The 57,671-nt window shown below is 43.4% G+C and carries 50 protein-coding genes and 2 pseudogenes (2 of these 52 cut by a window edge); 49 read left to right on the top strand and 3 right to left on the bottom strand.

The features are described from left to right. The 37 genes from ACIRUQ_RS09405 to ACIRUQ_RS09225 form a co-directional block, all read left to right on the top strand. Window positions 1–17: the final stretch of a hypothetical protein gene (locus ACIRUQ_RS09405; protein WP_055290664.1), read on the top strand. It extends 835 nt beyond the left edge of the window; 17 of the gene's 852 nt are visible here — the last part of the coding sequence; the start codon falls outside the window, past its left edge; it ends in the stop codon at window positions 15–17. Window positions 18–281: 264 nt separating this feature from the next. Next, entirely contained in the window at window positions 282–767 is a 486-nt protein-coding gene (locus ACIRUQ_RS09400; RefSeq protein ID WP_021738416.1) for a molybdenum cofactor biosynthesis protein B, read from the top strand. 99 nt (window positions 768–866) lie between these two features. After that, window positions 867–1,901, top strand: coding sequence for a molybdopterin-binding protein (locus ACIRUQ_RS09395; protein WP_055290663.1), 1,035 nt, complete (start codon window positions 867–869; stop codon window positions 1,899–1,901). A gap of 47 nt (window positions 1,902–1,948) precedes the next feature. Beyond that, window positions 1,949–2,425 carry a cyclic pyranopterin monophosphate synthase MoaC gene (gene moaC, locus ACIRUQ_RS09390; protein WP_044962920.1) on the top strand — a complete coding sequence of 159 codons (477 nt, stop codon included), beginning with the start codon at window positions 1,949–1,951 and terminating at the stop codon, window positions 2,423–2,425. A 165-nt stretch (window positions 2,426–2,590) separates the two neighbouring features. Further along, the gene (locus tag ACIRUQ_RS09385; protein WP_022036286.1) at window positions 2,591–2,869 is read left to right on the top strand and encodes a DUF2325 domain-containing protein; all 279 of its coding nucleotides are present in this window, start codon (window positions 2,591–2,593) and stop codon (window positions 2,867–2,869) included. Between the two features lie 209 nt (window positions 2,870–3,078). After that, complete coding sequence (locus ACIRUQ_RS09380; protein WP_021738420.1) at window positions 3,079–3,666, top strand: DUF3793 family protein; 588 nt, start codon at window positions 3,079–3,081, stop codon at window positions 3,664–3,666. Between the two features lie 187 nt (window positions 3,667–3,853). Further along, entirely contained in the window at window positions 3,854–4,288 is a 435-nt protein-coding gene (locus ACIRUQ_RS09375) for a flavodoxin (protein WP_021738421.1), read from the top strand. Between the two features lie 360 nt (window positions 4,289–4,648). Next, on the top strand, window positions 4,649–5,893 hold the full coding sequence (gene glyA / locus ACIRUQ_RS09370; protein WP_242853625.1) for a serine hydroxymethyltransferase: 1,245 nt from the start codon (window positions 4,649–4,651) through the stop codon (window positions 5,891–5,893). A 320-nt stretch (window positions 5,894–6,213) separates the two neighbouring features. Next, window positions 6,214–6,933, top strand: a complete 720-nt coding sequence (locus tag ACIRUQ_RS09365) for a CpsB/CapC family capsule biosynthesis tyrosine phosphatase (RefSeq protein ID WP_055290661.1) — start codon at window positions 6,214–6,216, stop codon at window positions 6,931–6,933. A gap of 19 nt (window positions 6,934–6,952) precedes the next feature. After that, window positions 6,953–7,672 (top strand): CpsD/CapB family tyrosine-protein kinase, encoded by a 720-nt coding sequence (locus ACIRUQ_RS09360; protein WP_055290660.1) that lies wholly within the window; start codon window positions 6,953–6,955, stop codon window positions 7,670–7,672. A 34-nt stretch (window positions 7,673–7,706) separates the two neighbouring features. After that, complete coding sequence (locus ACIRUQ_RS09355; RefSeq protein ID WP_055290659.1) at window positions 7,707–8,480, top strand: YveK family protein; 774 nt, start codon at window positions 7,707–7,709, stop codon at window positions 8,478–8,480. Between the two features lie 33 nt (window positions 8,481–8,513). After that, entirely contained in the window at window positions 8,514–9,038 is a 525-nt protein-coding gene (locus tag ACIRUQ_RS09350) for a class B sortase (protein ID WP_055290658.1), read from the top strand. A gap of 148 nt (window positions 9,039–9,186) precedes the next feature. Continuing rightward, window positions 9,187–10,881 carry a transposase gene (locus tag ACIRUQ_RS09345; protein WP_404856482.1) on the top strand — a complete coding sequence of 565 codons (1,695 nt, stop codon included), beginning with the start codon at window positions 9,187–9,189 and terminating at the stop codon, window positions 10,879–10,881. A 267-nt stretch (window positions 10,882–11,148) separates the two neighbouring features. Continuing rightward, the gene (locus tag ACIRUQ_RS09340; protein WP_341438239.1) at window positions 11,149–11,493 is read left to right on the top strand and encodes a hypothetical protein; all 345 of its coding nucleotides are present in this window, start codon (window positions 11,149–11,151) and stop codon (window positions 11,491–11,493) included. 47 nt (window positions 11,494–11,540) lie between these two features. Then, on the top strand, window positions 11,541–14,309 hold the full coding sequence (locus ACIRUQ_RS09335) for a metallophosphoesterase (protein WP_082432859.1): 2,769 nt from the start codon (window positions 11,541–11,543) through the stop codon (window positions 14,307–14,309). 326 nt (window positions 14,310–14,635) lie between these two features. Beyond that, window positions 14,636–16,003, top strand: coding sequence for an AAA family ATPase (locus ACIRUQ_RS09330; protein ID WP_044962926.1), 1,368 nt, complete (start codon window positions 14,636–14,638; stop codon window positions 16,001–16,003). After that, entirely contained in the window at window positions 15,987–16,682 is a 696-nt protein-coding gene (locus ACIRUQ_RS09325; RefSeq protein WP_021738432.1) for an HNH endonuclease, read from the top strand. The genes ACIRUQ_RS09330 and ACIRUQ_RS09325 overlap by 17 nt, the downstream gene beginning before the upstream one ends. A gap of 393 nt (window positions 16,683–17,075) precedes the next feature. Beyond that, the gene (locus tag ACIRUQ_RS09320; protein ID WP_055290656.1) at window positions 17,076–17,777 is read left to right on the top strand and encodes a hypothetical protein; all 702 of its coding nucleotides are present in this window, start codon (window positions 17,076–17,078) and stop codon (window positions 17,775–17,777) included. Window positions 17,778–17,995: 218 nt separating this feature from the next. After that, on the top strand, window positions 17,996–18,226 hold the full coding sequence (locus tag ACIRUQ_RS09315; RefSeq protein ID WP_021738436.1) for a DUF6718 family protein: 231 nt from the start codon (window positions 17,996–17,998) through the stop codon (window positions 18,224–18,226). A 166-nt stretch (window positions 18,227–18,392) separates the two neighbouring features. Beyond that, window positions 18,393–20,087, top strand: coding sequence for a transposase (locus ACIRUQ_RS09310; protein WP_044962928.1), 1,695 nt, complete (start codon window positions 18,393–18,395; stop codon window positions 20,085–20,087). Window positions 20,088–20,215: 128 nt separating this feature from the next. Continuing rightward, complete coding sequence (rfbB, locus tag ACIRUQ_RS09305) at window positions 20,216–21,235, top strand: dTDP-glucose 4,6-dehydratase (RefSeq protein WP_022036208.1); 1,020 nt, start codon at window positions 20,216–20,218, stop codon at window positions 21,233–21,235. A 315-nt stretch (window positions 21,236–21,550) separates the two neighbouring features. Next, window positions 21,551–22,423: a hypothetical protein gene (locus tag ACIRUQ_RS09300; RefSeq protein ID WP_055290655.1), complete on the top strand. Its 873-nt coding sequence runs from the start codon at window positions 21,551–21,553 to the stop codon at window positions 22,421–22,423. Then, a complete protein-coding gene (locus ACIRUQ_RS09295; protein WP_156330994.1) occupies window positions 22,389–22,943 on the top strand; it encodes a hypothetical protein in 555 nt (184 codons plus the stop codon). The genes ACIRUQ_RS09300 and ACIRUQ_RS09295 overlap by 35 nt, the downstream gene beginning before the upstream one ends. A 56-nt stretch (window positions 22,944–22,999) precedes the next feature. Continuing rightward, window positions 23,000–23,656, top strand: a complete 657-nt coding sequence (locus tag ACIRUQ_RS09290) for an NUDIX hydrolase (RefSeq protein WP_021738440.1) — start codon at window positions 23,000–23,002, stop codon at window positions 23,654–23,656. Window positions 23,657–23,883: 227 nt separating this feature from the next. Then, window positions 23,884–24,417: a VanZ family protein gene (locus ACIRUQ_RS09285; RefSeq protein WP_021738441.1), complete on the top strand. Its 534-nt coding sequence runs from the start codon at window positions 23,884–23,886 to the stop codon at window positions 24,415–24,417. 124 nt (window positions 24,418–24,541) lie between these two features. Further along, window positions 24,542–26,905 (top strand): lectin like domain-containing protein, encoded by a 2,364-nt coding sequence (locus ACIRUQ_RS09280; RefSeq protein ID WP_021738443.1) that lies wholly within the window; start codon window positions 24,542–24,544, stop codon window positions 26,903–26,905. Between the two features lie 440 nt (window positions 26,906–27,345). Next, entirely contained in the window at window positions 27,346–28,155 is an 810-nt protein-coding gene (locus ACIRUQ_RS09275; protein ID WP_021738444.1) for a PD-(D/E)XK nuclease family transposase, read from the top strand. A 328-nt stretch (window positions 28,156–28,483) separates the two neighbouring features. Further along, the gene (locus tag ACIRUQ_RS09270) at window positions 28,484–31,126 is read left to right on the top strand and encodes a molybdopterin-dependent oxidoreductase (protein ID WP_022035127.1); all 2,643 of its coding nucleotides are present in this window, start codon (window positions 28,484–28,486) and stop codon (window positions 31,124–31,126) included. Window positions 31,127–31,149: 23 nt separating this feature from the next. Next, window positions 31,150–31,875 (top strand): 4Fe-4S dicluster domain-containing protein, encoded by a 726-nt coding sequence (locus ACIRUQ_RS09265; protein WP_070103984.1) that lies wholly within the window; start codon window positions 31,150–31,152, stop codon window positions 31,873–31,875. Then, a complete protein-coding gene (locus ACIRUQ_RS09260) occupies window positions 31,872–32,549 on the top strand; it encodes a molecular chaperone (RefSeq protein ID WP_021738154.1) in 678 nt (225 codons plus the stop codon). Before ACIRUQ_RS09265 ends, ACIRUQ_RS09260 begins: the two co-directional genes overlap by 4 nt. Beyond that, window positions 32,534–33,580: an anaerobic sulfite reductase subunit AsrA gene (gene asrA, locus ACIRUQ_RS09255; protein WP_055290653.1), complete on the top strand. Its 1,047-nt coding sequence runs from the start codon at window positions 32,534–32,536 to the stop codon at window positions 33,578–33,580. The genes ACIRUQ_RS09260 and asrA overlap by 16 nt, the downstream gene beginning before the upstream one ends. Before the next feature lie 4 nt (window positions 33,581–33,584). Continuing rightward, window positions 33,585–34,373 (top strand): anaerobic sulfite reductase subunit AsrB, encoded by a 789-nt coding sequence (gene asrB / locus ACIRUQ_RS09250; RefSeq protein ID WP_022035130.1) that lies wholly within the window; start codon window positions 33,585–33,587, stop codon window positions 34,371–34,373. Window positions 34,374–34,665: 292 nt separating this feature from the next. Then, complete coding sequence (locus ACIRUQ_RS09245; RefSeq protein WP_055290652.1) at window positions 34,666–34,926, top strand: type II toxin-antitoxin system Phd/YefM family antitoxin; 261 nt, start codon at window positions 34,666–34,668, stop codon at window positions 34,924–34,926. Between the two features lie 335 nt (window positions 34,927–35,261). Further along, entirely contained in the window at window positions 35,262–36,692 is a 1,431-nt protein-coding gene (locus ACIRUQ_RS09240) for an FAD-binding oxidoreductase (protein WP_022034940.1), read from the top strand. An 88-nt stretch (window positions 36,693–36,780) separates the two neighbouring features. Beyond that, on the top strand, window positions 36,781–37,917 hold the full coding sequence (locus tag ACIRUQ_RS09235) for an acyl-CoA dehydrogenase family protein (RefSeq protein WP_055290651.1): 1,137 nt from the start codon (window positions 36,781–36,783) through the stop codon (window positions 37,915–37,917). Between the two features lie 92 nt (window positions 37,918–38,009). Beyond that, complete coding sequence (locus ACIRUQ_RS09230) at window positions 38,010–38,789, top strand: electron transfer flavoprotein subunit beta/FixA family protein (protein WP_055290650.1); 780 nt, start codon at window positions 38,010–38,012, stop codon at window positions 38,787–38,789. A 13-nt stretch (window positions 38,790–38,802) separates the two neighbouring features. Continuing rightward, window positions 38,803–39,789 (top strand): electron transfer flavoprotein subunit alpha/FixB family protein, encoded by a 987-nt coding sequence (locus ACIRUQ_RS09225; protein ID WP_055290649.1) that lies wholly within the window; start codon window positions 38,803–38,805, stop codon window positions 39,787–39,789. Window positions 39,790–39,890: 101 nt separating this feature from the next. Here the strand turns inward: ACIRUQ_RS09225 and ACIRUQ_RS09220 are convergent, their stop codons facing one another. Together ACIRUQ_RS09220 and ACIRUQ_RS09215 are read right to left on the bottom strand one after the other, a co-directional pair. Then, window positions 39,891–41,141, bottom strand: a complete 1,251-nt coding sequence (locus ACIRUQ_RS09220; RefSeq protein ID WP_055290648.1) for a GGDEF domain-containing protein — start codon at window positions 41,139–41,141, stop codon at window positions 39,891–39,893. Window positions 41,142–41,150: 9 nt separating this feature from the next. Further along, the gene (locus ACIRUQ_RS09215; RefSeq protein ID WP_055290672.1) at window positions 41,151–41,678 is read right to left on the bottom strand and encodes a 4-vinyl reductase; all 528 of its coding nucleotides are present in this window, start codon (window positions 41,676–41,678) and stop codon (window positions 41,151–41,153) included. 255 nt (window positions 41,679–41,933) lie between these two features. On the opposite strand from ACIRUQ_RS09215, the gene ACIRUQ_RS09210 reads away from it, so the two are divergent. The 3 genes from ACIRUQ_RS09210 (at window position 41,934) to ACIRUQ_RS09200 (ending at window position 45,904) form a co-directional block, all read left to right on the top strand. Beyond that, window positions 41,934–43,808, top strand: a complete 1,875-nt coding sequence (locus ACIRUQ_RS09210; protein WP_022036079.1) for an ABC-F family ATP-binding cassette domain-containing protein — start codon at window positions 41,934–41,936, stop codon at window positions 43,806–43,808. Between the two features lie 88 nt (window positions 43,809–43,896). Continuing rightward, complete coding sequence (locus ACIRUQ_RS09205) at window positions 43,897–44,775, top strand: DMT family transporter (RefSeq protein WP_055290647.1); 879 nt, start codon at window positions 43,897–43,899, stop codon at window positions 44,773–44,775. A gap of 70 nt (window positions 44,776–44,845) precedes the next feature. After that, on the top strand, window positions 44,846–45,904 hold the full coding sequence (locus ACIRUQ_RS09200) for a 5' nucleotidase, NT5C type (protein ID WP_022036078.1): 1,059 nt from the start codon (window positions 44,846–44,848) through the stop codon (window positions 45,902–45,904). A gap of 16 nt (window positions 45,905–45,920) precedes the next feature. On the opposite strand, the gene ACIRUQ_RS09195 is transcribed toward ACIRUQ_RS09200, so the two are convergent. Next, a complete protein-coding gene (locus tag ACIRUQ_RS09195; protein ID WP_022036077.1) occupies window positions 45,921–46,784 on the bottom strand; it encodes a CPBP family intramembrane glutamic endopeptidase in 864 nt (287 codons plus the stop codon). Window positions 46,785–47,083: 299 nt separating this feature from the next. Between ACIRUQ_RS09195 and dnaE (ACIRUQ_RS09190) the strand changes: the two are divergent. The 9 genes and pseudogenes from dnaE (ACIRUQ_RS09190) to ACIRUQ_RS09150 form a co-directional block, all read left to right on the top strand. Further along, window positions 47,084–48,991, top strand: a pseudogene (dnaE, locus tag ACIRUQ_RS09190) (DNA polymerase III subunit alpha); the annotation flags it as partial. An 838-nt stretch (window positions 48,992–49,829) separates the two neighbouring features. Continuing rightward, window positions 49,830–51,716, top strand: coding sequence for a group II intron reverse transcriptase/maturase (gene ltrA / locus ACIRUQ_RS09185; RefSeq protein WP_055289432.1), 1,887 nt, complete (start codon window positions 49,830–49,832; stop codon window positions 51,714–51,716). Between the two features lie 132 nt (window positions 51,717–51,848). Continuing rightward, window positions 51,849–53,417 (top strand): annotated as a pseudogene (dnaE, locus tag ACIRUQ_RS09180) (DNA polymerase III subunit alpha); the annotation flags it as partial. Between the two features lie 66 nt (window positions 53,418–53,483). Beyond that, window positions 53,484–54,458 carry a 6-phosphofructokinase gene (gene pfkA, locus ACIRUQ_RS09175; RefSeq protein WP_055289438.1) on the top strand — a complete coding sequence of 325 codons (975 nt, stop codon included), beginning with the start codon at window positions 53,484–53,486 and terminating at the stop codon, window positions 54,456–54,458. 205 nt (window positions 54,459–54,663) lie between these two features. Continuing rightward, window positions 54,664–55,440: an RNA methyltransferase gene (locus tag ACIRUQ_RS09170; RefSeq protein ID WP_021738173.1), complete on the top strand. Its 777-nt coding sequence runs from the start codon at window positions 54,664–54,666 to the stop codon at window positions 55,438–55,440. A 4-nt stretch (window positions 55,441–55,444) separates the two neighbouring features. Then, window positions 55,445–55,711, top strand: coding sequence for a hypothetical protein (locus ACIRUQ_RS09165; protein WP_022036073.1), 267 nt, complete (start codon window positions 55,445–55,447; stop codon window positions 55,709–55,711). A 1-nt stretch (window position 55,712) separates the two neighbouring features. Beyond that, complete coding sequence (locus ACIRUQ_RS09160) at window positions 55,713–56,237, top strand: transcription repressor NadR (protein WP_055289441.1); 525 nt, start codon at window positions 55,713–55,715, stop codon at window positions 56,235–56,237. Between the two features lie 130 nt (window positions 56,238–56,367). Continuing rightward, on the top strand, window positions 56,368–57,030 hold the full coding sequence (locus ACIRUQ_RS09155; protein WP_021738176.1) for a GTP pyrophosphokinase family protein: 663 nt from the start codon (window positions 56,368–56,370) through the stop codon (window positions 57,028–57,030). A 111-nt stretch (window positions 57,031–57,141) separates the two neighbouring features. Next, window positions 57,142–57,671, top strand: partial view of an adenosylhomocysteinase gene (locus ACIRUQ_RS09150; RefSeq protein WP_022036070.1) — the beginning only. Its footprint extends 721 nt past the window's final position; the window shows 530 of its 1,251 coding nt (coding positions 1–530); its start codon is at window positions 57,142–57,144; the stop codon falls past the right edge of the window.

Genomic DNA, 57,671 nt, shown 5'->3' with positions numbered 1-57,671 from the left:
ACATCACCATGAGATAAGGAATTCCCGGGTGGATAAACCATAAGGTTGTGTTGGGCCGGAGGCTCAGAAAAGAATACCGCAGACGAAAACGTCCGCTTGTATGATTTTCTGAGTCCTCCGGTCCTTTTTTCGTTACAGATAGCAGAAGGTCATTTATCCACCATTGTGGAAGCACAGGTGGATTCAGACTTTTTGTACATCGTGACATAAGTGTATTCGTGTGGTATACTGAAAAATAGGGAAATGTAATATAGGATTCAGATAACAGAGGAGTACAATACATGAATGTAGGAATTATTACAGCCAGTGACAAGGGGTATCTGGGAGAGCGGGAAGATCGTAGCGGAGCCAGAATCGCAGAGATTATGGAAGCCCAGGGCTATACCGTTAGAAAGAAAGTAATCCTGCCGGATGATCAGCAGATGCTGCAGGATGAAATGATCGCCATGTGCAATGATGATATCCAGCTGATCTTGACCACAGGCGGAACCGGTTTTTCCAAACGGGATGTGACACCGGAGGCAACAAAGGCAGTGATCGAGCGGGAAGTGCCGGGAATTCCCATGGCAATCCTGCAATATTCGCTGACAATCACAGAGCGGGCGATGCTGTCGAGAGCAGCGGCGGGCATCCGTGGAGAGACACTGATCGTCAATCTGCCGGGCAGTCCGAAGGCTGTGGATGAAGCATTGAGTTATATTCTGCCCTCCTTAAAGCATGGGCTGGATATTCTGCTTGGTAACGATGCCGAGTGCGCAAGAAAGTAATAGAAAATAGAATCATAGGTATAAATATAGGTATAAGTTCATTCAGAACAAAAACATGTATGAATGGTAAAAAACAGGTGACAGGAGAGACAGGATATTATGAAACTGATAAAAACAGAAGATGCGGTAGGGCATGTACTCTGCCATGATATTACTCAGATCATCCGGGGGGTGACCAAAGATGCAGTATTCCGCAAAGGACATATTGTGACCGCAGAGGACATTCCGGTACTGCTTTCCGTAGGGAAAGAGCATCTGTATGTATGGGAAAAGGATGACACGATGTGGCATGAAAATGAAGCAGCGGAGATTCTGTATGAAATCTGTGCCGGTGAGCATATGCATCCTTCCGATATCAAAGAAGGAAAGATCGAACTTATTGCGGATACAGACGGATTGCTGAAAATCAACCGTGAAGCGCTGGTTGCAGTCAACAGTCTGGGGGAGATGATGATCGCCTCCCGGCATGGCGATTTCCCGGTGCATGCCGGGGATAAACTGGCAGGAACGAGAATCATACCGCTGATCATTGAAAAAGAAAAAATGGAACGTGCAAAGGAAGCGGGCGGCACGGAGCCGATTTTTACGATCAAACCATATAAAAAGAAAAAGTATGCGATTGTGACCACCGGCAGTGAAGTGTTCAAAGGACGCATCAAAGATACGTTCAGTCCGGTCATCCGGGAGAAACTGGCAGCTTTTCCATCCGAAGAAATTGGTCAGATTTATGTGGACGATGAGAAGACACATATTTTGGAAGCTATTCAAAAGCAGATCGCGGCAGGCGCAGACCTGATCATCTGTACCGGTGGCATGAGCGTGGATCCGGACGATTGTACCCCGGGTGCCATCATGGCAACCGGAGCAAGGATTGTCAGCTACGGTGCACCGGTGCTTCCGGGAGCGATGATGCTTGTTTCCTACTATACGAACGAAGCAGATGGAAGAGTAATTCCAATCCTCGGTCTGCCGGGATGCGTCATGTATGCAAAACGCACAATCTTTGATCTGGTGCTGCCAAGAGTGATGGCAGAGGATGAGATTACCGCGGAAGATATTGCAAGACTGGGTGAGGGCGGTCTGTGCCTGAACTGTGAGGTCTGTACGTTCCCAAACTGTGGATTTGGAAAATAACGCTATCATAAACAATTCGAATGATACTAAAATGCAAGGAGAAAAAAATGGCAGAATTAACACATATCAATGAGCAGGGCAGAGCCAAAATGGTGGATGTCTCAGAAAAAGCAGATACCAAGCGGATCGGCGTGGCTTCCGGCCGGATCTGTATGCAGCCGGAGACTTTTGCGCTGATCACAGACGGCAAAATCAAAAAAGGAGATGTGCTCGCCGTAGCGCAGGTAGCAGGTGTCATGGCAGCGAAAAAGACCTGGGAGATCATTCCGATGTGTCATCCGCTGCTGTTGACCGGTGTGGATATTCATTTTGAACTGTATCCGGAAAAAGCAGAGATCGAAGCCATCGCATCTGTGCGGACTACCGGAAAGACCGGGATCGAGATGGAAGCATTGCACGCCGTATCCGCAGCATTGCTGACCATTTATGACATGTGCAAGGCAGTAGATCGCGGCATGGTGATCAAAGATATTTTACTTCTGGAAAAAGACGGCGGAAAATCCGGACATTATATCAGAGGTTGATAAAAACGAAGAAACAAAATGAAAAAATATAATCATTAACCCTCTTGACGAAACAAGAGGGTTAATTTATACTAACTACATAAAAAATGAGCGGATAACCAGGAAATCCGCTTTCTTTTAAAAATTGCGGTTAGGAAATGCTAATAATAGATGAAGGAGGCTAACATGAGTATCGTAATTATCGGAGGACACGAAAGAATGGAAACACAGTACAAACAGATCTGCAAACAGTACAAATGTAAGGCAAAAGTATTTACGAAAATGAAAACAGATCTGAAAAACAAAATCGGAAGTCCGGATCTGCTGATTCTCTTTACCTCCACCGTTTCTCATAAGATGGTACATTGTGCCGTGGCAGAAGCAGAACGCAAGAATATCATAGTGGAACGTTCCCACAGCAGCAGCGCCAGCGCATTAAACGGAATATTAGAACAATATGCATAATTTCAGAGCCAAGCAGATTTATATTCAAACGTGTGAATCATGCTTGCATGAATGAACAAGTTTGAATAAAAATCTATTTGGCGAGAAGCCACATCGAGATGAAGCAAAGCGAAATCGAGATGGCTGGCTCTGAAATTAAGAAGAGCCAAGCAGATTTACATTCAAAAACATGAATCATGCTTGCATGAATGAACAGAGGAGGATAGCAAATGCCAACTGAAGCCGTATTAAACCAGCTTTCCAGCAGGAAAGTCACAGAAAGCCTCATGATGCAGATCATTCTGCATTGTGCACCGGTTTTAAAAGATATAAAAATGTCAAGTATGTTTACCGTTCCGGCGGCTTACCTGAAATTTGTACGGTCCGCATTTCGGGGTACCGGGATCCGGGTCAAATGTCTGTGCCAGGGAGCAGGACGTGCAGTGGTATATGTATACCGGGAAGCAGAGGTGCAGCAGTGTCTGGAAGATCCGCAGGTGGCTGTATTTTTACAGCAGTACGGATATGAAAGTACGCAGGCAGAAGCCTGTCTGAATCATCTTGGGGCGCGCGTTTCCCTGTCGGCCCGGGGGATGGAGCATTATCCCCATGAAATGGGCATATTTCTCGGCTATCCGTTAGAGGATGTCAGAGGATTTATCCGGCATGAGGGAAAGGAAAGCCGTTATACCGGATATTGGAAAGTCTATGGTGATGTGACACAGGCGAAGCAGATTTTTCAGGCATATGATGATGCCAAAGAATGTGCTGTGATGGAATATATGGCAGGAAAACACATGAGTGAGATTGCCTGCTGATAATAAGGTAAAGCGTTCACGCAATTGCCACAATCGGAATAAATACAGAAAAGTGTGGCTGATACAACGAAAAAAAGAATAAAAAAGGTTTAAACTGTATATCGATTCCAAAGCAGTCATACAAGTGTGAAAGAGCGGAATCTGTATACAGAAAAAATAAAAAATATAAAATCAAGGAGACAAAAAAATGGCAGAAGTTAAAATTATTTATTGGAGTGGTACAGGAAATACAGCAGCAATGGCTCAGAGCGTAGCGGATGGTGTTGCAGCAGCAGGTGCAGAGGCAAAGATCATTCCGGTTGAAAACGCAGGCGCAGCAGATATCGCAGATGTAAAAGCATTTGCACTTGGCTGCCCGTCCATGGGGGCAGAACAGCTGGAAGAATCCAGTATGGAGCCGTTTGTAGAAGAAATCCTTGGCAGCGTATCCGGCAAAAAGATCCTGTTATTCGGATCCTATGGCTGGGGAGATGGCGAATGGATGCGCAACTGGGTCGAGCAGATGACAGGTGCAGGCGCTGAGATGATCGAAGCCGAAGGTATCATTGCAAACGAAGCTCCGGATGCAGACGCACAGGCCGCATGCGAAGCAGCAGGAAAAGCACTTGCAGCAAATGCATAACATATAAACTGATAGTAATCAGATAAGAAAAACAACAACTGAATCCTATAACCAAAAACCAAAAGATAAAAAATAATGTAACGTATGAACAAACGTAACTAGAATTCATTCCACCCGAAAATCCCACTTGCACTGGCAGGACTCTGCCCGTGTGAGTGGGATTTTTTATGTAATAGGAAATTACTACGTAATATTCCTGTTACATAAAAACGCTCCGCGAGGATACGACCAGATGCATGAGGAATAATTTTTTACTCTTGCATTTATGCATAATCTAAGCTATGATAACAATTAAGTTGTCTGACAGAAAGAAAAAACCTCAGACAACAGAGTTGACCTATGCGGCAGGAGGAAAAAGTGATGAATTTAGAAGAGTTAAAAGTAGTTGATGCAGACGTGGCAGCAGCGATCGAAGCGGAGATGGACCGTCAGAACAGCCATATCGAGCTGATCGCATCCGAGAACTGGGTCAGTGATGCAGTTATGGAAGCACAGGGAAGCATCATGACAAATAAATATGCAGAAGGATATCCGGGAAAACGTTATTACGGCGGATGTCAGTGTGTAGATGTTGTAGAGAATCTTGCAATCGAGCGTGCAAAAGAGTTATTTGACGCAGAGTATGTCAACGTACAGCCGCACTCCGGTGCACAGGCAAATATGGCAGTACAGTTTGCACTGCTTCAGCCGGGTGACACTGTGATGGGTATGAACCTGGATCACGGCGGACATCTGACACACGGAAGCCCGGTCAACTTTTCCGGTACTTATTTCCACATCGTACCTTATGGGGTCAACGATGAAGGATTCATTGATTATGACAAAGTAGAAGAGATCGCGATGGAGTGCAAACCGAAAATGATCATTGCCGGTGCAAGTGCTTATGCGAGAACCATTGATTTCCCTCGTTTCCGTGAGATCGCAGACAAATGCGGCGCATACCTGATGGTAGATATGGCACATATCGCAGGTCTGGTGGCAGCAGGACTTCATCCAAGCCCAATCCACTATGCAGACGTCGTTACCACTACGACACACAAAACACTGCGCGGACCGAGAGGCGGTATGATCCTGGTATCCAAAGAATCCATGGAGAAAAATAACTTCAACTTCAACAAAGCCGTATTCCCGGGTATTCAGGGTGGACCGCTGATGCATGTCATCGCAGCAAAAGCCGTATGCTTCAAAGAGGCATTGCAGGACAGCTTCAAGACATATCAGCAGGGTATTGTAGATAACGCACAGGCATTGTGCAACGGTCTGAAGAACCGCGGCATCAAGATCGTATCCGATGGTACAGACAACCATCTGATGCTGGTAGACCTGACACCATTTGACCTGACCGGAAAAGCCATCGAGAAACTTCTGGATGAGGCTCATATTACAGCTAATAAAAATACGATTCCGAACGATCCGAAATCTCCGTTTGTCACAAGCGGTATCCGTCTCGGAACACCATCTGTTACATCCAGAGGCATGAATCCAGAGGATATGGACAAGATCGCAGAAGCAATTTCCATCGTCATCAAAGAAGGCGATGAGGGCGTAGCAAAAGCACGTGCAATCGTAGATGAACTGACCGCGAAATATCCGCTGAAAAAATAAAACACAGACAATATATCCATTGACATCATTGTAGAACAAAAAGAATCCCGTTATATTACAGTTTGAATATAACGGGGTTCTGTTTGCGTAAAAAAATTTTATCTCAGTCGAGAAAATTCACACTTCTGCAAGTGGTAAGTAATAATATAATACCGCATAAGGATAAATGTGCATAAAAATCATTACATATGAAATGAAAAAATGTGAAAAACAGAAGTAATTAATCTCACCGTTGACAAAAACTGGTAGTGCGAGTTAGCATAACTTTGCATGTATATAAGGAAAATGGATAAAAAGAGACAAAAAGGAGCAAATAGCACATGACAGGATACTGGGATATACATAATCATATACTTCCAGGTGTGGATGACGGTTCCGGATGCATGCGTGAAACGATGGAGATGCTGGAAGAAGAATACCGGCAGGGCGTGCGCCATATCGTTTTTACACCACATTATCGTCGTGGCATGTTTGCGATACCGAGAGAAGAAATACAGACGGTCTATGCGCGCGTCTGCGAAATGGCAGCAGACCGATTTCCGGAGATGGAATTTTATCTGGGATGTGAGTATTACATCCATTCCGATGCATCGGTGGAACGCCTGCGCGGGAATCCGAAGTATTACATGGCAGGCAGCCGCACCGTATTAATGGAATTTGCGTATGAGGCTTCCTATGCATGGATCATGCAGACCGTGTCTGAAGTACGTCAGATGGGATTACAGCCGGTGGTTGCACATGCGGAACGGTATGAATGTCTGTATAAAGGCAGGGACCGTGTCGCAGAACTGAAGACGCAGGGCGCATACATCCAGATAAACTGTGAGAGTATTCTGGGGAAATGCGGCAGAAAGGCAAAGCATTTCTGTATGAAACTGTTAAAAGAAGATCAGATTGACCTGATGGCCAGCGATGCACACGATACCGAGTATCGTATTGTGAATATCCGGGAGGCAGCGGAGCTGATCAGCCGGAAGTTCGGACAGGAAAAAGTGGAAACAATTTTTATCCATATACCCAAAAAGATAATTTTGACATAGAGAGAAAGGAATACGATAGATGCAGGAACTGATTTTGGAGGAGAAAACGACGTTATCTCCCGTTATGAAGGAAATATACCGGAGACTCCGGACAAATCTCGAGTTTACCGGAATCGAAAATAAAGTAATCTGCCTGACCAGCTGTATGGAAAATGACGGAAAATCCAGTGTGTCATTCAATCTGGCAAAGATTCTGGCAGAAAATGACAAACGCGTGCTGTTCATCGATGCAGATATGCGAAATTCTGTACTGATGAATAGAACCGGGATCCCGGATGACCTGAAAGGCCTGAGCCATTATCTGGCCGGCAAGAATGCCGCTTCCGAAGTAATATACGCAACGAATTATAAGAATTTCTATGTGATCCCGACAGGCAGATTCCCGAAAAACCCGACCGAACTTCTGAATAAACCAGCGTATGAAGTTCTGATTGAGGGCATGAAACAGACCTTTGATTATGTGATCATTGATACACCGCCACTTGGAAGTGTTGTCGATGCAGCACTGATCGCAAAAACGGCAGATGCTTCCGTACTGGTGATCTCTGCCAACGCTGTCAGCCGCAGAATGGCAAACAGCGTAAAAGAACAGCTTATCAATGCAAATCCGAATTTCCTGGGCGTAATTCTGAATAAAGCAGACGAAGGAACAAAGCATTACGGCTACGGAAAGCGGTATGGCAGCAAATACGGCTATGGCTATGGATACGGAAGATACGGACAGAATCCGAAAGAATAAATGGTTATAATACAGACAAAGGAAACGAGAAAAAATGGAGAATAGAAAGCAAAAAGAAGAGAACGAAATGGAGATTGACCTTGTCAGCCTGTTTTTCTATCTGATCGACAAATGGAAACTGCTGTTTCTGGGAGCCGTCGTAGGAGTTGTACTCGCAGGGGCACTGGTGTTTTTCCAGACACCGATGTACGAATCGAACTCAACCCTGTATGTGCTGTCCAAAACAACCAGCATTACATCTATGGCAGATCTGCAGGTAGGAACGGAACTGACGTCCGATTTTTCCGTTATCGCTACCAGTAAACCGGTTATCGATGGCGCAATCAAGACATTGAAAAAAGACAACATCAAGCTGACACGGAAAGAAATCAAACAAATGCTTACCGTAGCAAACAAGACAGATACACGAATGCTGTCCATCACGGTGACAAGCGATGATGCAAAACTTTCCTGTGCAGTGGCAGATGCCATTACCGATGCGGCAGTGGATCAGATGGCGAGCATCACACAGACAGATCCGCCTACCATTGTAGAACATCCGGAAGTCGCATCTGCGCCGGTAGACAACGGCATGATGAAAAAACTGGCCATGGGCATTGTGCTCGGAATCTTCCTGGTAGGCATGGTACTCACGATCCGCTTTATCATGAATGACAAGATCCAGACAGAAGAAGATATCGAGGATTACCTGGAGACAAGCGTACTGGCTGTGATCCCGGTGGACAAAGAACTTGCTTATTACAGCAAACAGGAAGAAAAGACAGAAAAAGAGAGACGTCGTTCTCACAAGAAAAGAAAAAAATCCTGAAACAGCCAATATCAAAGGAGATGAACATAGAACGTGAAACAGAAGAATCTATTATTTCGAATATTCCTTGTGATATTTCTGGTAGCTGTGGCAGGTATCATAGGACTGCTGGTGCGGGATCATATTCAGAAAGACAAAGACCAGAAGCTGCGTGAGAAAGCAGCGGTATCCGTGCAGGAAGAGCCGGAAGTATCCGCAGAAGCTGAGGAAACACCGGTACAGATCCCGGTGGATTTCAGTGTCCTGCAGGCAGAAAATCCGGATATCTATGCATGGATCCATATTGCAGATACACCGGTTGATTATCCGATCCTGCAAAGCAAGGTGGACGATGATTACTATATGGATCATACCGTGGATGACAAAGAAGGACTTCCGGGAGCGATCATGACAGAATACAGCTACAATCCGGAGCCCTTTGAATCCGATGCTGTGACGGTTGTCTATGGTCATAACATGCTGAACGATTCCTTCTTCAGCAGACTGAAAGATTATCAGGACGAGACCTTCCGCCAGGAACATCCCTATATCGAGATCTACACACCGGAACACATATAATAAAGTGCAACTCAAGTGAATCATACGGATTGAGAATGCCCTGAAATACTGAAAAAATAAGGAAAAACCTGCATTTCGTATTGCAAAAGTGCAGGTTTTTTGATACACTATATTTAGTTGTAAATGCAACTATAAAAGGATGAGAAATATGTATTTAAATTACGTGGTGGATATACCAGAAATCAAAGGAAAAATTACATTTCGCAACAAGGGAAATGCCCGCTATGTTTATTATGAATATGATCGGATTTACGATCCTTCGAAACAATATACTACTGTCAAAAGGGTGACGATCGGAAAGGTTTCAGACGATGATGAAACAAAAATGAGACCGAATGAGAACTTCAGAAAACACTTTCCAGAGGTGGAGGTGCCAGAGTCTTTAGCTGATTCTGAAAGGAGTAGTTGTCTAAAAGCAGGTACATATATGGTAATTAATCAGGTGGTTAAGAATGCTGGATTGAACCAGAAACTTGAGGACGTTTTTGGAGCTAAAGCAGCTGGTATGATTCTTGATTTTGCAGCATATTCAATCATTACGGAGAGTAATGCAGCACAGTATTATCCGGACTATGCGTTTAACCATCCGTTGTTTACAGAAGACATGAAAATTTATAGTGATTCCACTCTTTCGGAATTCTTCAGAAGTATTAATGAGAATCAAAGGCAAGGATTTCTGGACAAATGGAATGAAGAAAGAAATCATAGAGAGCGGATTTATGTCTCTTATGATTCTACGAATAAGAACTGCGAAGCCGGAAATATCAGTATGGTCGAGTACAGAGCTGCTAAGGTGGATGCTGGCTTCCCAATCTTTAACTATGCCGTAGGATATGATCTGAATAATAGTGAACCATTGATGTATGAGAAGTATCCAGGAAGTATTAATGATGTTTCTCAGCTGCAGTTTATGATTGAAAAAGTTAAGGGATATGGCTATCGAAAGATTGGATTTATTCTTGATCGAGGATATTTTAGCAAAGAAAATCTGAGATACATGGACAATAATGGATTCAGTTACATCATTATGGTGAAAGGATGTAAGGAATTCATCCGTGACCTGATTCGTGAACACAAAGGAAGTTTTGAAAGCGATTGGGGGCATCAGATATCAGAATTCGGGGTGTATGGAAAAACAGTCCAAACATTTGTATATGCAGCTGACACAAAGAAAAGATATGTTCATATTTACTACAATGCAGCTAAAGCAGCTGGAGAACGGTCACGACTTGAAGAAAATATCCGGGAGATGCAGAACTATCTTGCAAGATTTCAGGACACTGAGCATGAATTCGGACCGATGTTTCATAAATACTTCCATATGCATTATAACAAGGAAACCGGACATTTTGTATATGGAGAACCTAACCTTCCGGTAATCAGGGAAGAGTTGGATTTATGTGGATACTTTGCTATTATCTCATCTGAGAAGATGGAAGCAAAAGAAGCGATTGACCTGTATAAGAACAGAGATGCATCAGAAAAAGTATTTCGTGCAGATAAATCGTATCTTGGTAACAACTGTCTGCGGGTAGCTTCTGAAGAATCTGCGTCTACTAAGATATTTATCGGATTTATTGCGCTAATCATACGTTGTAAGATTTATCAGGCTTTGAAAAATAAAGCGAAAGAGCTGGTAAAGAAGCCGAATTACCTTACTGTTCCGGAGGCAATCAGGGAATTGGAAAAAATAGAAATGAACAGACAATTAGATAAAGTATATCGTTTAGATCATGCAGTTACAAAAACACAGAAAGTAATATTAGACGCATTTGATATCGATGCAGCACATGTCACATACAAAGCAAACTGCATCAGCGAAGTTCTGAAAGGAAGAGGATAAATGGCAAGGAATATTAGTAAAGAAAGTCTGACGCAGAAGATAGAAAAAGTGGAGAAAGCAATCAGCCGAAATCGAGAGCAGTATGATAAGCTGACAGTTGAATTTGGAAGACATGGATGATTTTTTCTGTAGCTAAATATGGCGATTTAGTCGTAAAATAACTGGAAGTTCACAAAATACATCGGCACACCGCTGAAATATTATTTTGAAGATGTGGGACTTAGAAATGCAAGATTAGGATTCAGACAGGTTGAAGAAACACATCTGATGGAGAACATTATTTACAACGAATTACGAAGCAGAGGATACTCTGTAGATGTTGGCGTTGTGGAAAAACGCGGAACTGATGAAAATGGTAAAGAGTACAAGAATCAGTTAGAAATTGATTTTGTAGCCAATCTTGGCAGCAAGCGTTATTATATTCAGTCTGCTTTCAGTATGCCGACAGAAGAAAAGCGTATTCAGGAAAAGGCTTCTCTTGTAAACGTAAATGATTCCTTTAAAAAGATTATCGTTGTGAAAGATGTTGTAAATGTTACAAGAGATGAAGATGGAATTACTACGATGAGTATCTATGACTTTTTATTAAAAGAAAACAGTTTAGAACTATAATATTAAGGTATGGATTACAATGAAATAAAATATAAGGGGAGACAAAAGTGGGTAAAATACATTGGCTACATTTATCAGATATACATTTGAATAAAAGAGATGTAGATAGTCGGCGTATGCGTAACAGGCTATTAGACTATATGAAAGAGTTAGGAACACAGATAGATTACATTTTTATTACCGGAGATCTTCGATATGCTCCGATGGGAGAGTTTGCGACAGATACTGTTGATTATATCAACAAACTTTTAAGTGTAACAAATCTTACCGTGGATCGGTTGTTCATTGTACCGTGGAATCATGATATTGAACGAGATGCGGAGGGACGTGCGGAGGCTATTTCAGAAAGTATCAAGGAGTATTCTCCGAAGGACGGTGCTCTAGCCTCAGATAAAATGGCAGCGGTACATTGTGGACATACAGAATTTCGGAATATGATGCATAGAATTTATCAGGAAAATCAAGAACAGGCAGCCAGCTATGACGATGATGAAAAGCCACATTTTGTAACAGAAACAAAGGACTTTAACATAATATGCATAGATACAGCTCTTACTTATACAAAACAGAGAAATAATGATCTGTTTATCGGTACAGAATATATCATGGATCTGCTTGAAGAATTGAATCAAGATAAACCGTCTATTATATTGACACACTATTCTTTTGATTTTTTAGAGAGAAGTGAACAGATGCAAATTGTCCAGTTGTTGAAAGATTTTCATGTTCAACTGTGGCTTGCCGGTCATGAGCATACAGTCTTAATGAGAAAACAATGGGACTACTTTTATGAATTTCAAAGTGGAAATTTGATGCACGAAGGGGAGTATACGAGGAGTACAATTATGATTGGAACGTATGACTCGGCATCATACAATGGCATTGTTGAAGTGCATGAATGGGATTCAGATAATGGCTGGTTTAAAATGCAGAATGTTGGGCTTCATAAGGAAGATTATTATGCCTATGAATTACAAAATACAAAGACAATGATTGACCAGATTGTCAGTGCATCGCACCAGAATGCAGGAAGCCCGGTTCGGATGGAAGCAGAGTTATCTGCAGTACCTGATAAGATGGAAATGGATACATTTTGCGGAGAACTGTCGGCTGCAGCGGATATTCATCGGATGCCAAGTGAGAGCAGAAGTGGGTATTTGTATGTGGATAATAGAATTGCACCTACTGCACAAGTAAAGGTTTTGGAATACAATATCTATGGTACAAAATATTATGAAATACGCAACGATGGCTTTGAATTTAAGTTTCTTGAAGGCAGAATAAGCATTCCTCCGCTTTACACACAGCAGTTTGAAAGTGAAAATTTATCTTTTGGTTATGAACTGAGTGTATACTCTGATGTTGCTGATAGGTTATTTTGGTTTAATGTGATTTCTGAGATTGTGAATGCGTCAACAATAATCATTAAGTTTGGAGCAGCGGATGAGGAAAGAATATTAAGATTGTCGATACCGGGTGCAGGAAGCAGTTTTGACAGGATACGAGAAGACACTGCTGTATGGAAAGAACAGATGGAACGAATCGCCAAAATAGAAAATTATTATGGTGTTAAGTTTTATCTTCCGAAAAAAGCAGATGAGAGTGTCTATGTTACGATTGAGATTTTGAGTGATGCTATCGAGGGACTTCCGACACGTAGACTTCCTGTTGTAAATATGAAGTCGCGAGGACTTTTTAAACATTTTACATTGAATGAGGAGGTTTGGTATGGAGATGGATCAGATCTCATGAGTTTGAACTTGTTTGGATACACCTTCAAACCTGTTGCGGAGTATATTATGCCGGGAGAGTTTGTTTGGAATCGAAAGGAGCATGGATGGGAGTCTGATAAGAAAAATGGTGGTGTCTCTGTGCGAGTTGAGTTTATGGTAGATACGGATATTTCAAAAGATAAAAAACTTATGGATGTGATGCCTGTTTCTGATCTTAAAGATGAACTCAATTTAGAAGAAACTCCAATTGTTACGGGTGAGTGTGCGGATATAATATCTGATTATATAAATGTAAGCCATAAGGTGCAGGAAATATATAGACAATATCAGATGTATCAGGAAGCACTTGGAGAATGGATTCATTATGATTTAGATGAAGACAACCATCTTGTGAAAAAATATAGTGGAGCTGTCATAGATAAGGTTACTGTAAACAAAATGACAAAAAACATCTTGCATGAGGGAATGTTGCTAGTAAGGAAAGCCGGTGCGTTTGTACAAAAGTTAGGTTTGCAGAACGAAACAGACTTTTTAGCGGATTCTATGGGAGACAATCTTGGATTCGAATTTATGGTGCTTGCTGCAATATACATGGATCATGGACATTGGGCGGTTGAGTTTGAAAATGGAGACAGCTTTTATAATCTTTTAGAGATGTGCACGGTGTTGCGTACTGCAGATGAAGAAGATAGTGCCGATTTATTAAAAACATTCACCTTGTTGAAAAATGAAATGGAAGAACAGGGAATGGATATACGGCATATTGATCATTATAATATGCTGCGTAATTATATTTATACGGTTGCTGATATCTATAAAATATTCTTTGATGCAATACAAAAAAAGCTAGAGGCCATGGTTGTGGAAATAGATTCTTTGGTAGATAAAAACCCGGATTTTATTGCAACGGAAGGCAAATTTAAAGGCTGCATTTTTTATCAGACAGACACTGATTCGAATCGTGTAGATGTATTTGATCCAAGTGGAAATATTATGGCTGATTTTTCTATTTTTCAAAATGAAGCGATCAGAAATTATGAGAAAACTCGGCTTGGAATCCAAGGAGCGGTGGAGCATAACTAAAACAAACAATGAAAATATCAAGATAAGAGCAAAAATCAAAAAATGCTAACTTCCCAGAAACTATCATACTCAATCGGAGTTATTATATTATCAAGTGAGGAGTTCCTGCATTCGTGTCGGAGCATTTCTTGTAATTAAAAAGATCATTGATGATTATAAACTTCAAGAAAAGTGTATATATAGAAAGCAGTCTTTGCCAATAATGAAACTTTAAATTGTTTTTTTTATAATAATCCGTTATACTAAAGACAATGTATAGCGGATTTTTATTAGTGGATTTAGTGAGATTTTCAGATTCACTAATGTTCAGGAAGGCGGCATATTGTATGTGTGAATTTAATATCCAGGAAATAGAACTTTTTAATTACAGGCAGTTTGAAGATAAGAAATTTGTGTTAAATTCAAGAATGAATGTTTTTGCAGGAAAGAATGGCTCTGGTAAAACAACAGTATTGGAAGCGGCTAATGTCGTGCTGGGGGCATATCTTGCAGCGTTTAAGAGATATGTACCTTCCAGGTTTGTGTTTAATATCAAATCAACTGATGCAAGACGAAAGACTCAGATTTCAGATGATAGCAGAATTCTTACTGCTGGTGCAATCCCACAGTATCCTTGCAAGGTTAGTTGTAAGGCTGCATGGAATATTGATTATGAGTCTATTGGTTTTCAGCGTGTTCTTTTGAAACAGGATGGCAGAACTAAGTTTGGTGGAAAAAATCCAATGCAGCAGACTGTAATTGAATGGGAAGGCAAAATCGCAAATGCAGATCACTCTGATGAAGAGGTTATTCTGCCATTGGTATTATACCTTAGTTCAGCACGACTTTGGAAAGATGGAAATAAAAGAACAGTAAAGACAGGCGTATTGAGCAGAACAGACGCATATAGCCACTGCCTTGATGCGCAGCATGGATTGGATATTGCGTTTCGATATATAGATACGCTTAAAGCTGTTGCAGTTGAAGAAAATGATGGAAAAATTTTTCCGGCTTATGAGGTCATTTTGTGGGCGGTTAATGAGGCGTTTAGAGATGAGTTAAAATCAGGTGAAAAAATTATATTTTCTACAAAATATGAGGATGATATTATTGCACTTAAAACGTCTGAAGGAACCGTTCTTCCATTTCAGATGTTGAGTGACGGTTATAGAAACGTTATCAAGATAATCTTGGATATTGCAGCAAGAATGTGTATATTAAATCCATATTTGAAGGAGAAAGCCTTACAGGAAACACCGGGTATTGTTCTTATTGATGAAATTGATTTAAGTTTGCATCCAACTTGGCAGAAAAGAATTATTGGGATTTTAAAACAACTGTTTCCTAAAATTCAGTTTATCTGTGCAACACATTCGCCTTTTATTATTCAATCACTTGAAGAGGGCGAGCTGATCACATTAGACCAGCCTCTGGAATCTGAATATTCAGGAGAGAGTATTGAAGATATTTCGGAGGATATTATGGGGGTTGTGTTACCGCAATATAGTGAAAAAAAGAGAAAAATATATGAAGCTTCAAAGCTGTATTTTGAAGCACTTACACAGGCAAAATCGCAGGAAGACATAGACAGACTGGGAAAAAGACTGGCGGAACTGGAGGCTGAATACAGCGAAAATCCTGCTTATATGGCGTGGGTACATCAGCAGTATCTGGAACAGAAATGGAAAGTGAAAAAGAATGAGACCAATAAATAAGGGGGAGTCTCCATATAAAAAAATAAATGAATATAAGGACGCATTGCCATATTTAGAGAGACGGATAGGAATGTATTGTTCTTATTGTGAATTTTCTATACCACATGTTCCTGAGGTAGAACATGTGGTTTCAAAATCCAAAGGTGGAGATTTAACAGACTGGAATAATCTTAACCTGGGATGTAAATATTGTAATACACGAAAAAAGGCACAGACAATGCCGAAAAATAAAAAAAACTATTTGTGGCCGGATGAAGATAATACTGCTATCGCATATTCGTACATTAATGGTATCCCAAAGGTGAATGAAGAGTTATTGATAAAACTGGATTCAACAGGGGATTACCTGAAAAGAGCACGTAATACATATAAACTTGTAGGTTTAGGCAATTTTCCTACGGGAAAAGATAGAGATAGACGATTTGGACAAAGAAATATAGCTTATCAAAAAGCATTAAACTCGCTGGAAAACTGGAATCATATGAAAGACCTGTCAAAAGAATATCAGAATGATATGAAAAAGCAGATTATTATGACGGCCTTGGGAGATGGATTTTTTTCGATATGGATGGAGGTGTTTTGTAATGAACCGGAAATACGACTAGCACTCATAGAGGCTTTTCCAGGGACGAACCTGAATTATTATGATGAGAAAGGATGCGTTAAAGAAATTATATGACAAGGATTCAGTATAATCCGGATGCGATAATAGTTATCAAGTCTACGATCCCGGTTGGCTTTACAGACAGTGTGAGAGCGAAATATCACTGTGACAATATTATTTACAGGGGATGAGAAAAGGACAATTTGAGTGAAAGATAATATATTATAAGTATAATCAAATAAAAGCATTGGAAATACTTTTGTTAAAGACGCTATGAAATATGTTAGATATATTATTGTATGTGAACTTCCATAATAAAGTGCAACTCAAGTGAATCATACGGATTGAGAATACCCTGAAAATACTGAAAAAATAAGGAAAAACCTGCATTTTTTTATTGCAGAAATGCAGGTTTTATTGTTACACTATATTTAGTCGTAAAAACAACTACAAAGAAGAGGGATGTTCATGTATCTGGATTATGTTGTTGATATACCTGATGTAAAAGGAAAAATCACATTTCGAACCAAAGGTCAGGCTCGCTATGTTTATTATGAGTACAGCCGTGAGTACGATCCATCCAAACAGTATACAAATGTAAAAAGGGTTACTATCGGTAAGGTTTTGCCGGAAGATGAAAATAAAATGAGACCTAATGAAAATTTCAGGAAATATTTTCCGGAGGTTGAGCAGCCCGAGGAAAAAACAGTTTCATGCAGGAGCAGCTGTTTGAAGACAGGAGCATATATGATCATCGATAAAGCTGCAAAAGATCTTGAACTGGATATAAAACTGCAGGATTCATTTGGGGCAAAAGCAGCCGGGATCATGCTTGATCTGGCAGCCCATTCCATTATTACAGAAGGGAATGCTGCGCAGTATTATCCTGATTATGCTTATAATCACCCGCTTTTTACTCCGGATATGAAATGTTACAGTGATTCGTTTATTTCAGATTTTCTGAGGTCAATAAAAGAAGACCAGAGGCAGGATTTTCTGGATCAGTGGAAGGCGGACAGATGCAAACGCGAACGTATTTATATATCGCATGATTCAACAAATAAGAACTGTCAGGCCGGAGATATAGATATAGTGGAATTCGGAGCAGCAAAGGTGGATGCAGGACTTATCGCCGCCTTTATGAAGGAACGCTGTTGGAAAACAATGTAAATCAAATACGAATCTATATTGGGGAGAAAATTCTATCGTCTATGACAAAATTTGTTCCCCAATGCTATATCTGTTTCAGAGTCGAGAAATCGGTATCATTCGAAGGTTTGAGTGGAAATATAAGAAAAATTATCCGATAGAGACAGGAAAAATCATGCGCGAAAAGTATGAGAGTGGCTTGATTCGGAATGAACATGAATTTAAGGAGATGCTGAATAATGTGTTATCTAGTAGCGAAAGATCGTGATGCACATGGCTGTTTTGCTCTGAAAACAACTCATGGAAAGCATCTGGTAGAATTAAAGAGGGAATTGAATAAGGCCGTTGGGTATAAGGGAATACAGCTTGTAACAATCAGCAGGCCAACTGCGTATGGCGAGTACGCACCTTACCACTTTGTGGATACAGAGCAGGAGTTTCAGGCTATCGTCAAGGGACTTCGTCCATGAAATGTGAACTTCCATAATAAAGTGCAACTCAAGTGAATCATACGGATTGAGAATGCCATGAAAATACTGAAAAAATAAGGAAAAACCTGCATTTTTTATTGCAAAAGTGCAGGTTTTTTTACACACTATATTTAGTCGCAAATACAACTATAAAAAGGAAGAAATTATGTACTTAAATTACGTGGTGGATATACCGAAAATCAAAGGAAAAATTACATTTCGTAACAAGGGAAAAGCCCGCTATGTTTATTATGAATGTGATCGAATTTACGATCCTTCGAAACAATATACAACCGTCAAAAGGGTGACAATCGGAAAGATTTCAGATGATGATGAAACGAAGATGAGACCGAATGAGAACTTCAGAAAATACTTTCCTGAAGTGGATGTGCCGGAGTCTTTAGCGGATTCTGAAAGGAGCAGCTGTCTGAAAGCAGGTACATATATGGTAATTAATCAGGTGGTTAAGAATACTGGATTGAACCAGAAACTTGAGGACGTTTTTGGAGCTAAAGCAGCTGGTATGATTCTTGATTTTGCAGCATATTCAATCATTACGGAGAGTAATGCAGCACAGTATTATCCGGACTATGCGTTTAACCATCCGTTGTTTACAGAAGACATGAAAATTTATAGTGATTCCACTCTTTCGGAATTCTTCAGAAGTATTAATGAGAATCAAAGGCAAGGATTTCTGGACAAATGGAATGAAGAAAGAAATCATAGAGAACGGATTTATGTCTCTTATGATTCTACGAATAAGAACTGCGAAGCCGGAAATATCAGTATGGTCGAGTACGGGGCTGCTAAGGTGGATGCTGGTCTCCCAATCTTTAACTATGCCGCAGGATATGATCTGAATAATAGTGAACCATTGATGTATGAGAAGTATCCAGGAAGTATTAATGATGTTTCTCAGGTGCAGTTTATGATTGAAAAAGTTAAGGGATATGGCTATCGAAACATTGGATTTATTCTTGATCGAGGATATTTTAGCAAAGAAAATCTGAGATACATGGACAATAATGGATTCAGTTTCATCATTATGGTGAAAGGATGTAAGGAATTCATCCGTGACCTGATTCGTAAACACAAAGGAAGTTTTGAAAGCGATTGGGGGCATCAGATATCAGAATTCGGAGTGTATGGAAAAACAGTCCAAACATTTGTATATGCAGCTGACACAAAGAAAAGATATGTTCATGTTTACTACAATGCAGCTAAAGCAGCTGGAGAACGGTCACGACTTGAAGAAAATATCCGGGAGATGCAGAACTATCTTGCAAGATTTCAGGACACTGAGCATGAATTCGGACCGATGTTTCATAAATACTTCCATATGCATTATAACAAGGAAACCGGACATTTTGTATATGGAGAACCTAACCTTTTGGTAATCAGGGAAGAGTTGGATTTGTGTGGATACTTTGCTATTATCTCATCTGAGAAGATGGAAGCAAAAGAAGCGATTGGTCTGTATAAGAACAGAGATGCATCAGAAAAAGTATTTCGTGCAGATAAATCGTATCTTGGTAACAACTGTCTGCGGGTAGCTTCTGAAGAATCTGCGTCTACTAAGATATTTATCGGATTTATTGCGCTAATCATACGTTGTAAGATTTATCAGGCTTTGAAAAATAAAGCGAAAGAGCTGGTAAAGAAGCCGAATTACCTTACTGTTCCGGCGGCAATCAGGGAATTGGAAAAAATAGAAATGAACAGACAATTAGATAAAGTATATCGCTTAGATCATGCAGTTACAAATACACAGAAAGTAATATTAGACGCATTTGATATCGATGCAGCACATGTCACATACAAAGCAAACTGCATCAGCGAAGTTCTGAAAGGAAGAGGATAAATGGCAAGGAATATTAGTAAAGAGGATCAGTTAGAAATTGATTTTGTAGCCAATCTTGGCAGCAAAGTTTATACAAGAGATCTGTTCCAGAGAGACTAAACGGAGTTGTGATACAGGAGGAATATAAAATGACCATTATAGTAACCGGCGGAGCCGGATTTATCGGAAGTAACTTTGTTTTTCATATGCTAAATAAATATCCGGATTACAGAATCATCTGTCTGGATAAATTGACCTATGCGGGAAATCTGTCCACACTGGCACCGGTGATGGATAATCCGAATTTCCGTTTTGTAAAAGCTGATATTTGTGACAGAGATGCGCTTTATCAGTTATTCGAAGAAGAACATCCGGATATGGTTGTAAACTTTGCAGCAGAGAGTCATGTAGATCGTTCCATTGAGAATCCGGGAATTTTCCTTGAGACAAACATCATAGGAACTTCTGTATTGATGGATGCCTGCAGAAAGTACGGAATCAAGCGTTATCATCAGGTTTCTACCGATGAAGTGTATGGTGATCTGCCGTTAGACCGCCCGGATCTGTTTTTCACAGAGGAGACTCCGATCCATACAAGTTCTCCGTATTCTTCTTCCAAGGCAGCAGCAGATCTGTTGGTACTTGCATACCACAGAACTTATGGTTTACCGGTTTCTATCAGCCGTTGTTCCAATAACTACGGACCGTATCACTTTCCGGAGAAACTGATTCCGCTGATGATCGCCAATGCGCTGGCTGACAAACCGTTGCCGGTATATGGTGAAGGTCTGAATGTGCGTGACTGGTTGTATGTGGAGGATCACTGCAAAGCGATTGATCTGATTATCCATAACGGTCGTGTTGGTGAGGTTTATAATGTCGGTGGACACAATGAGAAGAAGAATATCGACATTGTAAAGATTATCTGCAAGGAGCTTGGCAAACCGGAGAGTCTGATTACACATGTAACGGATCGTAAAGGCCACGATATGCGTTATGCGATTGATCCGACTAAGATTCATAATGAGCTTGGCTGGCTGCCGGAGACAAAGTTTGAGGATGGTATTAAAAAAACTATTCAGTGGTATCTGGATAACCGTGAGTGGTGGGAGACTATCATTAGTGGTGAGTACCAGAATTATTATGAGAAGATGTATGGTAATCGGTAGGATCGCGTAGTGTGGAAGGCCGTCTCAGTGTTAACTTCCAATAGAGAGTGCAACTGCACCAGAAGCAGAAGGCGATTCAGAGCCAGGAGAAGTTAGCAGGTAAAAATATAGATTACGAGATTATCCTGTGATATACTTTAAGAACGAATCTGTGAATAGAAAGCATAGCATTAGATGGTTTTGGCTGTGCATGGAGATCCAAGAAAAGAGGTCATTGCGTTAGGACAAACGTATTTTGCAAAACTGCAAACATGAACCCGATTGATACATCGAAGAAAAACTAAATTTGCATGAGAAACAAAAGGTGGAACTGAAATGAATAAGAGTGTCTATTTATATGAACTGGATTCTGTAAGAAATTCAAAAGAAGAGATTCAATATGCACAGGAACGGATGTTCCAGGAAATTATACTGAATGGGAACCAGGTGATCTTGACCATGAATCAGTTAGCGGATTCTCGTGCATTTCTTGCTGCGATTGAAAATGAAAATACATTTGAACCATTTTTTGAGTTATGTCAGATGGGGGTGATCCGAATTTCGCAGTATGGAGCGTTGCGTACTCCGTCGCAATATTTTCAGGGAAAGATAGAAGAATTTCTGAAGAAGGCAAAGAAAACCGAGTCTGAAAAGAGTGCATTTATTTATTCAGGGGTTCCCGTTGCACATGATGATGTTGTGATGCTGAGACAGTTGTTGACAGCATTGCGTTATAGTGACCCGGAGTGTCTGAGGGAATTATCTGGTTATAATGAAGAAAATTATAGTGAAGAAAAGATAGAATATTTGATCCGCTATGTGAAGACGTTGCTGGCATTGAGTGTCAATGCATTTTCATTGAATCCACCTAAAAAGGTAAAGCAAAAGAAACTGACAGAATATCTTCATGAAATTGCATATCCGCTTACTGATCAGGATACAGTAGAAATTCTGAAAAGAGTTGAGAAAGATTTGAGTTCACAGGATCGTCAGGAATATCGGAGTGCCTGGCATATTTATCTCCACGAAAAAGAGAAAGGAGAAAAGGCAGAATATGCAGAAGCGGTGCTCGATCTATGTTATAATCTTACAACGGAAGACAGTATTTATGGAATTTCCAAGCATTATGATCCGGAAGATATAGAATCCTGCCGTGAATGGTTCAAAATGCAAATTGAAGGATTACTGGGAGAAGGATATTGCTCCTAGCCATGTTTTCCCTGCAAAGGATAGTACAACGTGGGAACTTTATCAAGGAAAACTCCCGGACTGGAGTTGTGCTATTCGGATTTTGCAGATGAAAAATGTGCAGGAAACGCTGGAACTGAAACCGGCTCTTGAAGATGAAAAATTACAGACGGGAAGCCGTTATGAAGTGGGGATGGAGAAAGAGCTGAAAGAGTGGGATAAAAGTATACATAAAGGAATAAAAAGAAATATCATAGATGCACTAATTGGGGTGGTGATCTTTGTAGGAATTGAGTTGGGAATGAACTATCTACAGGATATTGTGTCTGTAGAAGGGGAGCTTTCATTGGCTGCGACCATAGGATGGGCGGTCTTGCAGGTGATAGCTTTTGGTATTCTGAGTTCGTGGATTTCGGGTATGATATCCCGTTGGTGGACAAGTTGTGATATTTTAGACAGTATTGAGGAATTGACAAGAACGTGGGCGGATCTGAAAATCGTAAGAAAATGTCGGGAACGCCTGAAAGTTGAAAAAGGCTGAAATAAAAAATGAAAACCTGCTCACAAGAAGTTGGTAAGAAATAGGGATGAAAGGGAATGGAAATAAAAGGAACAGAAATGGATTCGATTGAAAAATATCTGGAATTAAGTCGGACGTGTACGGAGCTTTTTGCCCAGTCTGAGGAACTTCCGCTGGTACTTGACCCGAAGGAACTGTATGCATTTGCACAAAAAAGTGGCAGAAGAATCGGAATTGTATACGAGAGCCATTACCATTTAATGGTTGTGGATGTTGTGCGTGCAAAAAATGGAAGTCTGTTTGCATATGAAAGACTGATGAACCGCGTTATGAGAGGTGCGGTTGTTATCGTTCCATATTATAATGGAAAGTATATTTTACTGCGGCAGTATCGTCATGCTCTCAGGGAATATCAGTACGGTTTCCCAAGAGGTTTTGGAGAAGAAGGAATTTCTGCAAAGGAGAATGCGGGAAAAGAATTATGGGAAGAACTTGGTGTGCAAGCAGAAAAATGGAAAAGTTTCGGAAAAATTGTGCCGGACAGTGGTGCAATGAGTTCAAAGGCAGATGTATTTCTGGCAGAGTTGAATGAAGCTCCACAGGTGATACAGGAAGAAGAAATAGTAGGACATATTGCATTGGATTGGGAGCAGTTGGGCGAATGGATCCGGGATGGAAAAATTACGGATGGTTTTACTCTGGCAGCATATGCAAAGATGAGTTTACAGAAATAATGAGGATAGAAAAGAGGAAAAGACAGTACAAAATCTGCTGCAATGGTGTCAAAGATCAATATGATGCAGTCATCATTGATTGTATTTCCTGTGTTTAATAAATTGGGGAACATTTCAATGTGATTTGTTAAGAAAAAGTTCCCCAATTCGTATTGGATATTAAGAGCAAAAATCAAAAAAGGAGAAACTGTTTAAAAATGAACAGGGTGCAGGAGTTTATGGTATAGATGGATATTTATCAGATATGGACAACGTATAATAAGCAATGGTCAAGGTATGAAATACTGGCTTTTGGGCTGGTATTAACGGGGGTGTGCATCGGAATGGCGGTGTGTGTATACAGAAAGAAGCTGCGTATCATACAGGCATTGGCAGTCGTGGCATTGGTGGTGTTTCTCGGAATTGTATTTGGCTCAACGGTATTTACCAGGATTGGAACGGTCCGTCAGTATGAATTATTGCCATTCTGGTCGTGGCGGGAGGTAATCTGTAACCACGACCGGGAGTTGTTAAAGGAAAACCTGTTGAATTTTATCTTGTTGTTGCCGGCAGGGATTCTGCTTCCGCTCATTGCGAATCATAAAATTAAGTGGTATCAGGCTCTGGTGATCGGAATCCTGATGTCAGCGACAATTGAGCTCAGTCAGCTGATTTTTATGCGTGGTCTGTTTGAGTGGGATGATATGATTCACAATGGGTTGGGGTGTATGGCAGGATGTCTGTTTACGAATAATTTTGTGAAAAGTGGAGTAAAACATTAACAATAACATTGCTTTGAAACAATGATGATGTTGATTCATGGATTTGCCCATGATAAGATTGATACAATGAGAATGATAAAGAATATAATAATTAATGGTTTTACAGATAACGGAGGGAGTTCAAATGAGAAAAAAAAGATTTGAGGCGCTGTTATTAAGTTTGGTGCTGGCATTGTCTCCACTGAGCACCATGCAGATACAGGCGAAAAATGTTTCCGATGATACGAATGTGAAAACGGCACAAAACACGGGATATATAGAAAGTGATCTGGATAGGAATGTGCCTGTACACAGAGCAGGCGTTGCTGCATATGCGATGCTGCCATCTGCTTATTCGACAGATATTGATGCATGCAGACGCGAATATCCGGCAGTGCGTGACCAGAATCCATATGGTACCTGCTGGGCATTTTCTTCCCTCGGTCTGGCAGAGTTTGATCTGATCAGTGATGGAATCGCAAAGAAAGACATTGATCTGAGCGAGTTGCAGCTGATTTATTTTACTTATAATTTTGTGACGGATCCATTGGGCGGCACAAAAGGGGATACCGCAGAATACAACAGTGCAGAGGCGAAAGGCAGTTTTCTGAATTTTGGCGGTAATTATGAGATGGCAGCCCGGAGAATGAGCCAGTGGGTCGGCGCGGTAAAGGAAGCGGATGTTCCGTATACGGATGCTGAGAAAGTGGAGCAATCAGGACTGAAAGACAGTTATGCTTACAGCCGTGATGTGGCGCATCTGGAAAATGCATACTGCATGAGCCTGAAGGAAGATACGGATGGTGTGAAGGCACAGATCATGGATCATGGTGCGGTAGGTGTGATGTATGATCATCTGGATAAGGCGATGGCGAAGAATCAGAAAGGAGAATATACCTACTATGATGCCGAAGCCAGCGGCAACGGACATGCGGCTATGATCGTTGGCTGGGATGATGATTATTCCAGAGACAATTTTGCAGGATATGCAAAACCGGCACACAATGGTGCGTGGCTGATCCGAAACAGCTGGGGATCTTACTGTGATTATTTCTGGATGTCTTACGAGACGGTTTCACTCGGTGAGGCTGCGTGGGCGTTTGATTTTGATACGACGGATGCGTATGACAATAATTATCAGCTGGATGGTGGTCTGAACGCATATCCGACAGAGTTTGATACGCTTGCGAATGTATTTACGGTTCAGGATGCAAAGGCTGGTGTGGAAGCGGAAGAGCTGAGAGCAGTCAACGTATCTATGATGCACAATGCGAATGTATCTTATACGATCAGTGTTTATACAGATCTGAAGGATCCGAAAGATCCGACCAGCGGTACAAAGCAGGAAAAGGCAACGACAACCGGTGAGACTTCTTATGCCGGTATCTATACCATTCCGCTGGAGAATGCTGTGGAGCTGCAGCCGGGAACGACTTTTTCTGTTGTGGTCCAGACGGATACCAATGCGGTAGAGTGTGAGCTGGAGATGTCCATCGAGAATGGAGGCCAGGTCATCTGGTCCTGTGATGTCAGCAAGGGAAATGAAAAGACGTTTTATCAGTACCACAATAAGTTTTATGCATATCCATATGGAAATGCCTGCATCAAGGCACTGACGTCAGAGGTGAAGAATCCGGCTTATAAAACCGGTATTTATACTGAAAATGGCGAGGATGTCTACTATGTAGACGGAACGCGCCGGCATGATACCGGTCTTGTGGAGGTAGATGGCGTACGCTACTATATGAATGACGGTGTTGTACAGAAGGAAGAAACGGTTGTTATGCAGGAGGATGGCACCTGGGTATACATTAATGAAGAGGGTGTCGCAGATGATTCTTACTGTGGTTTTGTTTCTTACGGCGGAAGCTGGTGGGAGATTCGAAACGGTGTGATTGATTTTTCTGTAAATAGTGTGGATGAAGGTATTGTCAATGGTGAATATGGCTGGTGGAATGTGGTAAATGGCCGTGTGGATATGGGAAATACGGTCGCACAGAATGCCGGTGGCTGGTGGTGTATCCGGAATGGTAAGGTAGATTTCTCCTATACCGGAGTCGCACAGAATGCCGGCGGCTGGTGGAGAATCGAAAACGGCATGGTGAATTTTGCTTATAACGGTGTGGTAAACAGTGAGTATGGCTGGTGGTTCATCCGCAACGGCAGCATTGATTTTACTTATACCGGTCTGGCGCAGAATGAATATGGCTGGTGGAGAATCGTCAACGGAACGATTGATTTTGGCTGCAACAGTGTCGTAGACAGTGAATATGGCTGGTGGTATGTCAGAAATGGCCAGGTCGATTTCGGTTATACAGGCGTTGCGCAGAATGAATATGGCTGGTGGAGAATCGAAAACGGTGCTTTGAATTTTGGCTTTACCGGTCTGGCGCAGAATGAATACGGCTGGTGGTATATCCGCAGTGGTATGCTGGATTTCTCCTATACAGGATATGTGGGATGGTACGGTGTAAATTACCGGGTGCAGAATGGTCAGGTGATCTTTTAACCGGAACAGGGGAATCTTGTAGAAGTGGTTTCGCAAAACGACTTCAGGGAATGATTTTTATTTCATACTTATAGTGTGAATTAAATATACGGTTTGAATGGAGATTGATTTATGAGAAATTAAAGGTTAACTCCTTCTTGCACGAACGAGCGTTCTTCTGTATAATGTAGTTGTAAAGATTTGAGTTGAAAAATGTGGAGTTTGTAGCAAAAAAATTACGAACTCTGGAGTCTGTTTGCCTGTGAATGTATATTGTAAAATTCACGGCGTATGCTATAATAAGATCATAAAGATATAATTATTTATTAGTAGCTTTCAGTTACTTTGTTTTGATTAGGGACATTCCCTTGAGAATTATCAGGGAATGTTGGATCACTTTCCCTGTTCATATAGATAATTAAAAATCTGCTATTACGCAGGGAAAGAGAGGAACGAAGGTAATGGATTTAGGAAAGGTAGTTATTACCCTCAAAGAAAAAGAGGAAAAAGTCAAAGACCTTCGTCCAATAGATGATGTATTCTTTGAAGTTTTGGCAAATGACGTTAATTTCTGTCAGGAAATGCTGCAGATTCTTCTTGAAGATAAGAATCTTGTAGTTAAAGACGTTGTTGTGCAAAGCAGTGAAAGAAATCTATATGGTCGATCGGTGCGATTAGATGCTTTATGTGTCTTGGGAAATGGAAAGAAGTGTAATGTCGAGGTACAACGCTCGGATAATGATGATCATCTCCGCAGAGTGAGATTTAATGCAGCTAGTATTGCGGTGAAAGATTCTCAAGAAGGTGAAAAATTCGAGCAGATTGAAGATATTATTGTAGTGTACATTTCTCAGTTTGATATTTTCAAAGCCGATCGTGTACTATACCATGTGGATAGTACAATCCGAGAAACGGGTAATCGTGTTGATGATGGTCTTTACAGAGTTTTTGTTAATACGGAAGTAAAAGACGGAACTACAGTTTCGGAGTATATGGAATGTTTCCTTAAAAAGGAAGTTAACAACTCGAAATTTCCGGCATTTACGAAAAGAATGAACGCTTTAAAGCATGAAGAAAGGGGGCTGAATGCCGTGTGTGAAGTAATGGAAAAGTATGAACAGAAAGCTGTTGAGGAAGGACTTTCTTTATTTGAAAAAGCAATTACAATGCTTGCGAGCGGGAAATCGCCTTCTGAGGTGGTGCTTACGGGTGTCCCTCAAAACATTGTAGATCGTGCTAGTCGCGCTATGAAACCTAAACTTAATAAGTAGAAAGTTGGCAGTAATGAAAGGATCATCTCAAACCGAGGTGGTTCTTTTTCTATGCAAACTTTTTGATATCACATATAATTACTTATTTTCCATCAAAGTTATTGCAATAAAATTTCCACCAGATTCAGCGCAATAGCTTTGTTGCGTTGACTTTGAAAAATTACCTTTTTGAGAAAAAGAAGGTTAGCCACATCACACTTGTTGACATCTTTCTACATGTCCACTATAATAAACGCAGGAAGAATACTCATGGTATACCAAAAAAATAACATACAATTTGACTATGGATTTTATTATTCTGTTGTGAATGAAGAGGAGGAATGAACTGGTGGAAGCAAATGCAAAGAAGTTTTTTTCGTCGGTAGCGATTTCCGGGCTGGAAGCGGTGACTGCAAAGCGCAGATATCTGACCAAATGTGAGCCGAAGGTCATGGAGATCGATGATGAAGAGAAGATTGTGAAGACTGCCTGTCGTGCCTGCATCGCAAACTGTGGTGTTCTGGCGCATGTGAAGAATGGCCGCGTCATCAAGCTGGAGGGAAATCCGGTGGATCCGATGAGCCAGGGACGTATGTGTGCAAAGGGTCTGGCTGGTATCCAGGCACTGTACCATCCGAACCGTAATAAGTATCCGCTGCTGCGCGTTGGTGAACGTGGAAGCGGACGATGGAGACGTATCAGCTGGGATGAGGCATTGACCCGTGTGGCGGAAAAAGCCATGGAAACCCGTGAAAAATATGGTGCGGAAGCGTTGTTCTGTACCACAGGCGGCGGTGGTAATCCGGAAATCTGGAGTATCGCCCGTTTCTGTAATGTATTCGGAACGCCGAACTGGTATGAGCCGGGCTGCGCGCAGTGTTATCTGCCGCGTGTGCTGTCCTGTGCCATGATGTATGGTGGTGCGGATTCCAGTATCGCGGATTCCAATGCACTGGAACTGTATGATTATGAGAATGCACAAATCAAATGTCTGGTGTTGTGGGGGGCAGGTCCTGCTTATTCCGCACCGGCCAGCGGCGGTCGTATGGTCAACGAACTGCGTGCGAAGGGTGTAAAGACGATCTGTATTGATCCGCGTTTTACACCGGATGCGGCAAAGGCAGATATCTGGCTGCCGATCCGTCCGGGTACGGATGTAGCGCTGCAGATGGCATGGATCCGCTATATTCTGGAAAATCGCAGATATGATGAAGAATTTGTGACACGTTGGACAAACCTGCCGTATCTGGTAGAGGTGGAGAGCCGCTTCTTTGCCCGTGCGAAAAAGGGTGAGAACGGTGCACCGGATACGTTTTATGTATGGGATGAGAAGACAGCGTCCATGCAGCCGATGGAGTATCCGTATGATGAGAAGTTATCCCCGGCGTTATGGGGCACGTATGAAGTAGACGGAAAAGTATACAAGACCGGTATGCAGTTACTGTATGAGCGCTGTGAGGAGTTTACGCTGGAGAAAGCAGCAGAGATCTGCTGGCTGGATGCAGACCGTATTAAAGCTGCGATCGAGATGTATCTGGAGAATGCACCAAGCGGTATCTGCCTTGGTGTGGCAACGGACCAGACACCGAACTCTGTACAGGCTGCCATGGCTGCGGATACGATTGATTTTCTGATGGGTAACCTGGAGAAACCGGGTGCGCTGATGCAGCGTTTCCGTACCAGCGGTGTACTGAAAGTACCGAATTATCCGGTGCCGGTTGCATTGAAGTGTCTGCCGCCGGAGCAGTTGAAGAAACGTCTGGGAGGAAGAGAGCACAAGGGCTTAAGTATCTGGTATGCGGGACATCCGGGCAGCGTGCTGAACGCAATTTTGACAGAGAAACCGTATCAGCCGCGGATGTGGATCGACCGTTCCGGTAACAAGCTCGGTGTGCTGGCAGAATCCGGCCGTTGGGCAGAGGCAATCGAAAAGCTTGATTTTATCGTACATATGTATATGTATCCGACCTCTTTTTCCTGCTATGCGGATATTTTGCTGCCGACGGAGGAGTGGCTTGAGACGGATATGATCGTTGAGACCTGTAATATGCTGGTAGCCAGACAGCAGGTTGTCCACCTCTGGGAGACGATGGATGAGACGCTGATCTGGTCCCGCCTGGCTAAAAAATGTGCCGAGCTCGGTCATGAGATGTGTCAGAAAGCTTTTGATCCGGAATTTATGGGAGATCAGCTTCCGTATTGGGATTCCATGGATGAGTTTTTTGATCATCTGACACCGGCCATCGGCATGACATGGGAAGAAATGAAGAAAAAAGCGCCATTCGAATATATGTCCAAAGAAGAATGGAAGTCTTATTATGTATACAAGCAGATTGATGATGCGACAGGTCTGCCGAAAGGTTTTGATACACCGTCGAAGAAGATTGAAGTATATGTGGAGAGTATGATCACGCTGGGAAGAACCGGTCAGCCGTTTTTACCGGTTGAGTTTGAACCGGCAGATAAGGATTATGAACCGCTTCCGTATTATCTGGAGCCTGTGGAGAGTCCGGTCCGTGATGATGATACGGCCAGGGAGTATCCGCTCGTTATGACAAACGGCCGTGTACCGTTCTATCATCATTCGACGCTGCGTAATGCGGCTGCTATGCGTGAGCTGTATCCGGTTCCGGAGATCTGGATCTATCCGGATGTGGCAAAAGCGTATGGTATCGCACCGGGAGACTGGGTATGGGTAGAATCCAAGCGAGGCAAGATCCGTGCGAAAGCACTGGTCACAAAGGGAATCAATCCGGGAACGGTATGTATGGAGCGTTTCTGGCATCCGGAGACGATGAATACAAAGACGCATGGCTGGCAGGAGACAAACGTCAATGTTTTATCAAAATCAACCGCACCGTTTAACGATGTCGTTGGTACTCATACACTTCGTGCTTATCAGGTACGGATTTCGAAAGCAGACAGTGCGCCGGAAGGCATCTGGCAGAAACCGGAAGACTTTGTAAATTGGCTTCCGTTAGGTAAGGCATAAGGAACGGATAAGGAGACAAAGTGATGAAACAATATGCAATGGTTGTAGAGGCTGACCGCTGCATCGGCTGTAAAGGTGGATGCCAGGTAGCCTGCAAGACAGAAAATGAAGTGGCTCTGGGACGTTCCAGAAGCACGTTATATCATATGGGACCGACAGGTGTGTATCCGGATCTGCAGATGTACTTTCTGCCGGTAATGTGCCAGCAGTGTGAGGATCCGAGCTGTGTGGATGTATGTCCGACAGGCGCATGCTACAAGGATGAAGACGATGGAGTGATCTATATCGATCAGGATCTCTGCATCGGATGTCAGAGCTGTAAAAAGGCATGTCCGTTCCATGCGAACAATTTTAACAAAGAACTGCGTGTCATGGACAAATGTACCGGTTGTGTACAGCTGCGGGACGAAGGGAAAGAGCCTGCCTGTGTCAGAAACTGTGCAGGACGTGCCCTGCATTTCGGTGATATCAATGATCCGGAGAGTGAAGTATCCAAGCTTCTGGCAGCGAACGAAGGTCACGTATACACGCTGAAGGATGACAACGGAAATCATCCGTCCGGACGGTTTATCCTGAAGAATCAGAAATGGATCGACATGCTTCCGTTTGAATTTGAAGAAGCACTGCACAACGGTATGTACGAGGAGCCGGAAAGTGAACTGGCACATCGGATTTTTGAAGATCATTTGAAAAAAGCGAACGTGGTGCGTACGGAAATGAATAAGGAAAAGGAGGCGGAAGTGGAATGAAGCAGGTGGAAGTAAGAAAAGAACTGGCAAGAGCCAGAGCAGGACTCTACCGTTTCCTTGGCGGCTTATATATCATGGAAGTAGATGAGGAGACGCTGGCGAACATGAAACAGATGCAGTTTCCGACAGACTGCGCCAATGAGGAACTGGCGGAAGCTTACAGAGGGCTGGAAAAGGCGATTGCAGATCTGAACAATGAGGATCTGGAGGATGTGGCTGCTGATTATGCCAAGACGTTTCTGGCAGCAGGAGAAGCAACCGGAGTGGCTGCCTTCCCGTATGAGTCCATTTATACGAACAAAAAACGTGAGATCGGCGGACGTACCGAGCAGGAGACGCTGGCTTTGTATGCGCTGCATGGCTGGGAGCCGAGTAAGGATATGTTCCGTACAATGAACGATCATATCGGCCTGGAGCTGGAGTTTATGGCAGTTTTGTGTGAGGAAGAGTTACTGTCTTGTCAGACGGATAATGCAGATCGTGCGGCAATGTCTTCCCGTGACCAGAATGAGTTTTTACGCAAACATCTGAAATGGGCGGGAGCTTTCTGCATGGATATCAGTAAATATGCACAGACCGCGTTTTATCAGGCAGTAGGAAAAGTGACGAATGTATTTCTGGAGCAGGAGAGAGAAATGCTGGCAATGGGAGGTGCAATATGGGATATTGCGTAGATTACGACAAGATGAATGATATTCTGGCTGTCTGGTCAGAGACTTATCATGTGTATGCACCGGCATGGGATAAGAGAAAGAAGAAAGTGCGTTATCGTGAGATTAAGACGGTGGATCAGATCGTGCTGGATCGTCAGGCAGATTTTTCACCGAAGGAAGCTTACTATCCGGTGTCACAGACGATGTTTTATTTTACCGATACGGAAGTGACGGAGAGTGAGCTTGCAGATGACAAAGGGATCATTGTGATTGCCCGTCCTTGTGATATCAACGGAATGGCAAGACTGGACTGTATTTTCATGGAAAATGGAGGTCATGCAGACTATTTCTATGCAAGACTGCGTGAGAAAGTAAAGGTAGTCATGCTGGAATGCAGGGAAAGTTTTGAACATTGCTTCTGTGTATCCATGGGAACGAATAAGACAGATAAGTATGACGCAGCACTCCGCATTACAGAGAATGAGGTGCTGGTGGATATCAAAGATGAGACGCTGGGTGCGGCATTTGCATCGGCATCTGCCTGTGATTTCACACCGGAATATGTGCAGGAGAATCAGAAAAAACTGCATATTCCGCAGATTACAGACCGCAGTATGTTAAAACCGATCAGTGATCTGGAGTACTGGACACAGTATGATGAGAAATGTATGTCCTGTGGCGGATGTAATACCGTCTGTGGAACCTGCAGCTGTTTTGATACAGTAGATGTCATTTACCAGGAGGGAAGCCGCAGCGGTGAGCGCCGCAGAGTCTGGTCTTCCTGTATGCTGGAGTCCTATACGATGACAGCCGGTGGCAATCGTGCCCGCAAGACACCGGGAGCAAATATGCGATTTAAAGTGCTGCATAAGTTTTATGATTTTGCAGACCGTTTTGCAAAGGACGGAGCACACGGCATAGCCTGTGATGCACAGATGTGTGTCGGATGCGGCCGTTGTGATATGAGATGTCCGAAGCAGATTTCGTTCTTTGATGCGGTGGACGGTCTGGCAGCGGAAATTGAAAAAATGAATGCGGGAGAGGAGGCGTAAGACAATGGAAAATATTATGAAACCGGAACCGCACAAGATCGTAAGTGTTATCCGTCAGACTGCGGCAGAGTTTACGATTCGTGTGGCATGTGACAAAGATCCTGGATATGGACAGTTTTTCCAGCTGTCTCTGCCGAAAATCGGAGAGGCGCCGATCTCTGTCTGTGGAAAAGGACCGGGGTATGTGGAATTTACCATCCGTAAAGTCGGACGACTGACCGGTGGTGTGTTTGACCTGAAAGCCGGAGATACACTGTTTATGCGTGGACCGTACGGAAATGCATTTCCGGTGGATCAGTTTGAAAATAAGGATCTGCTGGTGATCTGTGGTGGTACCGGTATGTCACCGGTAAAAACCACGCTGACTCATTTTTATGATCATCCGGAAATCTGCAAATCGGTATATCTCATCGCCGGATTCAAGGATATCAATTGCGTATTGTTCAACGAAGAACGTGCAAAATTTGCGGAGCGGTTCCACTGTACGTACTGTCTGGACAACTCCGAGGCACCTGGATTCCACAAAGGAATGGTAACGAAATTTATTCCGGATGTGCCGTTTGATACTTTCGAGGACTATAACGTAGTGATCGTAGGTCCGCCGCCAATGATGCGGTTTGCTGCACTGGAATGTATGAAATGCGGTGTCCCGGCGGAGAAAATCTGGGTATCCTTTGAACGTAAGATGTCCTGTGCAGTAGGAAAGTGCGGACATTGCAAGATCAATGAGACTTATGTCTGCCTGGAGGGTCCGGTATTTAACTATACGAAGGCCAAAGAACTTTTCGATTAGAAATTTTTTAAAGCAGACAGATAGGTATTCAGAATAAAGCTAGAAACGTGGATAAGATTTTTAGAAAATAAAGTATAAAAAGAACCATCAGGGTCTGGAATCATTTTTTCTGCAGTTGACAAACACTGGCTGAGAAAATGATTCCAGACCCTGTTTTTATTGTATATATGTTTTGTGTGTGGCTGGAAAAATTAATAATATAGAATAAAAAAGATTGACAAACATAAAATAAATACATACAATTAATGTACGAAAAAACGTACGGTTTTAAAACGATGGAGGATTTTTAAGAATGATTGCTGTAAAAAGTATGAGTGTAAGAGCAAATTTTAAAGAATGGTGTCGAAAAGTATTTAATGGCGAGACAATTATAGTATCAAGACCAAAGAATGAGAATGTTGTAATGGTATCGGAGAAAAAATATAATGAACTCTTGAAAGCCAAAAAGAATGCGGAGTATCTTGCTATGTTGGATAAGTCATCTGCAGAAGCAAAAGCTGGAGGATTTATTGTAAAATCCTTAGAAGAACTGGAGGGATATGAGCAGGGATGAGAGGAAGATTAACACCAAAAGGTGTTTTTCTTTTTGAAAAAATTGTGTAATGTGCTGAAATTTTTGACAAGATTTTGTGTAATATAATGTTGACGAAAAGATGAGAAAGGGCTAGAATATAAAGCAGTTAAGAAATGGTAGAACCAATCGAAAAGAACGTGTTTTTACAAAATCATTAGGGTTGAAATAAAAACTTTATTTTTTTATGGTGATTGGTACTACCAAAAAAATATCATATAATTGGTACTACCAAACAAGGGTATTGACGAAGAATGTATTATCTTGTAGCAGGATAGTATAAATTACATTAAAAAATGGGTATAAGGAGGACTTGGATGATGGCAGATTACAGTTACAATCAGGTAACACCGGAACTGATCGAAGCATTCAAAAAAATCGTTCCGGGCAAGGTGTTTACCGGAGATGAGATTAATGCAGATTATTCTCATGATGAAATGCCAATCTATGGAAAAGGAGCACCGACGGTACTGGTCGAGGCTACTACAACGGAGGACGTTGCAGCAATCGTAAAGCTGTGTTATGAAAACAGCATTCCGGTAATTCCGCGAGGTGCAGGAACCGGTCTGACCGGTGCGGCAGTTGCACTGCATGGCGGTGTCATGATTGATATGTCCAAGATGAATAAAATCCTGGAGTATGACAAAGAGAATTTTGTGGTTCGTGTGGAAGCTGGTGTGTTACTGAACGATCTGGCTGAGGATGCACAAAAGCAGGGACTGTTATATCCGCCAGATCCAGGTGAAAAATTTGCCACACTGGGTGGAAACGTATCTACAAACGCAGGTGGTATGAGAGCCGTAAAATATGGTTGTACCAGAGATTATGTCAGAGCCATGACGGTCGTACTTCCAACCGGTGAGATCGTAAAACTCGGTGCAACGGTTTCCAAGACTTCCACCGGATACAGTCTGTTGAATCTGATGATTGGTTCTGAGGGTACGTTAGGAATTATTACTGAACTGACACTGAAACTGATTCCGGCTCCGAAAGAGACCATCAGCCTGATCATTCCTTATGAGAATCTGGAAGATTGTATTGCAACTGTTCCGAAGTTTTTTATGGAGCATTTACAGCCACAGGCCATCGAATTTATGGAGAAAGAAATCGTTCTGGCTTCCGAGCGTTACCTCGGCAAGAGCGTATTCCCACAGAAACTGGAAGGCGTGGACATCGGTGCGTATCTGCTGGTAACCTTTGACGGAGATGATATGGAATCTCTGGAGGAGATTACGGAAAAAGCAGCAGAGGTGGTACTTGAAGCAGGTGCGATTGACGTACTGGTGGCTGATACACCGGCGAAGAAGAAAGATGCATGGGCAGCAAGAAGTTCTTTCCTGGAAGCAATTGAGGCAGAGACGAAGCTGCTGGATGAGTGTGATGTGGTCGTTCCGGTAAATCAGATCGCACCGTATCTGACGTTTGTAAAATCACTGGAAGAAAAATATGATTTTACGATCAAGAGCTTTGGTCATGCAGGTGACGGAAACTTACATATTTATGCATGTGCGAACGATATGGATGAGGCAGAGTTCAAGAAACAAGTTGCGGATTTCATGGATATTATTTATAAAAAAGCAGCCGAATGCGGTGGACTGATTTCCGGTGAACACGGAATCGGTTATGGAAAAATGGATTATCTGGCAGCTTTTGCAGGTGAGACAAGCATGCGCCTGATGAAAGGCATCAAAGAAGTATTTGATCCGAAGATGATCTTAAATCCGGGTAAGGTATGTTATTCGCTGTAGCGGAACAAAACTGCAGAAGCGGTATGAAAAAATCGACAGAATAGTTGTTAAAAATATGGAAAACGCGTTTAGCGGAGGAGGATTCAAAATGGCATATTTAATTTCTGAAGAAGCACAGGATCTGTTACAGGATGTGAAAAATTTCTGCGAGAAAGAGGTCGTAGAACAGTGTAAAGCATATGATGTATCCGGTGAATGGCCAAAAGAGATTTACGATAAAGCAATCGAGCAGGGCTATCAGGCACTGGAAGTTCCGGAGGAATATGGCGGCCCGGGGTTATCAAGGGTGGATGTGGCAGCACTCATCGAGCAGATGGCAATTGCGGATGCTGGATTTGCAACTACCATTTCCGCCAGCGGACTTGGCATGAAACCGGTGCTGATCGCAGGAAGTGAAGCGTTAAAGCAGCGTGCATGTGATCTGATCCTGGACGGTGGATTCGGTGCATTCTGTCTGACTGAGCCGGGTGCCGGTTCTGATGCAGGCGCAGGCAAGACAACCGCAGTCAAAGATGGTGATGAGTATGTACTGAACGGAAGAAAATGCTTTATCACAAACGGCGGTATCGCTTCTTTCTACTGTGTAACAGCCATGACAGATAAGACAAAAGGTGTCAAAGGAATGTCTATGTTCTTCGTAGAAAAAGGAACTCCAGGACTGAGCACAGGAAAAGAAGAGAACAAGATGGGTATCCGTACATCCAATACCTGTGATGTAGTGCTGGAGGATGTCAGAATTCCGGCTTCCAATCTGATCGGTGAGGAAGGCAGAGGTTTCAATATCGCAATGCAGACATTGGATCAGGCTCGTACATGGATGGGTTGTGTGGCAACCGGTATTGCACAGCGCGGCATCAATGAGGCTATCGCATATGGCAAAGAGCGTGTACAGTTTGGCAAACCGATCATCAAAAACCAGGCACTGAAATTCAAAGTAGCAGATATGGAGATCAAGACTGAGACAGCACGTCAGATGGTAGCTCATGCACTGACCAAGATGGATCTGGGTCTTCCGTACACCAAAGAGTCTGCTATCGCAAAATGCTATGCTTCCGATATTGCAATGGAAGTTGCTTCTGAGGCAATCCAGATGTTTGGCGGATATGGATACAGTCGTGAGTATCCGGTAGAGAAGCTGTTGAGAGATGCCAAGATCTTCCAGATCTTTGAGGGAACCAACGAGGTACAGAGAATTGTTATCTCAAACAGCGTAATAGGAAAGTAAGCTATCCCTTATCTAACAATATATGTATTCTGCTGATGGACATTTTTGAAAATCGGCGGAATACAAACAAAAAAATGCAGGAGAAAATCATCATGGAAATATTAGTTTGCATCAAACAGGTTCCGGACGATTCCGTAGAAATTTCATTGGATGAAGCTACGGGAAAACCGGCACTGGACGGGGTGACACCTGTCGTAAATGCATTTGATACATATGCAGAGGAAATGGCAGTACGTCTGAAAGAAGCTGTTGCTGAGAGTGAAGTAACTGTGGTATCCATCGGAGATGACAGTGTGAAAAACTCCTTAAAGAACTGCCTCGCAGTCGGTGCTGACCATGCATACCTCGTAAAGTGTGACGAGGCTGAAAAATTAGATGGTGCGGCAGTTGCGAAAGTTCTCGCAAAAGCAAAAGCAGACATTGAAGCTGCAGAAGGAAAGACATTTGATCTTATTTTTTGCGGAAAAGAATCCACTGATTATGCGGCAAGCCAGACGGGTCTGCTGCTGGCAGCAGAGCTGAATGTTCCGGCAGTTGCCAATGTGGTAGCAGTGGAGACCGCAGATGGCACCGCAAAGATCAGACAGGAGACCGAGACCGGATATAATGAAGTGGAAGCTTCTATGCTATGTGTTGTGACGATTCAGAAACCGAATTACGATCCACGTTATCCGACCATCAAGAGCAAGATGGCAGCCAGAAAGAAACCTATTGGTGAACTGGAGGTTGGTGAGATTCCGGAATCTTCGATGGAAGTCGTAAAAGTATATGCACCGGCAAAACGACAGGCCGGTGTGAAGATCAAAGCAGAATCCCCGGAGGAGTCTGTTGCCCAGGCAATGAAACTCATCGCGGATGCCAAGGTATTGTAGGAGGTCACAGGAAATGAGTCTGACAGAAGGAAAAAATATTTTAGTATATGTTGAGACTGCCGGGGACACTCCGGTTGGCCCGGCACTTGAGATTCTGGCAAAGGCAAAAGAACTGGCAGGAGCAAAAGGTGAAAAAGTTATCGCAGCTGTTCTTGCAAAAGAGCCGGATGCAGCGGCCAGAACAGCCATTGAAGCCGGTGCGGATGAGGCAGTCATTGTAAAGACCGAAGAGAAACGTCCGGAAGTGCGGGCGGCCATGCTGGCAAAACTGGTGGAGAAATATACACCGTCGCTGGTGCTGGCAGCAGCGACCCAGGAGGGCAAAGATGTTACTCCGCTGGCTGCACAGAAATTCGATGCAGGATGTGCCGTTGATGTCATGAATATTGTGGCTGACGGAGATCAGTATGTGTTTACCTGCCCGGTATACGGCGGAAATGTATTGAATGATGTTGTATTGCATACCCGGCCGGCAGTAGCCACCGTGCGCGGCGGCTCTTTTTCCAAATCAATTGAGGAGGGAAAAGCCGGCAAAATTATAGAAGAAACCATTGAAATCGCAGAGGAAACGGTATTTACCAAGATTGCCAATGTGGTAAAAGAAATCAGTGAGGCAGTCAACCTGGAAGATGCCGATGTCATCGTATCCGGTGGCCGTGGTATGGGAAGCAAAGAAAACTTTGCACTGGTACAGCAGCTGGCAGATGTCTGCGGCGGTGTCGTAGGTGCCACCAGACCGGCTATTGAAGAAGAGTGGATCGGACGTTCCCATCAGGTGGGTCAGTCCGGCAAGATTGTTGCTCCGAAGTTGTATATTGCCTGCGGTGTATCCGGTGCCACACAGCATGTGTCCGGTATGATCGGATCCGGATATATCATCGCCATCAACAAAGATGAGGATGCACCGATCTTTGATATCGCAGATGTGGGAATTGTCGGTGATGCTATGAAGATCCTTCCTCTGATGATCGAGGAAATCAAAAAATACAAAGAAGCATAAAAAGAAATATAAGATAAAAATACGCTAATCCAAATCCATTTTATACACTAAATAAAAGAAAGAAGCCCCATGCTTTATAAAAGTATGGGACTTCTTTATTATTATGTCAGAAATGGTGCATAGGCCTGCTTGTGCAGTTCTTTTTGCTGATACATCGCATAATCAGCCTGACGAATCACATCGTTGACAGTCAGTTCATCATGGTTGGCCGGAATTTCGATGATTCCGAAGCTGAACCCTTTGGGGTATGGCTTTTCTTTTGTGCGGTCAAAGGCATTCTGGATATCGATAAGCCGTTCTCGGGCAATCGTTCCCGGCAAGCCTTCCAAAACGAGACAGAATTCATCACCGCCGATACGGGCCAGGATATCTTCTTTTCGGATGAATTTTTTTATGGTATGTACAAAATGGCAGATATACCAGTCGCCCTCCAGGTGACCATAAGTGTCATTGATGTATTTTAAATGATCCAGATCGCAGTAGCAGAAGGTCAGCTGCCGCTTGCTATTCAGCAATTCTCCCATCTGCTCGATCAGGAACTGGCGGTTTCCGATGCCGGTGAGAGAATCGTGGTAAGCTTCTGCGGTGAGTTTTTGCTCACGCTGCTTCTTTTCGGTGATATCCTGAATGATATGGGCATACGCTTTCTGACCCTGCCATTCCATCAGACCTGTCGTGATGCGGTAAAAGCGGTGAAGGGAATCTTCTGTTTCCCAGATCCATTCATATGCCTGCTCACCCTGAAAGGGGTCTGCATTTTTCTCGGCAAGATGCCGGATACACAGCGCATAGAGTTCATTGGATAGTGTATCGCCGGAGGTCCGCTGATGGCGGTAGAGGATTTCCTGATGATCCACGCTGGTCACCAGAATATCTTCGTTACTGCGGTCGATCAGCTGCATCAGCAGCTGGTTGTAACTTTCCAGCATGTTTGCATGTGCTTTCTCACGGGTCGCTTCTTCCTTCAGGGATACTTCCCGTTCATGAAGCTGACCGGTCATCGTATTAAATGCTTCTGAGAATTCTCCCAGATAGGATACCGTCTGGGCGTAATCGCCTTTTGCCACCTGTTTTGCCTGCCAGGTTAGATGGTTCAGGTTTGCATGAATGTTTTTGAGGTTTTCACAAAGAAAATTGTCTCTGGGCGGTGTGTCAACGGACAGATTTCCATGGGAAAGCGCTTCGGAATAGGATTTCATTTCTCCGATCGCATTTTCAAGGAACTGAAGTCCCTGACCCAGCTTGCGGTATGGTTCATCCAGATCAAAAATATTCAGCGTTTCTATTTTCGTATCGTATAGAATGCTGCGTAAATATTCAAAGAGTAATTCACAGTTTTTGCTTTCCTGCATAATGAAAACCTATCCTTCCGATTTCACAATCTCTGCACGAAAACGACAGACACGGTCGCCGGTTGCCCAGCAGTCGATCTCGATGGCAGCGTATGGTTTCCCGGTATATACGGATAAAATACCGGAAAGGAATCCTTCATCATAGTTGCATACTGTCTCACCAAGAACCGGGAGACCGGAGCAGTCTGCATCTTCTGAGACAGTCAGAATGATGCGGCCGGTTTCCTCGTCCACACTTTCAATACGCAGAACACCGATCTTGAGTTCCTGCAGCTTTGCCTGCAGTTCACTGATAAACTGATTCAACGGCTGATCCAGATGCAGCATGTTCCGGGCAAAATATTCCCCACTGCGCTGTCCGGCTTTTCGGAAAATATCAATCTGCGCATCTTTCCCCAGGCGGGAGACCAACTCGTCTTTCATTGAATATTCCAACATACGATAAACAAGAACCGGAAGCGTTTCCCCGAGATTGCTGCGGCTTTTTTCATCATATTGCAGATACTGTTCGAAAGAGAGCGGTTTCTGATCCTCCATAAATATATTATTGTCCATAATTTTCTTTTCCCTTTACTGTTGTTTTGACACCCAAATCATATACATAGAAACGACATTACTATTTTCTAGTATAGCATTTAAAAACTTAATATGCAAGGAAGCAAAAATAATTCATAGAATCTTAACGTTTCACGAATGGCGCGTGTGAACAGTAACTCTTATCGGATTTGTATTTTTTTGCAAAATCAGTTAAAATAGAACTGATTAAAATAAAGAAATGGAAAGATACAGCGTATGAATTTATTATCATTGGAAAATATTACAAAAGCATATACGGAGCGGGTGCTGCTGGATGGTGCATCTTTTTTTCTTCAGGAGGGCGAGAAGGTCGGCATCATCGGGATCAACGGAACCGGCAAGTCCACGCTGCTGAAACTTGCGGCTGGCCTGGAAGAGCCGGATACCGGAAGTTGTACAAAAGCAAATCATGTTGTGATCCGTTATCTGCCGCAGACACCGGAATTTGACGATTCCTGCACGGTGTGGGAACATGTGGAGAAAAAAATATCCGAGAGTACACAGTGGGATATGGAAGGTGAGGCAAAGAGTATGCTCCGGACACTGGGGATTGTCCGGCTGGAACAGAAAATCTCGGAGCTCTCCGGCGGTCAGCGCAAACGTCTGGCACTGGCAGAAATCCTGATGCAGCCCTGTGACATCCTTGTGCTGGATGAGCCGACGAACCACCTGGATCACGCGATGGCAGCGTGGTTGGAGGACTATCTGAAGCGCTGGCGGGGCAGCCTGATCATGGTGACACATGACCGGTATTTTCTGGACAGTGTTTCCAACCGGATCGCGGAGATCGACAAAGGAAAGATCTACAGCTATGATACCAATTATTCCGGATTTCTGGAGCTGAAAGCCCAGAGAGAGGAGATGGAAGCTGCTACGGAGCGGAAGCGTCAGTCGATTCTCCGGGTGGAATTAGAGTGGGTAAAACGCGGGGCAAGAGCCCGTTCCACCAAGCAGAAAGCACGTCTGGAGCGTTATGAGGAGATGAAAAACCAGCATGGTCCGCAGAGCGACGGTCAGGTGTCCATGAGTTCCATTACAACCCGTATGGGAAATACGACCATTGAGATTGACGGAATCAGCAAATCCTATGGCGGACATATGTTTATCCGGGATTTTTCGTACATTTTCCTGAAAAATGACCGTGTGGGATTTGTAGGAACCAACGGATGTGGAAAAACGACATTGATGAAGCTGCTGGCAGGACGGGAAGAGCCGGACAGCGGAAGTATCAAGGTGGGACAGACGATCAGGATCGGATATTATTCCCAGGAGATCGAGACGAGCAAAGAAGCCGGTATTGCTTATATGGATCCGAAGATGAGAGTCATTGACTATATCCGGGAGACAGCAGAATTTGTCCGGACCGAGGATGGACTGATCAGTGCATCTGCCATGCTGGAGCGATTTTTATTTCCGCCGCAGGCACAGTACAGCCTGATCGGGAAACTGTCCGGCGGGGAACGCCGTCGTCTGAATCTGCTCCGGGTGCTGATGGAGTCACCGAATGTGCTGATCCTGGATGAGCCGACCAATGATCTGGATATCTCGACTCTGACGATTCTGGAGGATTATCTGGATCATTATCAGGGAATCGTTATCGTTGTATCCCATGACCGGTATTTTCTGGATCGGACGGTCAATCGCATTTTTGCTTTTGAGGCCGGCGGTGTACTGAGACAGTATGAAGGCGGATACACGGATTATGCGTTGAAAGCCGGAGAATCCGCACAGTGTAATCTGTCCGTGCAGGACGGAATTATCTCATCGGCAGCCGGTGGAACCGAAGGGGCAGATACCGGCAGTGAGGCCGGCGGCCGTGCGGCATATGAGAACTACCGGGCGAACCGGGAGCGCAAGCTGAAGTTTTCCTATAAGGAGAAGCAGGAGTATGAGACCATCGAACAGGATATCCTGGATCTGGAGGAAAAGCTGGAAAGTCTGGATGCAGAGATGGCGGCGAATGCCACAAATTCCAAGCGTCTGTCGGAGCTGGCAGCAGAACGGGAACAGACGGAAGCAGATCTGGAACATAAGATGGAGCGTTGGGAATATCTGGAAGAACTTGCGGAAAAGATTCACGCGCAAGGCTGATGAACCAGCCGGGTTTTATGTCCGGGTGAAATGTTCCGGAAATGTGGTTACAAGTGTTATTTAAGTAAGTAGAAAGCGGGTGCAAGTTATGAAACAGAAAGTAAAGTATAAAGGAATCTTATTTATTGTATTATCGGCGCTTTGCTTTGCATTTATGAATATGTTTGTACGAATGGCAGGAGACCTGCCGGCGGTACAGAAGAGTTTTTTCCGAAATCTGGTGGCGTTTATCATTGCTCTGGCAACAATGGTGCGACACAAAGAAGTTTTTCAGGTGGAAAAAGGAAACTGGAAGTATATGATTTTGCGGGCAGGCTTCGGAACACTGGGGATCCTGTGTAATTTCTATGCGGTGGATCATCTGGTGCTGTCCGATGCATCCATGCTCAATAAAATGTCACCATTTTTTGTTATTTTATTCTCTTTCCTTATTTTAAAAGAGAAGCTGACACCAATTCAGGTAACTGCGGTGTGCGGGGCTTTCATCGGAAGCCTGTTTATCATCAAACCGACGTTTCTGAATATGAATATCGTACCGTCTCTCATCGGATTGTGCGGTGGTTTATGCGCCGGAATCGCGTACACGATGGTGCGGGTGCTGGGACAGCGGGGGCAGAAAGGGGTATCTGTGGTGCTGTTTTTCTCCGGATTTTCCTGTCTGGTGACGCTGCCGTATCTGCTGTTAAACTATCATACCATGAGCATGTGGCAGGGCATCGTTCTGCTGGGAGCCGGAGTGGCTGCCGCAGGCGGACAGTTTGCCATCACAGCGGCATATTACCATGCACCGGCCAGAGAGATTTCGGTCTATGACTATTCTCAGATTATTTTTTCGGCGATCATCGGTTTTGCACTGTTTCATCAGATCCCGGACCGTTACAGTGTGCTGGGGTATGTCATCATCATCGGCATGGCAGTATGGATGTTCTTCTATAACCAGCGTCGGGATGCATCGGACGTGAAATAGGATGTTTGCTGTGCAGATTACGGGACAGAGGCTTAGAAATGACGGATAAGGAAAGCCCGCGGGAGGTTATATGCTTACATTTGGAATTGACTGGGATGATGTAATATCCCCCTTAAATGATTGTGCCATTGAACTGGCAAATGAGGAATATCACTTTGAACCTCCATTGACACTGGAGGATATTGATTCCTGGGAAAATACAGGGCGTGCATCGGTGATCAAAAAATATTATTCGGATCCGCGGCTGTATGAGATGCAGCAGGTTTCTGACCAGGCGAAGGCTTTTATCAGAACGCTTCAGACGAAGGGAATCGTCTATATCGTGACTGCCGTGCAGCCACAGTTTATGTCAAAACGTGTGGAGCAGATCAAGACGGCATTTCCGGATTTCCCGGATGAAAATATCATTATGGGATTTCAGAAATCCGTGGTTCAGGTGGACATTACGCTGGATGACGGACCGCATAATATATTAAAAAGCAGTGCACGGTTTCCGGTGCTGATGCGCCGCCCATGGAACCGGGAGCTGACAGGATTGCTGGCAGTCCATAACTATGAAGAATTTTTCCAGCTGCTGGATCAGATCAAATCTGCCATGATCGAGGACCGGGTGGAGCCTGCTCCGCCCTGTATCGTGGCACTGGTGGGACCGAGCGGTTCCGGGAAAAATGAGATCACACGGAAGTTGTGTGAGACCGGCAGATTCACGGTACCGAGAGCCTATACGACAAAAAGCGTATCTGACCGTATCCATACTACGATCACGGAAGAAGAATTTATCCGTTGTCGGGATACATTTATCGAGACGACCCGGTATGCGGGTTACGCTTATGGCACAAAGTGGAAAGATATCACGGAACTGATGAATGGCGGACAGTATGTAGTGATGCCGATGGATCTGAGCGGTGCCATTGCCATGAAGCGGCATTATCCGACGGTGATCATTTTCTGTAAGTGCAAGCGGGAGCAGATGATCAGGAGTATTCTGGAAAAAGAGATGGACAATCATGAAAAAATGCTACGGCTGGTATCCCTGGAAAATGAGCTGAAAAATGCGGCCCTGTGTGATTATGTCATTCACACGGACCGCGAAGATGCAGTGGAACGGATTTTAAAAATCTGCAGATAAATATGATATATACGCGTTAAGTTTCATGTGCGTTCGACTTGGAATGATCAGCGGTCTGGAAATCCGTATAGAACAGCCACAGTGCGAAAATAGTCAGCATGATACCAAGACTGGCAAACAACGGATAGCTCAGCGTCAGGGAAATCTGGATGAGCCCTGAGAAGAAGCAGCCGATGATGTTGAATACAATATGAACCGGAATGGAGTATTTGATGCCATGTCCCCGTCGGCATACCCAGCCAAGGAACAGTCCCATCGCAAAGGCATAGATGCCCTGCACGAGATTCATGTGTACAAATCCGAACAGTGCAGCCTGCAGGATATTTGCAAACCAGAATGGCATGGCATGCCGTGCATAGCGGAAGACCAGTCCGCGGAATACCGTTTCTTCAATAACCGGTGCGAGAATGACGGAGTACACCAGGAGCAGCAGTGACAGATCATCGTATCCCTGGGAACTCATCTGTGCATTGTAAGCGGTAATGAGATCCGGGCGAAGCGCACCGATGGCATCAGTCAGCATGGTTGTGACATATTGCAGTCCAATGCCGAGAAAAAACATGGATGTAATGGTATGAAAACTGTATCCTGACGGATGTTTTTTTCTGCGGTGACGGAATGGTTTTACAAATATTTTATAGTACCAGGTACCGAATACAAGCAGCGCCAGAATCGCATAGACAAGATTCAGTGTCTGCAGATATTCCATATCGGAGGTAAGACCTGACAGGGAAGCCAGTAATTCGTTCAGTGCCGGTTTTGCATCACCGGAGGCGCGGAACAGAAAAAAAAGCATCGTGGGAATTGCTGCCACGATCTGCAGGATAAAAACCATGACCACGGGGAACAAACTTTTTATAAAATAGCGAAATCTTTTCATAATCTCATAAATCCTCTCTGTGCAAGAATGCTCCCGGTATTCTTCCGGCTTCTTGCATCTGTTCAGGAATGCCCTCGACATTCTTGTCGCGAGATGCACGTCATGCATTGCATGATATACATCTTCTAACTATCTTATAAAACCGTTTTCGGTTTGTCCAGAGGTTCTTTCCAATATTAATAAAATCGTAACAATAAAATGTATCTTTTCCAGGTGGGGAGAATGTGGTAAGATGTTAGATGGATGAGAGAACAAATGTTTTGTAACAGATTAGACAACGTAATAGAAAGAGGAAATATATGGCATTTGCACATTTACATGTCCATACAGAGTACAGTCTGTTGGACGGTTCCAATAAGATTACAGAGTATGTCAACCGGATCAGGGAACTGGGGATGACAGCCGGGGCGATCACGGATCATGGTGTGATGTATGGTGTGATCGATTTTTACCGTGCAGCGAAGAAAGCGGGGATTAATCCGATCCTTGGATGTGAGGTGTATGTGGCACCGGGCTCCCGTTTTGACCGGGAGCAGGTCAAAGGAGAAGATCGTTATTATCATCTGGTGCTGCTGGCGGAAAATAATGTCGGATATGCGAATCTGATGAAGATCGTCTCCAAAGGTTTTGTGGATGGTTACTACTATCGTCCCCGTGTGGATATGGAAGTTCTGGAGACCTATCATGAAGGTATTATTGCACTGTCTGCGTGTCTGGCCGGTGAGGTGCAGCGTTATCTGACCAGAGGGATGTATGAGGAAGCGAAAGCGATTGCCTTAAAATATGAGACCTGTTTTGGAAAAGGAAATTTTTTCCTGGAGCTGCAGGATCATGGCATTCCGGAGCAGGCGCAGGTCAATCAGCAGCTGCTGCGGATGCATCAGGAGCTGGGCATCGATCTGGTGGCTACCAACGACGTGCATTACACTTATGAAAAAGATGCGGAGGCACATGACATTCTGCTTTGTCTGCAGACCGGCAAAAAGCTTTCGGATGAAAATCGTATGCGCTATGAGGGCGGTCAGTATTTTGTGAAATCAGAAGAAGAGATGAAGGCACTGTTTCCCTATGCGCTGGATGCGATTGAAAACACGCAGAAAATTGCAGACCGCTGCCATGTGGAGATTGAATTCGGTGTGACGAAGCTGCCGAAATTCGATGTGCCGGATGGCTATACATCCTGGGAATATCTGAACAAACTGTGCTATGAGGGACTTGATGAGCGGTATTCACCCAAACGGGTGCAGGAGTTAAAGCCACGTCTGGAATATGAGCTTTCGGTTATTCAGAAAATGGGGTATGTGGATTACTTTCTGATTGTCTGGGATTTTATTCATTTTGCCAGAGAAAATGATATCATGGTCGGTCCGGGACGAGGCAGTGCGGCAGGTAGTCTGGTTTCCTATACGCTGGGAATCACCAAGCTGGATCCGATCCGTTACAGTCTGCTCTTTGAACGATTTCTGAATCCGGAACGAGTTTCCATGCCGGATATTGATGTGGATTTCTGCTACGAGAGACGTCAGGAAGTCATTGATTATGTTGTAAGAAAATATGGCAAGGACCGCGTGGTGCAGATCGTAACTTTCGGTACCATGGCTGCCAAGGGCGTTATCCGGGATGTGGGGCGTGTTATGGATCTGCCGTATGCCATGTGTGACAGCATTGCAAAAATGATTCCGAACGAGCTTGGAATCACCATCAGTAAGGCGTTGAAAATGAATCCGGAACTGCGCGGACTCTATGAGTCCAATCCGGAAGTGACGAAGCTGATCGACATGTCACTGCGTCTGGAGGGACTGCCGCGGCATACGTCCATGCATGCAGCCGGTGTAGTGATCAGTCAGAAATCGGTGGACGAGTATGTGCCGCTCTCGAGAGGCTCCGATGGTTCCGTGACGACACAGTTTACCATGACGACACTGGAGGAGCTGGGGCTTCTGAAGATGGATTTCCTCGGACTCAGGACACTGACTGTAATCCAGGATGCCGTGAAAAATGTGGCGCGTTCCACCGGAAAAGAACTGGATATGGATCAGATTGACTATAACGATCCGGATGTACTGGCCTCGATCGGTACCGGTCGCACCGATGGTGTGTTCCAGCTGGAGAGTGCCGGTATGAAAAACTTCATGAAGGAGTTAAAACCACAGAGCCTGGAAGATATCATTGCCGGAATTTCCCTGTATCGTCCGGGACCGATGGATTGTGCGACTCGTTTCAATGCCCAATAAGCATTGACCGATTTAAGAGTAAAAACCAAGTAGGTTATTGGTAAATAAATGAGCCAGAGCTCGCCTGTAACCGAAAGGGAAAGAAATTAAATTGAGAACTTATATTTCAATAAATTAAATGATAGGGTAACGCCTTGAAGAATTTGCGCTGAGACCTCCGAATAGCATTGCATGATAAAGCATGAAATGTTATAAGCTCGGTAAAGTCGTCTGAAAGGAACCTAAACTGAAAAAAGTCTTTGAAGTATCATTGGTACAAAAGTGCTAGGGCACACCTGTGAGAAAAGAGGAGTAATAAGTAGGCAAGGTAACTGATAGGGCGGGCGTCGACGCTCGTATATGGTGAGTATGTTGTTTGAGATAGCAACTGACGAACTTCTGAATGTACGGACCTTAAAATACGGGACTGCCAAGGAAACTGGCGGGGCTGCCAAGAGCAGTTCATGTGTGGTTAAGTAATAATAGTCCAAATGAAAGACCATACAGTGTTACAGGCACTGTCAAGCATGAGGGTTCAAAGGAAGCACCTAAGTACGAGATGCTAAGAAAGAAATATAGGAACGAGGAAAGCTGTGAATATGTTGAAACTTTATTTTCTATAACATAGTAAGTAGGAAATGTTATATCTATAACTACTTTTAATCATAGTGAGAGTAGTGGCAGGAGCGCTGAAGTTTTTGTAATGAAAATGGAGCAATAGCCACAAGCCGTGTAGATTTACACAAAATATATTACTTACAAACATAGTTCGAGTAAGACAAAAAAGAATTCATCGTCTTCCAAGAGAAATCAAAGAAGGAGGTGGATGTCTATGTATACTTCAAGCAAGAAGAAAGATGACATAAAAATCAGAAATAACAGTTACTATAACATGGAGGAAACGTTTGATGACCTCTATGCAAAAAGTCAACAAGGCTATAATTTCTACAAGCTAATGGAGATTATCACAAATGAGAGTAATTTAAAGTTAGCATATAGGAATATCAAGAAAAATACGGGCAGCTATACAGCAGGTTGTGATGGCATGACAATAAAGGAAATAAAAGAAATGGATGAAGACGTTGCAATCCAAAAGATTAAAGCAAAACTTCAAAATTTCAATCCAAAGTTAGTCAAGAGGGTAGAAATACCAAAAGCCAATGGTAAGCTCAGACCACTTGGAATACCGAGTATATGGGATAGAATCATACAACAGGCAATTCTGCAAGTTATGGAACCTATTGCTGAAGCGAAATTTCATTCGAACAGTAATGGTTTCAGACCACTAAAATCTTGTGAAACAGCCATGGCGCAGACAATGAAGCTGATACAGTTACAAAAACTCTATTATGTAGTGGATTTTGATATAAAAGGCTTCTTTGATAATGTAAACCACAAGAAATTAATGTCGCAGCTATGGAACATGGGCTTCAGGGATAAAAGACTTCTATGCATCATTAAGAAGATGCTAAAGGCAAACGTAAAACTTCCAGATGGAACTATTATTAAGCCTGAAAGAGGAACGCCGCAAGGCGGAGTGCTTAGTCCCTTATTAGCAAACATTGTTCTAAATGACCTTGATTGGTGGATTGACAGTCAATGGGCTGGATTTCCTACCAAAAAAGAATACGCATGTGCTGTACATGAAAATGGAAGTGTAAACAGAGCGCATAAATTCTCGTCGATGAGAGATTATTCAAATCTTAAAGAGGTTTTCTTTGTGAGATATGCAGATGATTTTAAATTGTTCTGCAAAAATCTCGATTCAGCCAAAAGAGTCTATATAGCAACAACAAAGTGGTTGAAAGAAGAATTAAAGCTTGAAATCAGCGAAGAAAAGACCAAAGTAGTAAATCTGAAAACTGATAAATCTGACTTCTTGGGATTCACAATAGGAACTGCCATTAAAGGCAATAAAAGAATATGCGTGACACATATCAGTCCTAAAAATATTGAACGAATCCAAAAGGCACTAATAGGAAAAGTGAAAGAAATGCAAAAACCGCATGACAAAAATGAGCTTTTTCTCACAATAAACAGATATAATTCTATAGTAATAGGAATACACAACTATTATAGAATTGCAACCTGTGTTTATCTTGACCTGGAACCAGTGCAACAGCATATGCATTATGTGTTTGCAAACAGAATAGGCAAAGAATATAGCAAAAATGGAAGTGTGCCAAAAGGATACATTAGTGATAACTATGGTAAATCAGCACAAATCAGATATATCCATAAGAAATGTATTATTCCAATAGGAGCAGTAAACAATGTAGATGCCAAATTTGTACCAAGAAAGTACAATAAGTATACAATAGCAGGCAGAGAGGCAATGAATACTGGACAAGGAATAAATATGGAAATTCTCCACTCGTTGTTAACCCAAACGTTTGTTAACAAAAGCATGGAATATATGGATAATCGAGTTACGGTGTATACGGCGCAGAAAGGAAAGTGCAGAGTGATGGGAACAGAACTCACAATTGACAATATGCACTGTCATCACCAAAAGCCGATAAGCCTTGGAGGAACTGATGAGTTTAAAAATCTTATCTATGTGAGAGCAGATATACACAGATTAATACATGCTGTAAATGCTGATACAATAGATAGATTGCTAGAACAAATAAAACCAGATAGTATGCAACTTGATAAAATAAACAAATTGAGAGCAAAATGCAATTTGGAAGTAATAGCAAGGGTGAATTCGAATTAATAAGTATTAAGTAAGTAATTTTAACAATAACGTAAATCTAAACGGGGGAGCGCCGTATGAGCTCGAAAGACTCACGTACGGTGCGGAGCGGGGGAAAACTTAGAGATAATATCAAAGAGTTACCTATCGCTATTTATCCCATCCTATATCCGTGGTAAAAATAATCCGTCTTCCATTGTGTATGACTGTCCGCAGCTGGAACCGATCCTGGCTCCGACGTATGGATGTATCGTTTATCAGGAGCAGGTCATGCAGATCGTGCGGGATCTGGCAGGTTATACACTGGGACGAAGTGATCTGGTACGTCGTGCCATGTCCAAGAAAAAAGGCGATGTCATGGCCAGAGAGCGTCAGAATTTTGTGTACGGCAATGAAGAAGAGGGGGTGCCGGGCTGTATGGCAAACGGTATTTCCGAGGAAGTTGCCAACAAGATTTTCGATGAGATGACAGATTTTGCAAAATATGCCTTTAACAAATCCCATGCAGCAGCGTATGCGGTGGTGTCTTACCAGACTGCATATCTGAAATATTACTATCCGGTGGAATTTATGGCTGCCCTGATGACATCTGTGATTGATAACTCTACAAAAGTGGCAGAATATATCCAGGTGTGCCGTCAGATGGGGATTGCCGTGCTGCCGCCAAATGTCAATGACGGATATGCGGGATTTTCCGTGTCCGGCAAAGATATCCGCTATGGACTGTCTGCCATCAAGAGTATCGGCCGTCCGGTGATCGATGCACTGGTACAGGAGCGCACGGAGAATGGGCGTTTTAAATCCCTGAAGGATTTTATTGATCGTATGAGCGGCAGGGAGATGAACCGTCGTGCCGTGGAAAACTTCATCAAGGGCGGAGCATTTGACGATCTGGGTGGCACGCGCAAGCAGTTTATGCAGGTGTACGGAAAGCTGATGGATCAGATTACCAATGACCGCAAGACCACGATGGCAGGACAAATGTCCCTCTTTGACATGGTGGCACCGGAGGAGAAGAAGCAGTTCGAGATCCGTCTGCCGGACTGCGGCGAATTTTCCAGGGAAGAGATGCTTGCCATGGAGAAAGAAGTGCTTGGTATCTATGTCAGCGGTCATCCACTGCAGGAATATGAAGCAAAATGGCGGAAAAATATTACAAAGACCACCGGAGATTTTGTCCTGGATGAAGAAAGTGGAACTGCCAGAGGTATCACAGATGATGAGAAAGCCATGATCGGCGGTATCATTACGGCAAAAAACGTGAAGTATACAAAACAGAACAAAGCGATGGCATTTCTGACGGTCGAGGATCTGTACGGAAGTGTCGAAGTCATTGTATTTCCGCGGGAGTATGAACGGTATCATCTGCTGATGCAGGAAGAGCAGAAAGTGTTTATCCGTGGCCGGGTGTCTGCGGAAGAGGATAAAAACGGCAAACTGATCTGTGAAAAAATCTATTCTTTTGATGATGCGAGACGGGAACTGTGGATCCAGTTTGCAGACCGGGAGACTTTTGAACAGCAGGAAAACGAAACCCTGGCATTGTTATCCGGGTCAGATGGACAGGATCAGGTAATAATTTACCTGGCAAAAGAGCGTGCGATGAAACGGCTCGGGGCAAACATGACCGTTTTTGCAAATAATGAGCTTGTAAATGAATTAAATAAAAAACTTGGTGAAAAAAATATCAAAGTTTTGGAAAAGTCCATTGAAAAAATGTAAAAAAAAGATTAGAATAGTAGCAACATGAGGAAAAATGAAAATGATACAGGTATAGGAGGTTTTGTCATGGCTAAGGAAATACAGACAATTGGTGTGTTAACAAGCGGTGGAGATGCACCGGGTATGAATGCAGCTATCCGTGCGGTAGTGCGTCAGGCAATCTCAAAGGGAAAAAAAGTAAAGGGTATAAGAAGAGGTTATACAGGATTAATTGCTGAAGATATCGTAGATATGGAAGCAAAAGATGTATCCGATATCATTCAGAGAGGTGGTACGATACTTCAGACAGCAAGATGTCCGGAATTCCGTACAGAAGAAGGACAGAAGCTTGGTGCTGAAATGTGCAGAAAGCACGGGATCGAAGGAATCATCGTAATCGGTGGTGACGGTTCTTTCCGTGGAGCTCAGAAACTGGCTGCACAGGGAATCAACACGATCGGTATTCCGGGAACGATCGATCTGGATATTTCCTGTACTGATTATACCATTGGTTTTGATACAGCTGTTAATACAGCAATGGAAGCCATTGACAAAATCCGTGATACAGCATCTTCCCATGAGCGCTGCAGTATTATCGAGGTAATGGGACGTGATGCAGGATATATCGCATTATGGTGTGGTCTTGCAAACGGTGCTGAGCAGGTACTGATTCCGGAGAAATATGATTTCGACGAGCAGAAGATCGTAAACAATATCATTGCAAACCGGAAACGTGGCAAGAGACATTATATCATCATCAATGCTGAAGGTATCGGACATTCCACATCTCTGGCAAGACGTATTGAGGCTGCAACCGGAATGGAGACAAGAGCAACCATCCTTGGTCACATGCAGCGTGGCGGAAGCCCGACATGTAAAGACCGTGTCTATGCATCTACTATGGGTGCTTATGCCGTAGATCTGCTCTGCGAAGGCAAAAGCAACCGTGTTGTTGCCTACAAAGATGGCAAATTCGTAGATTATGATGTGGATGAAGCACTGGCTATGGAGAAACATATCTCTGATTATCAGTTTAACGTAGGAAAGAACCTGTCAATCTAAGGTTCGCTTGTGAATGGCAGGGGTGAACGGTAAATAAGAACAGAAAAAAGCAGTTTGCACGGAAAGGTGTAAATTGCTTTTTTTGTGCATAGCAAGTATAATAAAAAAGATGTTGGGGTAAAAAGATGCCATACGAATTGTTCCGTACTTCGTACTCCCACAATTCTAAAAAATAAAAGATATCATTTAAGAAAAGGAACTTCATATGATAACAAGTACAGCAAATGCACAGGTGAAAGCCCTGAGCAAACTGATAAAAAATGCAAGAGCAAGACGGCAGCAGCAACTGTATGTGGTGGAAGGGATCCGGATGTTCCGGGAGACACCGAAAGAGCGGATCGGGAAAGTGTACGTTTCCGAATCTTTTGCAAAAGATCCGGCACATGAAGGTGTTTTTGAAGGAACCGACTGGGAGATGTTGTCAGATTCCGTATTTGCTGCGGTGTCTGATACAAAAACGCCTCAGGGAGTGCTCTGTCTTGTGAAAATGAAAGAAAACCGGTTGGAAGATATGCTGGAGGATACAGACGGTGTCTGGCTGGTGCTGGAAAATGTCCAGGATCCGGGCAATCTCGGAACGATGTTCCGGACCGGGGAAGGTGCCGGAATTTCCGGTGTGATCATGGACAAGTGTACCGTGGATATTTACAATCCTAAGACGATCCGTTCCACCATGGGGAGCATTTTCCGGGTACCGTTTTATATTACTGAGGATCTGCATGGGACGCTTGGTCAGTTGCAGGAAAAGGGCATCCGTGTCTATGCGGCACATCTGGAGGGCAGTGTATGCTATGATGAACCGGATTACACGGGAGGAACCGCATTCCTGATCGGAAATGAAGGAAACGGGCTGACAGCGGAGACTGCAAAACTGGCAGATACCTATATCCGGATTCCGATGGGTGGACAGCTGGAGTCACTGAATGCAGCCATGGCAGCAGGTATTCTGATGTATGAAGCCAGCAGACAGAGAAGAGGGTAAGAATATGTTTCGTTTATGGGCAAAAGAATTTAAAGACAACCGGATGCTGCGGGATACGACAATCTGTGATGACAGCGATGAGACCCGCACGCACAAAGTATTTCATGCACTGGAAGAAGTATGTTACGTGTTTGATCTGGGAAAACCGATCTGGCTGGAACACAATATTGATGAGTTTAAACGTCATGCAAAAGCTCGTTTTTACCAGGATAGTTTTATTGAACAGATTAATTTTGATTTTTTGGAGATTCAGGTGATTGAGGAGGATTGATATGACGGATGGAGCAACACGCAGAATAGAACTGATGAATCGTTTAAAACAGGAAAAACGTCCATTGTCCGGAACGGAACTGGCAAAGGAGTTTGGCGTGAGCCGCCAGGTGATCGTGCAGGACATCGCACTGTTGCGTGCGACCAACCGCAATATCCTGAGCACAAATAAAGGATATGTGCTGTATGATCCGGAGCACGGTCAGAATCTGTGCCGGAGAATTTTTGCAGTGAACCATACCGACGCACAGATGCAGGAGGAACTGTATCTGATGGTTGATTGCGGCGGTTATGTCTGTGACGTGATCGTAGAGCATGAGATCTACGGACAGCTCAGTGCGGATCTGATTCTGAAAAACCGCCGGGATGTGGATGAGTTTATCCGGAAAATGGGTGAGACAGCGGATCTGCCATTAAAGGTCCTCACCGGCAACAGTCATCTCCATACGGTGGAAGCTGATTCTGAAAAAATACTGGATGAGATCGAGACCCGGCTGGCAGAAAAAGGATTTCTTAAAAATAAATAAAGAAAGCGCGCAAACAGACAAAAATCATAGAAAAATATGATACAATGAATAAGACGGCCAACCGATGTACTTTATATGAGGGACAGAAAGAAGGTCTGCCAAGTGAAATTCAGGAGGTTTTTTAGGATAGATGGCAGAAGAGACAGCGGAACGAGGGGAAAATGCCTATGACTGGCAAAGTTTGATGTTTTTATATAATGCGGCGATCAAGGAAGTCCGGACAAAGCTGGATATCATGAATGATGAATTTCAATACATTCACCAGTACAATCCAATTGAATATATCAAATCCCGCATAAAAACGCCGAACAGCATTGCAAAAAAATTAAGCCGGCACGGGCTGGAAAATACCATGGAAAACATGGTGGAGCATATCAATGATATTGCAGGTGTGCGTATCGTGTGCTCCTTTACATCCGATATCTATCGTCTGGCAGAGATGATTGGAAAGCAGAAAGAATTTACGATTCTTTATATCAAAGATTATATGAAGCATCCAAAGGAGAGCGGATACCGCAGCTATCACATGCTGATCACGGTTCCGATACAGACCACCAACGGGATCAATCCGACGAAAGTAGAGATTCAGATCAGGACCATTGCCATGGATTTCTGGGCAAGCCTGGAGCATAAGATCTATTACAAATTTGAGGGAAATGCTCCGGAGTATATCAGCCGGGAACTGCGGGATTGTGCGGCAATCACGTCCAAGCTGGATGCGAAAATGCTGTCACTGAATGAAGCGATCATTGCGGAAAAGGAACGGCAGCAGAGTGAAGAAGAACAATCGTGAGTGATAAATGCTATTTTTGATACTCACATCACAGCACACAGGTAACTACGATAATTACACAGGTAACTTCGATAAATGAGAGTATAGTTTACAAGATACAGGAGGAAATGAATGAGCGCAATCAAAGATATCAATCTTGCTCCATCCGGAGCACACAAAATAGACTGGGTTCGGAAAAACTGTCCGCTGCTTCGCAGTCTGGAAGATGATTTTTCCAAAGAAAGACCTTTTGAGGGCATCCGTATTGCTCTTTCCATTCATCTGGAGGCAAAGACCGCATATCTGTGCAAGGTACTGGCAGCAGGCGGTGCGGAAATGTATATCACAGGAAGTAACCCGCTTTCCACACAGGATGATGTGGCGGCAGCACTGGTGGCTGACGGTTTAAATGTATATGCATGGTATGACTGTACACCGGAAGAATATGATCAGCATATCACAAGTGTTCTGGAGAACAACTGCAATATCATCATTGATGACGGCGGTGATCTGGTGCATATGCTTCATACAAAGATGCAGGATAAACTGCAGTATGTCATCGGAGGTTGTGAGGAGACGACAACCGGTATCATCCGCCTGATCGCCATGGCAAAAAATGATGAACTGAAATTCCCGATGGTATTGGTAAATAATGCAGACTG

The organism is Eubacterium ramulus, assembly GCF_045002895.1.
In the GTDB taxonomy this organism is placed as follows: Bacteria; Bacillota; Clostridia; order Lachnospirales; family Lachnospiraceae; genus Eubacterium_I; species Eubacterium_I ramulus.
The sequence above is the reverse complement of the archived record's forward strand: the minus strand, read 5'-3'. Positions and strand labels throughout refer to the sequence as shown.

Excerpts from the sequence above, each read along its gene's own strand:
- ACIRUQ_RS09400 (WP_021738416.1), top strand. The coding sequence starts at position 282 with ATGAATGTAGGAATTATTACAGCCAGTGACAAGGGGTATCTGGGAGAG.
- ACIRUQ_RS09395 (WP_055290663.1), top strand. The coding sequence starts at position 867 with ATGAAACTGATAAAAACAGAAGATGCGGTAGGGCATGTACTCTGCCAT.
- moaC (WP_044962920.1), top strand. The coding sequence starts at position 1,949 with ATGGCAGAATTAACACATATCAATGAGCAGGGCAGAGCCAAAATGGTG.
- ACIRUQ_RS09385 (WP_022036286.1), top strand. The coding sequence starts at position 2,591 with ATGAGTATCGTAATTATCGGAGGACACGAAAGAATGGAAACACAGTAC.
- ACIRUQ_RS09380 (WP_021738420.1), top strand. The coding sequence starts at position 3,079 with ATGCCAACTGAAGCCGTATTAAACCAGCTTTCCAGCAGGAAAGTCACA.
- ACIRUQ_RS09375 (WP_021738421.1), top strand. The coding sequence starts at position 3,854 with ATGGCAGAAGTTAAAATTATTTATTGGAGTGGTACAGGAAATACAGCA.
- glyA (WP_242853625.1), top strand. The coding sequence starts at position 4,649 with ATGAATTTAGAAGAGTTAAAAGTAGTTGATGCAGACGTGGCAGCAGCG.
- ACIRUQ_RS09365 (WP_055290661.1), top strand. The coding sequence starts at position 6,214 with ATGACAGGATACTGGGATATACATAATCATATACTTCCAGGTGTGGAT.
- ACIRUQ_RS09360 (WP_055290660.1), top strand. The coding sequence starts at position 6,953 with ATGCAGGAACTGATTTTGGAGGAGAAAACGACGTTATCTCCCGTTATG.
- ACIRUQ_RS09355 (WP_055290659.1), top strand. The coding sequence starts at position 7,707 with ATGGAGAATAGAAAGCAAAAAGAAGAGAACGAAATGGAGATTGACCTT.
- ACIRUQ_RS09345 (WP_404856482.1), top strand. The coding sequence starts at position 9,187 with ATGTATTTAAATTACGTGGTGGATATACCAGAAATCAAAGGAAAAATT.
- ACIRUQ_RS09340 (WP_341438239.1), top strand. The coding sequence starts at position 11,149 with ATGGAGAACATTATTTACAACGAATTACGAAGCAGAGGATACTCTGTA.
- ACIRUQ_RS09330 (WP_044962926.1), top strand. The coding sequence starts at position 14,636 with ATGTGTGAATTTAATATCCAGGAAATAGAACTTTTTAATTACAGGCAG.
- ACIRUQ_RS09325 (WP_021738432.1), top strand. The coding sequence starts at position 15,987 with ATGAGACCAATAAATAAGGGGGAGTCTCCATATAAAAAAATAAATGAA.
- ACIRUQ_RS09320 (WP_055290656.1), top strand. The coding sequence starts at position 17,076 with ATGTATCTGGATTATGTTGTTGATATACCTGATGTAAAAGGAAAAATC.
- ACIRUQ_RS09315 (WP_021738436.1), top strand. The coding sequence starts at position 17,996 with ATGTGTTATCTAGTAGCGAAAGATCGTGATGCACATGGCTGTTTTGCT.
- ACIRUQ_RS09310 (WP_044962928.1), top strand. The coding sequence starts at position 18,393 with ATGTACTTAAATTACGTGGTGGATATACCGAAAATCAAAGGAAAAATT.
- rfbB (WP_022036208.1), top strand. The coding sequence starts at position 20,216 with ATGACCATTATAGTAACCGGCGGAGCCGGATTTATCGGAAGTAACTTT.
- ACIRUQ_RS09300 (WP_055290655.1), top strand. The coding sequence starts at position 21,551 with ATGAATAAGAGTGTCTATTTATATGAACTGGATTCTGTAAGAAATTCA.
- ACIRUQ_RS09290 (WP_021738440.1), top strand. The coding sequence starts at position 23,000 with ATGGAAATAAAAGGAACAGAAATGGATTCGATTGAAAAATATCTGGAA.
- ACIRUQ_RS09285 (WP_021738441.1), top strand. The coding sequence starts at position 23,884 with ATGGATATTTATCAGATATGGACAACGTATAATAAGCAATGGTCAAGG.
- ACIRUQ_RS09280 (WP_021738443.1), top strand. The coding sequence starts at position 24,542 with ATGAGAAAAAAAAGATTTGAGGCGCTGTTATTAAGTTTGGTGCTGGCA.
- ACIRUQ_RS09275 (WP_021738444.1), top strand. The coding sequence starts at position 27,346 with ATGGATTTAGGAAAGGTAGTTATTACCCTCAAAGAAAAAGAGGAAAAA.
- ACIRUQ_RS09265 (WP_070103984.1), top strand. The coding sequence starts at position 31,150 with ATGAAACAATATGCAATGGTTGTAGAGGCTGACCGCTGCATCGGCTGT.
- ACIRUQ_RS09260 (WP_021738154.1), top strand. The coding sequence starts at position 31,872 with ATGAAGCAGGTGGAAGTAAGAAAAGAACTGGCAAGAGCCAGAGCAGGA.
- asrA (WP_055290653.1), top strand. The coding sequence starts at position 32,534 with ATGGGATATTGCGTAGATTACGACAAGATGAATGATATTCTGGCTGTC.
- asrB (WP_022035130.1), top strand. The coding sequence starts at position 33,585 with ATGGAAAATATTATGAAACCGGAACCGCACAAGATCGTAAGTGTTATC.
- ACIRUQ_RS09245 (WP_055290652.1), top strand. The coding sequence starts at position 34,666 with ATGATTGCTGTAAAAAGTATGAGTGTAAGAGCAAATTTTAAAGAATGG.
- ACIRUQ_RS09240 (WP_022034940.1), top strand. The coding sequence starts at position 35,262 with ATGATGGCAGATTACAGTTACAATCAGGTAACACCGGAACTGATCGAA.
- ACIRUQ_RS09235 (WP_055290651.1), top strand. The coding sequence starts at position 36,781 with ATGGCATATTTAATTTCTGAAGAAGCACAGGATCTGTTACAGGATGTG.
- ACIRUQ_RS09230 (WP_055290650.1), top strand. The coding sequence starts at position 38,010 with ATGGAAATATTAGTTTGCATCAAACAGGTTCCGGACGATTCCGTAGAA.
- ACIRUQ_RS09225 (WP_055290649.1), top strand. The coding sequence starts at position 38,803 with ATGAGTCTGACAGAAGGAAAAAATATTTTAGTATATGTTGAGACTGCC.
- ACIRUQ_RS09220 (WP_055290648.1), bottom strand. The coding sequence starts at position 41,141 with ATGCAGGAAAGCAAAAACTGTGAATTACTCTTTGAATATTTACGCAGC.
- ACIRUQ_RS09215 (WP_055290672.1), bottom strand. The coding sequence starts at position 41,678 with ATGGAGGATCAGAAACCGCTCTCTTTCGAACAGTATCTGCAATATGAT.
- ACIRUQ_RS09210 (WP_022036079.1), top strand. The coding sequence starts at position 41,934 with ATGAATTTATTATCATTGGAAAATATTACAAAAGCATATACGGAGCGG.
- ACIRUQ_RS09205 (WP_055290647.1), top strand. The coding sequence starts at position 43,897 with ATGAAACAGAAAGTAAAGTATAAAGGAATCTTATTTATTGTATTATCG.
- ACIRUQ_RS09200 (WP_022036078.1), top strand. The coding sequence starts at position 44,846 with ATGCTTACATTTGGAATTGACTGGGATGATGTAATATCCCCCTTAAAT.
- ACIRUQ_RS09195 (WP_022036077.1), bottom strand. The coding sequence starts at position 46,784 with ATGAAAAGATTTCGCTATTTTATAAAAAGTTTGTTCCCCGTGGTCATG.
- ltrA (WP_055289432.1), top strand. The coding sequence starts at position 49,830 with ATGTATACTTCAAGCAAGAAGAAAGATGACATAAAAATCAGAAATAAC.
- pfkA (WP_055289438.1), top strand. The coding sequence starts at position 53,484 with ATGGCTAAGGAAATACAGACAATTGGTGTGTTAACAAGCGGTGGAGAT.
- ACIRUQ_RS09170 (WP_021738173.1), top strand. The coding sequence starts at position 54,664 with ATGATAACAAGTACAGCAAATGCACAGGTGAAAGCCCTGAGCAAACTG.
- ACIRUQ_RS09165 (WP_022036073.1), top strand. The coding sequence starts at position 55,445 with ATGTTTCGTTTATGGGCAAAAGAATTTAAAGACAACCGGATGCTGCGG.
- ACIRUQ_RS09160 (WP_055289441.1), top strand. The coding sequence starts at position 55,713 with ATGACGGATGGAGCAACACGCAGAATAGAACTGATGAATCGTTTAAAA.
- ACIRUQ_RS09155 (WP_021738176.1), top strand. The coding sequence starts at position 56,368 with ATGGCAGAAGAGACAGCGGAACGAGGGGAAAATGCCTATGACTGGCAA.